This window comes from Streptomyces hokutonensis (assembly GCF_000376565.1).
Classification (GTDB): Bacteria; Actinomycetota; Actinomycetes; order Streptomycetales; family Streptomycetaceae; genus Streptomyces; species Streptomyces hokutonensis.
Genome location: NZ_BARG01000031.1, coordinates 56181 through 111746 on the forward strand (window position 1 = coordinate 56181; position 55566 = coordinate 111746).

General features: G+C 70.7%; 56 protein-coding genes and 1 pseudogene (2 of these 57 running past the window's edge). 29 read left to right on the forward strand and 28 right to left on the reverse strand.

The genetic code is table 11. The annotated features are described in order from the left end of the window. Both SSP08S_RS17805 and SSP08S_RS17810 read left to right on the forward strand, forming a co-directional pair. On the forward strand, positions 1-149 hold the 3' portion of the coding sequence (locus SSP08S_RS17805; protein ID WP_019068964.1) for an SDR family NAD(P)-dependent oxidoreductase. Its footprint begins 622 nt before the window's first position; only the last 149 of its 771 coding nucleotides appear in the window; the start codon falls outside the window, past its left edge; the stop codon is at positions 147-149. Positions 150-445: 296 nt separating this feature from the next. Next, complete coding sequence (locus tag SSP08S_RS17810; RefSeq protein WP_019068965.1) at positions 446-2356, forward strand: hypothetical protein; 1911 nt, start codon at positions 446-448, stop codon at positions 2354-2356. 58 nt (positions 2357-2414) lie between these two features. On the opposite strand, the gene SSP08S_RS17815 is transcribed toward SSP08S_RS17810, so the two are convergent. Then, complete coding sequence (locus tag SSP08S_RS17815; protein WP_019068966.1) at positions 2415-2813, reverse strand: nuclear transport factor 2 family protein; 399 nt, start codon at positions 2811-2813, stop codon at positions 2415-2417. 70 nt (positions 2814-2883) lie between these two features. Here SSP08S_RS17815 and SSP08S_RS17820 point away from each other — a divergent pair, with 70 nt between their 5' ends. Next, a complete protein-coding gene (locus SSP08S_RS17820; protein WP_019068967.1) occupies positions 2884-3447 on the forward strand; it encodes a PadR family transcriptional regulator in 564 nt (187 codons plus the stop codon). Between the two features lie 5 nt (positions 3448-3452). Then, positions 3453-4178: a class I SAM-dependent methyltransferase gene (locus SSP08S_RS17825; RefSeq protein ID WP_019068968.1), complete on the forward strand. Its 726-nt coding sequence runs from the start codon at positions 3453-3455 to the stop codon at positions 4176-4178. Between the two features lie 15 nt (positions 4179-4193). Here the strand turns inward: SSP08S_RS17825 and SSP08S_RS17830 are convergent, their stop codons facing one another. Beyond that, positions 4194-5000, reverse strand: a complete 807-nt coding sequence (locus SSP08S_RS17830) for an alpha/beta fold hydrolase (RefSeq protein WP_245607900.1) — start codon at positions 4998-5000, stop codon at positions 4194-4196. Positions 5001-5074: 74 nt separating this feature from the next. Further along, positions 5075-5908, reverse strand: coding sequence for an alpha/beta hydrolase (locus SSP08S_RS17835; protein ID WP_019068970.1), 834 nt, complete (start codon positions 5906-5908; stop codon positions 5075-5077). Positions 5909-6051: 143 nt separating this feature from the next. Here SSP08S_RS17835 and cynS point away from each other — a divergent pair, with 143 nt between their 5' ends. Then, a complete protein-coding gene (gene cynS, locus SSP08S_RS17840) occupies positions 6052-6498 on the forward strand; it encodes a cyanase (RefSeq protein WP_019068971.1) in 447 nt (148 codons plus the stop codon). A gap of 14 nt (positions 6499-6512) precedes the next feature. On the opposite strand, the gene SSP08S_RS17845 is transcribed toward cynS, so the two are convergent. Both SSP08S_RS17845 and SSP08S_RS17850 read right to left on the reverse strand, forming a co-directional pair. Beyond that, positions 6513-7658, reverse strand: coding sequence for an RNA polymerase sigma factor (locus SSP08S_RS17845; RefSeq protein WP_019068972.1), 1146 nt, complete (start codon positions 7656-7658; stop codon positions 6513-6515). Beyond that, on the reverse strand, positions 7655-8074 hold the full coding sequence (locus SSP08S_RS17850) for a YciI family protein (protein ID WP_019068973.1): 420 nt from the start codon (positions 8072-8074) through the stop codon (positions 7655-7657). The genes SSP08S_RS17845 and SSP08S_RS17850 overlap by 4 nt, the downstream gene beginning before the upstream one ends. Positions 8075-8335: 261 nt before the next feature. Here SSP08S_RS17850 and SSP08S_RS17855 point away from each other — a divergent pair, with 261 nt between their 5' ends. Continuing rightward, positions 8336-9571 (forward strand): glycosyltransferase, encoded by a 1236-nt coding sequence (locus SSP08S_RS17855; RefSeq protein ID WP_019068974.1) that lies wholly within the window; start codon positions 8336-8338, stop codon positions 9569-9571. 95 nt (positions 9572-9666) lie between these two features. Further along, positions 9667-11841 carry an RNA polymerase recycling motor ATPase HelR gene (gene helR, locus SSP08S_RS17860; RefSeq protein WP_026178594.1) on the forward strand — a complete coding sequence of 725 codons (2175 nt, stop codon included), beginning with the start codon at positions 9667-9669 and terminating at the stop codon, positions 11839-11841. Between the two features lie 63 nt (positions 11842-11904). Here the strand turns inward: helR and SSP08S_RS17865 are convergent, their stop codons facing one another. From SSP08S_RS17865 to SSP08S_RS17880, 4 genes are all read right to left on the reverse strand, one after another. Continuing rightward, positions 11905-12645, reverse strand: coding sequence for a GntR family transcriptional regulator (locus tag SSP08S_RS17865; protein ID WP_019068976.1), 741 nt, complete (start codon positions 12643-12645; stop codon positions 11905-11907). A 154-nt stretch (positions 12646-12799) separates the two neighbouring features. Further along, complete coding sequence (locus tag SSP08S_RS17870) at positions 12800-13966, reverse strand: EstA family serine hydrolase (RefSeq protein WP_019068977.1); 1167 nt, start codon at positions 13964-13966, stop codon at positions 12800-12802. Between the two features lie 98 nt (positions 13967-14064). Further along, complete coding sequence (locus tag SSP08S_RS17875; RefSeq protein ID WP_019068978.1) at positions 14065-14469, reverse strand: nuclear transport factor 2 family protein; 405 nt, start codon at positions 14467-14469, stop codon at positions 14065-14067. Between the two features lie 10 nt (positions 14470-14479). Beyond that, entirely contained in the window at positions 14480-15448 is a 969-nt protein-coding gene (locus tag SSP08S_RS17880) for an acetylxylan esterase (protein ID WP_019068979.1), read from the reverse strand. Between the two features lie 103 nt (positions 15449-15551). Here SSP08S_RS17880 and SSP08S_RS17885 point away from each other — a divergent pair, with 103 nt between their 5' ends. Beyond that, on the forward strand, positions 15552-16910 hold the full coding sequence (locus tag SSP08S_RS17885; protein WP_043259523.1) for an 8-oxoguanine deaminase: 1359 nt from the start codon (positions 15552-15554) through the stop codon (positions 16908-16910). A 50-nt stretch (positions 16911-16960) separates the two neighbouring features. Here the strand turns inward: SSP08S_RS17885 and SSP08S_RS17890 are convergent, their stop codons facing one another. From SSP08S_RS17890 to SSP08S_RS17900, 3 genes are all read right to left on the reverse strand, one after another. Further along, on the reverse strand, positions 16961-17545 hold the full coding sequence (locus SSP08S_RS17890; RefSeq protein ID WP_026178595.1) for an Rv1733c family protein: 585 nt from the start codon (positions 17543-17545) through the stop codon (positions 16961-16963). Positions 17546-17718: 173 nt separating this feature from the next. Next, entirely contained in the window at positions 17719-18474 is a 756-nt protein-coding gene (locus SSP08S_RS17895) for a ferredoxin reductase (RefSeq protein ID WP_019068982.1), read from the reverse strand. Further along, positions 18467-19072: a sulfite oxidase-like oxidoreductase gene (locus SSP08S_RS17900; protein WP_019068983.1), complete on the reverse strand. Its 606-nt coding sequence runs from the start codon at positions 19070-19072 to the stop codon at positions 18467-18469. The genes SSP08S_RS17895 and SSP08S_RS17900 overlap by 8 nt, the downstream gene beginning before the upstream one ends. Positions 19073-19298: 226 nt before the next feature. Between SSP08S_RS17900 and SSP08S_RS17905 the strand changes: the two genes are divergently transcribed. Next, complete coding sequence (locus SSP08S_RS17905) at positions 19299-20225, forward strand: NADP-dependent oxidoreductase (protein ID WP_019068984.1); 927 nt, start codon at positions 19299-19301, stop codon at positions 20223-20225. Then, positions 20222-20944: a GNAT family N-acetyltransferase gene (locus tag SSP08S_RS17910; RefSeq protein ID WP_019068985.1), complete on the forward strand. Its 723-nt coding sequence runs from the start codon at positions 20222-20224 to the stop codon at positions 20942-20944. Before SSP08S_RS17905 ends, SSP08S_RS17910 begins: the two co-directional genes overlap by 4 nt. A 10-nt stretch (positions 20945-20954) precedes the next feature. On the opposite strand, the gene SSP08S_RS17915 is transcribed toward SSP08S_RS17910, so the two are convergent. Beyond that, the gene (locus tag SSP08S_RS17915) at positions 20955-21359 is read right to left on the reverse strand and encodes a MarR family winged helix-turn-helix transcriptional regulator (RefSeq protein ID WP_051105929.1); all 405 of its coding nucleotides are present in this window, start codon (positions 21357-21359) and stop codon (positions 20955-20957) included. 283 nt (positions 21360-21642) lie between these two features. On the opposite strand from SSP08S_RS17915, the gene SSP08S_RS17920 reads away from it, so the two are divergent. After that, the gene (locus SSP08S_RS17920) at positions 21643-22446 is read left to right on the forward strand and encodes a putative protein N(5)-glutamine methyltransferase (RefSeq protein WP_019068987.1); all 804 of its coding nucleotides are present in this window, start codon (positions 21643-21645) and stop codon (positions 22444-22446) included. On the opposite strand, the gene SSP08S_RS17925 is transcribed toward SSP08S_RS17920, so the two are convergent. Beyond that, on the reverse strand, positions 22436-23170 hold the full coding sequence (locus tag SSP08S_RS17925; protein WP_019068988.1) for a hypothetical protein: 735 nt from the start codon (positions 23168-23170) through the stop codon (positions 22436-22438). The two genes, SSP08S_RS17920 and SSP08S_RS17925, sit on opposite strands and share 11 nt — an antisense overlap. A 196-nt stretch (positions 23171-23366) precedes the next feature. Here SSP08S_RS17925 and SSP08S_RS17930 point away from each other — a divergent pair, with 196 nt between their 5' ends. Both SSP08S_RS17930 and SSP08S_RS17935 read left to right on the forward strand, forming a co-directional pair. Continuing rightward, entirely contained in the window at positions 23367-25382 is a 2016-nt protein-coding gene (locus tag SSP08S_RS17930; protein WP_019068989.1) for an NADPH-dependent 2,4-dienoyl-CoA reductase, read from the forward strand. A 22-nt stretch (positions 25383-25404) separates the two neighbouring features. After that, complete coding sequence (locus tag SSP08S_RS17935) at positions 25405-25941, forward strand: PadR family transcriptional regulator (RefSeq protein ID WP_019068990.1); 537 nt, start codon at positions 25405-25407, stop codon at positions 25939-25941. A gap of 71 nt (positions 25942-26012) precedes the next feature. On the opposite strand, the gene SSP08S_RS17940 is transcribed toward SSP08S_RS17935, so the two are convergent. The 3 genes from SSP08S_RS17940 to SSP08S_RS17950 all read right to left on the reverse strand — a co-directional run bounded on the left by SSP08S_RS17940 (position 26013) and on the right by SSP08S_RS17950 (position 28715). Continuing rightward, a complete protein-coding gene (locus SSP08S_RS17940) occupies positions 26013-26558 on the reverse strand; it encodes a hypothetical protein (RefSeq protein ID WP_019068991.1) in 546 nt (181 codons plus the stop codon). Between the two features lie 186 nt (positions 26559-26744). Then, on the reverse strand, positions 26745-27698 hold the full coding sequence (locus SSP08S_RS17945; RefSeq protein ID WP_019068992.1) for a LysR family transcriptional regulator: 954 nt from the start codon (positions 27696-27698) through the stop codon (positions 26745-26747). A 21-nt stretch (positions 27699-27719) separates the two neighbouring features. Then, positions 27720-28715, reverse strand: coding sequence for a fibronectin type III domain-containing protein (locus SSP08S_RS17950; protein WP_019068993.1), 996 nt, complete (start codon positions 28713-28715; stop codon positions 27720-27722). A gap of 393 nt (positions 28716-29108) precedes the next feature. On the opposite strand from SSP08S_RS17950, the gene SSP08S_RS17955 reads away from it, so the two are divergent. Continuing rightward, entirely contained in the window at positions 29109-29846 is a 738-nt protein-coding gene (locus SSP08S_RS17955; RefSeq protein WP_019068994.1) for a glycoside hydrolase family 75 protein, read from the forward strand. A gap of 5 nt (positions 29847-29851) precedes the next feature. On the opposite strand, the gene SSP08S_RS17960 is transcribed toward SSP08S_RS17955, so the two are convergent. Beyond that, the gene (locus SSP08S_RS17960) at positions 29852-30613 is read right to left on the reverse strand and encodes an SDR family NAD(P)-dependent oxidoreductase (protein ID WP_019068995.1); all 762 of its coding nucleotides are present in this window, start codon (positions 30611-30613) and stop codon (positions 29852-29854) included. A 143-nt stretch (positions 30614-30756) separates the two neighbouring features. Between SSP08S_RS17960 and SSP08S_RS17965 the strand changes: the two genes are divergently transcribed. Next, positions 30757-31395, forward strand: coding sequence for a TetR/AcrR family transcriptional regulator (locus SSP08S_RS17965; RefSeq protein ID WP_019068996.1), 639 nt, complete (start codon positions 30757-30759; stop codon positions 31393-31395). A gap of 53 nt (positions 31396-31448) precedes the next feature. Here the strand turns inward: SSP08S_RS17965 and SSP08S_RS17970 are convergent, their stop codons facing one another. From SSP08S_RS17970 to SSP08S_RS17985, 4 genes are all read right to left on the reverse strand, one after another. Then, positions 31449-31859 (reverse strand): PTS-dependent dihydroxyacetone kinase phosphotransferase subunit DhaM, encoded by a 411-nt coding sequence (locus SSP08S_RS17970; protein ID WP_019068997.1) that lies wholly within the window; start codon positions 31857-31859, stop codon positions 31449-31451. Continuing rightward, positions 31852-32460, reverse strand: a complete 609-nt coding sequence (gene dhaL / locus SSP08S_RS17975; RefSeq protein ID WP_019068998.1) for a dihydroxyacetone kinase subunit DhaL — start codon at positions 32458-32460, stop codon at positions 31852-31854. Before dhaL ends, SSP08S_RS17970 begins: the two co-directional genes overlap by 8 nt. Positions 32461-32506: 46 nt before the next feature. Next, on the reverse strand, positions 32507-33499 hold the full coding sequence (gene dhaK / locus SSP08S_RS17980; RefSeq protein WP_019068999.1) for a dihydroxyacetone kinase subunit DhaK: 993 nt from the start codon (positions 33497-33499) through the stop codon (positions 32507-32509). Positions 33500-33891: 392 nt separating this feature from the next. Continuing rightward, positions 33892-34449 carry a hypothetical protein gene (locus SSP08S_RS17985; protein ID WP_019069000.1) on the reverse strand — a complete coding sequence of 186 codons (558 nt, stop codon included), beginning with the start codon at positions 34447-34449 and terminating at the stop codon, positions 33892-33894. A 103-nt stretch (positions 34450-34552) separates the two neighbouring features. Here SSP08S_RS17985 and SSP08S_RS17990 point away from each other — a divergent pair, with 103 nt between their 5' ends. Then, positions 34553-35251: a TetR/AcrR family transcriptional regulator gene (locus tag SSP08S_RS17990; protein ID WP_019069001.1), complete on the forward strand. Its 699-nt coding sequence runs from the start codon at positions 34553-34555 to the stop codon at positions 35249-35251. Between the two features lie 242 nt (positions 35252-35493). On the opposite strand, the gene SSP08S_RS17995 is transcribed toward SSP08S_RS17990, so the two are convergent. Then, positions 35494-35982 (reverse strand): Lrp/AsnC family transcriptional regulator, encoded by a 489-nt coding sequence (locus SSP08S_RS17995; protein WP_019069002.1) that lies wholly within the window; start codon positions 35980-35982, stop codon positions 35494-35496. 185 nt (positions 35983-36167) lie between these two features. Here SSP08S_RS17995 and SSP08S_RS18000 point away from each other — a divergent pair, with 185 nt between their 5' ends. Next, entirely contained in the window at positions 36168-37604 is a 1437-nt protein-coding gene (locus SSP08S_RS18000) for a pyridoxal phosphate-dependent decarboxylase family protein (RefSeq protein WP_019069003.1), read from the forward strand. A 76-nt stretch (positions 37605-37680) separates the two neighbouring features. Next, positions 37681-37821: a helix-turn-helix domain-containing protein gene (locus SSP08S_RS63415; protein WP_078532453.1), complete on the forward strand. Its 141-nt coding sequence runs from the start codon at positions 37681-37683 to the stop codon at positions 37819-37821. An 848-nt stretch (positions 37822-38669) separates the two neighbouring features. Here the strand turns inward: SSP08S_RS63415 and SSP08S_RS18005 are convergent. After that, positions 38670-39464, reverse strand: a complete 795-nt coding sequence (locus tag SSP08S_RS18005; RefSeq protein WP_019069004.1) for an SDR family oxidoreductase — start codon at positions 39462-39464, stop codon at positions 38670-38672. Between the two features lie 353 nt (positions 39465-39817). Beyond that, a pseudogene (locus SSP08S_RS61085) lies at positions 39818-40027 on the reverse strand (hypothetical protein); the annotation flags it as partial. Between the two features lie 79 nt (positions 40028-40106). Between SSP08S_RS61085 and SSP08S_RS18010 the strand changes: the two are divergent. Beyond that, positions 40107-40433 carry a hypothetical protein gene (locus tag SSP08S_RS18010; RefSeq protein WP_026178597.1) on the forward strand — a complete coding sequence of 109 codons (327 nt, stop codon included), beginning with the start codon at positions 40107-40109 and terminating at the stop codon, positions 40431-40433. A gap of 74 nt (positions 40434-40507) precedes the next feature. On the opposite strand, the gene SSP08S_RS18015 is transcribed toward SSP08S_RS18010, so the two are convergent. Then, the gene (locus SSP08S_RS18015; protein WP_019069005.1) at positions 40508-41263 is read right to left on the reverse strand and encodes a class I SAM-dependent methyltransferase; all 756 of its coding nucleotides are present in this window, start codon (positions 41261-41263) and stop codon (positions 40508-40510) included. Between the two features lie 232 nt (positions 41264-41495). On the opposite strand from SSP08S_RS18015, the gene SSP08S_RS61750 reads away from it, so the two are divergent. Next, positions 41496-41651, forward strand: a complete 156-nt coding sequence (locus tag SSP08S_RS61750) for a hypothetical protein (RefSeq protein WP_019069006.1) — start codon at positions 41496-41498, stop codon at positions 41649-41651. A 100-nt stretch (positions 41652-41751) separates the two neighbouring features. Here the strand turns inward: SSP08S_RS61750 and SSP08S_RS63420 are convergent, their stop codons facing one another. After that, positions 41752-43851, reverse strand: a complete 2100-nt coding sequence (locus SSP08S_RS63420) for a pentapeptide repeat-containing protein (RefSeq protein WP_078532455.1) — start codon at positions 43849-43851, stop codon at positions 41752-41754. Positions 43852-44375: 524 nt separating this feature from the next. Here SSP08S_RS63420 and SSP08S_RS63425 point away from each other — a divergent pair. The 8 genes from SSP08S_RS63425 to SSP08S_RS61755 all read left to right on the forward strand — a co-directional run bounded on the left by SSP08S_RS63425 (position 44376) and on the right by SSP08S_RS61755 (position 53139). Continuing rightward, positions 44376-44579: a DUF3761 domain-containing protein gene (locus SSP08S_RS63425; protein ID WP_051105921.1), complete on the forward strand. Its 204-nt coding sequence runs from the start codon at positions 44376-44378 to the stop codon at positions 44577-44579. 309 nt (positions 44580-44888) lie between these two features. Beyond that, positions 44889-45920, forward strand: a complete 1032-nt coding sequence (locus SSP08S_RS18040; protein ID WP_019069009.1) for a LacI family DNA-binding transcriptional regulator — start codon at positions 44889-44891, stop codon at positions 45918-45920. A 131-nt stretch (positions 45921-46051) separates the two neighbouring features. Continuing rightward, positions 46052-47299 (forward strand): sugar ABC transporter substrate-binding protein, encoded by a 1248-nt coding sequence (locus SSP08S_RS18045; protein ID WP_019069010.1) that lies wholly within the window; start codon positions 46052-46054, stop codon positions 47297-47299. Between the two features lie 20 nt (positions 47300-47319). Next, positions 47320-48291 carry a carbohydrate ABC transporter permease gene (locus tag SSP08S_RS18050; RefSeq protein WP_043259525.1) on the forward strand — a complete coding sequence of 324 codons (972 nt, stop codon included), beginning with the start codon at positions 47320-47322 and terminating at the stop codon, positions 48289-48291. Positions 48292-48302: 11 nt separating this feature from the next. Then, positions 48303-49127, forward strand: a complete 825-nt coding sequence (locus SSP08S_RS18055) for a carbohydrate ABC transporter permease (RefSeq protein ID WP_019069012.1) — start codon at positions 48303-48305, stop codon at positions 49125-49127. Between the two features lie 54 nt (positions 49128-49181). Beyond that, entirely contained in the window at positions 49182-50936 is a 1755-nt protein-coding gene (locus tag SSP08S_RS18060; RefSeq protein ID WP_019069013.1) for an amylo-alpha-1,6-glucosidase, read from the forward strand. A 53-nt stretch (positions 50937-50989) separates the two neighbouring features. Continuing rightward, a complete protein-coding gene (locus tag SSP08S_RS18065; protein WP_051105922.1) occupies positions 50990-52858 on the forward strand; it encodes an RICIN domain-containing protein in 1869 nt (622 codons plus the stop codon). 137 nt (positions 52859-52995) lie between these two features. After that, positions 52996-53139 (forward strand): hypothetical protein, encoded by a 144-nt coding sequence (locus SSP08S_RS61755; RefSeq protein ID WP_019069015.1) that lies wholly within the window; start codon positions 52996-52998, stop codon positions 53137-53139. A gap of 121 nt (positions 53140-53260) precedes the next feature. On the opposite strand, the gene SSP08S_RS18080 is transcribed toward SSP08S_RS61755, so the two are convergent. Beyond that, positions 53261-54352: a hypothetical protein gene (locus SSP08S_RS18080; protein WP_019069017.1), complete on the reverse strand. Its 1092-nt coding sequence runs from the start codon at positions 54350-54352 to the stop codon at positions 53261-53263. A gap of 350 nt (positions 54353-54702) precedes the next feature. Between SSP08S_RS18080 and SSP08S_RS18085 the strand changes: the two genes are divergently transcribed. Beyond that, positions 54703-55566 carry the 5' portion of a UTP--glucose-1-phosphate uridylyltransferase gene (locus tag SSP08S_RS18085; RefSeq protein ID WP_019069018.1) on the forward strand. 66 nt of this gene lie beyond the right edge of the window, so 864 of the gene's 930 nt are visible here — the first part of the coding sequence; it begins with the start codon at positions 54703-54705; the stop codon falls past the right edge of the window.

Genomic DNA, 55566 nt, shown 5'->3' on the forward strand with positions numbered 1-55566 from the left:
AGGCCGAACGCGACTTCGCCTCCCGCGCCGCCCTGGGCCGACTCGTCGAGGAGCACGAGGTCGCGCAGGCGTTGGTGGCGATGCTCGCGATGCCCGGCCTGTGCGGGGCCGACATCGACCTGTCGGCGGGGATGATCGCCCCGGCGTAGCCGCAGCACGTACGAGAACGGTGAGGTGGACGGCCCACGAGCCGCCCGCCTCACCGCCATGTCCGAGCTTGCACTTCGGCTATGACAACTCTGTGTGACCGCCATGAAATGGTCGGCGTGATCCGAGGCATCGGGCTCCCATATGTGTGTGCCGCCCGCCTATTCCCTGGTTCTCAAGGCTGCTTCACTCCCTCGTGCGCACCTTCGGTGCCTCCGCCGGGCCCGTCCGCATCCCGCGTTCGACGGCCGGCCGGTCACACTGCGCAACGGCGCATCGAAACCTGGGAAGGCAAGCAATGACGCTGATCACCCGACGCTCGGTCCTGATCGCCGGTACCGCCACGGCCGGAGCCGTACTGGTGCCGGCGGTCTCCGCCACCGCCGTGCCGACGGCCAAGAAGGCTTCGGGCACGCGGATCTCGGTCGCAGCCGGTGAGACGTACACGGTCTCCGCGACCACCCGCGTGAGCGAGCTGTCCATCGCGTCCGGCGGGAAGATCGTCGCCCCGGACGGCGCCGGCCTCTCGCTGACCGTCGACGGCGTGGAGACCGGACAGCTGCTCACCGCCACCGGCGCCACGGCCACCCTGATCCAGGCCGGCACCTACCGGGGCGATGTCGTCCTGACCGTCACCGCGGCCAACGAGGTGACGTACGAGACGCTCACCTTCCCCTTCCGGCAGGCGGTGTACGTCGACGGTGACGGCGTGGTCAAGGACAAGTCCGTCCTCGCGGCCGTTCTCGGTGGCAAGCTCACCGACGCCTACGCCAGGAACGTGTCGATCACCTCTACCGGCGAGTGCTTCGACGGCGTGTACGTCCAGGACGCCACCTACACGCTCGACCGGCCGTCCATTTCCCTTACCGGCAACGGCCGTTGCGACTTCGCGGGCTACGGTGCCGCAGTCGTCGGCGACGGTTCCTCGACCACCCTGGTCGTGGACGGCGCCCGCATCGACAACAAGGGAGTCGTCCGCACCGCCGTCATCGCCAACGACGGCGCCAACGTCATCGTCAAGGACTCCGTCCTCCGCGCCCGCAACGGCGTCCTGCCCGCCGACTACCAAGCCACCGTGGAAACGCCGTACATGGAGTCCGTGCCCTGGATGCTCGGCCTCGACGGCAACGTCCGCGCCACCAACCTGATCGGCAAGAACAGCAAGGCCACCTACCTCAACTCCACGATCTTCTCGGAGACTTGGGGCGCCCTGTCGGTCGAGGGCGGCAGCGGACTCAAACTGACCGCGATCAACAGCCACTTCGGCAACACGGGGGAGTACGGCTACGGCACCTATGCCATCGGCGACGCGACCGTGCGGGTGCTCGGGTCCCGGCTCGACGTCGGCAGCTACGCGACCATCATCGCGGGCCCCGCAGCGGTCGTGCACTACGGCGACAGCACCAGGGCGGCTGTCTCCGCGCTCAACACCGAGCTGGAACTCGGGCTGTCCAAGGGCGAGTTGGCGTCGATCCCGGTGCGCAACACCGTCGTGAACTCCGGGCACTTCGGCTACATGTTCTTCGGCACCGGCCAACTCACCCTCGACGGCGGCACGGTGATCAACTCCGAGCGGGCCACCTTCCTCAACAAGGGCCAGCAGACCACGATCGGCGTCGACGGTTCGCAGGGCGCCCGGCTCAACCCGCGCGACGGGATCATCCTCCAGATGATCGAGCTGGACGACCCGGGCCCGGTGCCGGTCAACGGCAAGATGATGAACATCGGCGTCTACACCGAGCCCACCGGCGATCCGGCGAAGGACGCGAGCTTCGACCCCACCGCCGTGCACACCACCGACGGAGCCGCCACCTTCAACTCCATTGCGTTGAAGGGCGACTTCTACAACGGCATGCGCAAGGGCAAGAACATGGTCCTCACCTTCGAGGATGCGAGCGTCGAGGGCGTCATCTCCGCGACGGCGGCCAAGCACCGCGTCTCCAGCATCGACGCGTCCACCTTCTACGAGCTGGGCATCGTCACCAACATCGCGCAGGCCGCCGTCAACAACGGCGCGATCGTGCAGCTGAACAGCGGCTCGACCTGGACGGTCACCGGCACCTCGTACCTGACCCGGCTCGCCCTCGCCGCCGACGCGACCGTCAAGGCGCCCCGGGGCAAGAAGGTCACGCTGACGGTCGACGGGACGGCCACGGCGATCACGGCCGGCCAGACCTACACGGGCGCGCTCACCCTGACCGTGGCGTGACCCGTGGAGGAGGCGCGAGGCTCAACCGACCGGCGCCTCCTCCGAGTTGGCGCGCTGCTCAACCGATCCGCGCCTCCGCGTCCTTGGCGATGGACTCGAACCGCGCGGCCATCGCCTCCTGGAGCGCCTGCGCCCCCGACAGCGGACGGACCATGACCATCAGGTCGTCGATCAGGCCCTCCTCGTTGACGTGGATGAAGTCGCAGCCGGTCAGCCGGCGGTCGCCGACCCGCGCGCTGAACACCAGCGCGTGGTCGGGGCCGTCCGGGTCGCCGATCTCCCGCTCGTAGCGGAAGTCCTCGAAGACCCGTGCGACGGCGTGCAGGATCGCCGCGGTGATCGCCTTCCCGGGGTACGGCTTGAACACGACCGGGCTGGTGAAGACCACGTCCTCCGCCAGCAGCGCCTCGACGGCGTCCATGTCCTGCGCCTCGACCGCCTCACGGAACGCGCGCATCGGCTCACCTCATAGTCAATTAGTTGAGTAGGTGTGGATGAGACTAATCAACCGCTGTTAGCGTGTCCACATGTCCCTCAAGTACGCGGTCCTCGCGGCCCTCCTGGAAGGCGAGGCCTCGGGCTACGAACTGGCCAAGACCTTCGACGTGTCGCTGGCGAACTTCTGGCCCGCGACCCCGCAGCAGCTCTACCGCGAACTGGAGCGCCTCGCCCAGGACGGACTGATCGCGGCACGGGTCGTACAGCAGGAACGCAGGCCCAACAAAAGGATGTTCACGCTCACCGAGGCCGGCCGCCGCGACCTCGACACCTTCGCCGCCGAGCCGCCCAGACGTCCCACGGCCATCCGCGACGAGTTCCTCATCAAGATCCAGGCCATGGACGGCACCGACCCCGCCGTCATCCGCGAGCTGATCGAGGAGCGCAGGTCGTGGGCGCGCGGCAAGCTCGACCGCTACGAGCGGGTGCGGGACAGGCTCCTCGGCGGGCGGACCGAGGAGGAGTACCTCCGGGAAGCCGACCGCATCGGGCCCTACCTCACGCTGATGGCCGGGATCACCTTCGAGGAGGAGAACCTGCGCTGGTGCGAACGGGTTCTCGCGGTCCTGAAGCACCGGGTTGCCCTAGGCTGACCCGGATGTTCAGCCCCGAAGGTCCCAGTCTGCGCGAACTCGCCGTCCAGGCCATGTCGTCCGTCGAACACGGCTACGACCTCCTCGCGCCCAAGTTCGACCACACCCCCTTCCGGACCCCGGCCCCGGTGCTCGACGCGGTCGCTTCCACGCTGCGGCGCATCGGGCCCTTCGACGACGGCCTCGACCTCTGCTGCGGCACCGGCGCGGGCACCGAAGCGCTGACGACGGTGTGCCGGAAGAGCGTCACCGGCGTCGACTTCAGCGCGGGCATGCTCGCGGTCGCGCGAGAGCGCGTGAAGAGCGACGAACCCCGTCTGTCGTGGGTGCGCGGCGACGCCCGGGCCCTGCCGTTCGGGCCCGACTTCGACCTGGTGGTCAGCTTCGGCGCGTTCGGCCACTTCCTGCCCCGCGAACTGCCGGGCCTGTTCGGCCAGGTCCACTCCGTGCTGCGACCCGGCGGATGCTTCGCGTTCCCCCTCCTCGCGCCGCCACGCCCCACCTCGCCCGCGTACTGGATGCTGTCCGGCTTCGACACGGTGATGAAGATCCGCAACGCCGTCTGGCGACCGCCCTTCGTCATGTACTACCGGGACTTCCAACTCGGCTTCGTGCAGCGCGAGTTGCGGCGGATCGGCTTCGACGTCGACCTCTACGCCCTGCCCGAGTTCGGGTACCGGGGCGACGGCAGCCCCCGCGTCCGCATGGTCGCGGCGCGACGGCTGCCGTAGCGGCTGGTGCGGGTGTCAACTCGTCGTGGATGCCGCCGACTTGATGACCTTTGTGACCAGGTCGGGGTGGGAGATCATCACCACGTGAGAGGCGTCCACCACGACCGTGTGCGAACCAGCCCGCTTGGCCTCGAAGCGTTCCAGGTCGGGCGCGATCGCCCGGTCCTGCGCCGCCACGACCGCCCACGAGGGGATGTCGTGCCAGGCCGCCGCCGTGGTGACGTCCGTGAACGCGGCTGAGCTGATGGGGCGTTGGGAGGCGCCAAGCAGTGCGGAGGTGGACACCGGGAGGTCGGCGGTGAACACCGCGTGGAACTTCGCGGTCTGGATGGCCAGATCGGTACCGCCCGAGCCGTCGGGCAGCGGCTGCAAAGCGTCGTTCAGCTGCGACCCGGGGAATCGCGCGGCGAGTTCGCCCAGTTGCTCGCCCTTGTCGGGCACGAAGGCCGCGACGTACACGAGCGCCTTGACGCTCGGGTCGCCGGCGGTCGCCTGGGTGATGACCGCGCCGCCGTAGGAGTGACCTACGACGACCTTCGGGCCGTCGATGGTCTTGAGGAGCGCGGAGAGATAGGCGGCGTCCGAGGTCAGTCCGCGCAGCGGATTGGCGGGTGCCACGACGGTGTAGCCCGCCTTCTGGAGGCGGGAGGTCACGGCCGACCAGCTCGACGCGTCGGCGAACGCGCCGTGCACCAGGACCACGGTGGGCTTGGGTCCGCTGGGCTTGCCTCCGGTGGCGGGTGCCGCCGAGGCGGGGAGAGCGGTGGCCGCGAGGGTGCCTGCTGCGGCAACTGCCCCCAGCAGTAAGGGTCTACGGGACATCGTCATCGGTCAGCTCCAGAGGAGGTCGAGGAGATCGGCGTAGAACGGTTGCTCGTAGGTGCCCGTCCGGGAGTTCAGGCGTAGCGGCGCACGAACGACAGGGCGGTGTCCGCGACTTCCTGCCAGCCGTGGTCGATGGTCAGTGCGTGGCCCCGGCCCTTGATCTCGGTGATCTCGGTGACGCCCTTGTTGTGCTGCTGCTTCTTGTAGGAGGCGTTGGCGATCGACCAGGGCACGGTGTGGTCCTTCTCGCCCGAGATGATCAGGAGCGGCCCGCGCTCGGGGTTCTCCGTGTCGACCTTCGCCTCGGTCCACGGGTTGAGGTTCGCGGTCGCCGCCTGGAACAGCGGGGCGCCGGGCGCGGGCACCGCGAACGTCTCGTACAACTCCCGTGCCTCCTCCTCGCTGACGGCGTTGGCGAATCCGTAGCGGAACTGGTCGTAGGTCAGGGGGACCGCGCGATTGCGGTTGGCGGGGTTGCTGAGGACGGGTGCGGAGGAGCGCAGCGCGGACACCGGCAGGGGCAGCACGCCCCGGAAGGGTGCCGGGTCGATGGCGACGGACACGGCGGAGAGTCCGCGCCCGGCGAGGATCTGGGTGAGGAGTCCGCCGAAGGAGTGGCCGACGATCGCCGGTTTCCGCGTCAGTGTGCCGATCAACTGCGCCAGATGATCGGCGACTTGGCCGACCGTCTTGCCGGCCATGACCTCGGGGTGCGCGTTGGCCTCCGCGACCGTCTCCGGGTCGTCGGGCCAGGACAGGGAGACCGGCGCGTACCCGGCCTGCTCGAAGTGGGCTGCCCAGCGGTCCCAACTGCTCGGCAGCAGCCACAGACCGTGGACGAAGACGACCGGCGTACGTTCGACGGCGTTCGCCTTTTCGATCTGTTGTACGTCGATGTGGGTCATGTTCGGAAGTATGCGTCCAAGGCTGTCCTGGAGTCCGGCATATGACAGCACTGGGTGGAGAGCGACGCCATTGTCGCCTTGCGGGTGATCTCCTACGCTGAGCGGCGTGTGGTCAAGCACGCTGTCCGGGAACGGAGTTGTGCATGCTCAGCAAGGGTGAAGCCGCCGAAGCGGTCCGGCAGGCCAAGGTCAAGACCGGTGTCACATGGGCCCAGTTGGCGGAGGCCGTGGGCCGACCGCTCGCCTGGACCACCGCGGCCCTGCTGGGCCAGCACCCCATGAACAAGGACGAGGCGGCGACCGCCGCCGCCCTCCTCGAACTCGGTGAGGACGCCGCTCTCGCCTTCCAACTCCAGCCGACCCGCGGCGCGTTGGACGCGGCTGTCCCCGTGGACCCCACCATCTACCGGCTCTACGAGGTCATCCAGGTCTACGGCCCCACCATCAAGGAACTGATCCACGAGCAGTGCGGCGACGGCATCATGAGCGCCATCAACTTCCGCCTCGACGTCAGCCGTGTGCCCGACCCGGCAGGTGACCGGGTCGTCATCACCCTCGACGGGAAGTACCTCCAGTACCAGTGGGAGTGACCGGGGCTCCGGTCTCACTGGCTCCGGCGGGAGTTGAGCCGGGCCGCCTGGCGGGTCAGGTGGTCGCGTTCGGCGAGGTTGGGAGCCTTGTGCGCCGCCTCGGCGTACAGCCGTGCTGCCGTCGACAGGTCGCCGTCCCGTTCGTGGAGGTAGGCCGCCACCGCCGTATGACGGGGGAGTGAGTCGTCGAGTGCGGCGAGCGCGGCCAGACCGGCGCGCGGGCCGTCTGCCTCGCCGACCGCCACAGCGCGGTTGAGGCGGACCACCGGGCTGTCGGTCAGGGCGACGAGTTCGTCGTACCACTCGACGATCTGCACCCAGTCCGTCTCCTGGGCGCAGGGTGCGTCCGCGTGCAGTGCCGCGATCGCGGCCTGCGCCTGGAACTCGCCCAACCGGTCGCGGGCAAGGGCGAGTTGGAGGATCGTGACGCCCTCGGCGATCAATGTCGTGTCCCACCGGGCGCGGTCCTGCTCGGCGAGCGGTACCAGGCTGCCGTCGGGCGCGGTCCGGGCGGCGCGGCGGGCGTGGTGGAGCAGCATGAGGGCGAGCAGGCCCGACACCTCGGGGTGGTCGATCACGCCCGCGACCTGTCGGGTGAGCCGGATGGCCTCGGCGGCGAGGTCGACGTCACCGGAGTAGCCCTCGTTGAAGACCAGGTAGAGAACGCGCAGCACGGTGGCCACCTCGCCGGGCTGGTCGAACCGCACACCGGACACGGTGCGCTTGGCCCGGCTGATGCGCTGCGCCATCGTCGCCTCGGGCACCAGATAGGCCTGGGCGATCTGCCGGGTGGTGAGCCCGCCGACCGCGCGCAGCGTGAGCGCGACCGCCGACGACGGCGTCAACGACGGGTGGGCGCACAGGAAGTAGAGCTGGAGCGTGTCGTCCGTAGCGGGCGCTGGGCCGGGCGCCGGCTCCTCGTCCACCAGGTCCTCGCGCCTGCGGCGGGCCGTGTCCGCCCGCGTCGCGTCGAGGAACCGCCGCCAGGCCACCGTGACCAGCCACCCCTTCGGGTCGCGCGGCGGATCGTCCGGCCAGACCCGGACCGCCTCGACGAGCGCGTCCTGTACGGCGTCCTCGGCCGCCGCGAAGTCTGCTCCGCGGCGGACGAGGATCCCGAGCACGCTCGGCGTGAGGTTCCTCAGCAGGACCTCGTTCACTTGAAGGTGCAGTCCGTGGTGGTCGAGTGCGTGCCCAGGAACGGGCGCAGCTCCAGCCACTCGTGGATCGGCCTGCCACCGGCCCCGGGCGCGGCCGACAGCTCACCGGCCAGTTCCACGGCCCGCTCGTAGCTGTCGACGTCGATGATCATCCAGCCGGCGATGACGTCCTTGGTCTCGGCGAACGGACCGTCGGTGACCGGCGGGCGCCCCTCGCCGTCGTAGCGGACGAACGTCCCCTCGGGGGAGAGCGCCTGGCTGTCCACGTACTCGCCGGACTTCTCCAGCCGGGCCGCGAAGTCGTTCATGTACTGCACATGGGCCGAGATCTCCTCGGGCGTCCACTGGTCCATGGGGACGTCGTTCACGGCGGCGGGGGCGCCGCGGTAGTGCTTCAGCAGCAGGTACTTGGCCATGGTCGTTCTCCTCGGTGCCGGCGCGACCCATTGTGGACGCGTTCACCCCGGGGACGGAGCCGGGCGCGGGTTCTCGACATCGGCGGGCAGACTTTTTCGCCGCGAGTTTCGCGGGGGCTGAGGAGGAGGGCGGAAAGGGAGGCGTACTCACTCCTCTTCCCTTCTTAACGTATAGCGCACCGGGGGGCTTGCGGCAAGGCCCCCGTCGTACCGCAGAATGTCCGGCCTGAGGGCATGACCTGCGGAAATGGGAGTCGCGGAATGCGTGTGCTGTTGACGACGTGGGGATCGCGCGGGGATGTCGAACCCGTCGCGGGACTCGCGGCCCGACTGCTGGAACTCGGCGCGGAGGTGAGCGTCGCCGCGCCGCCGGACGAGGAGTTCGTGGAGCTGCTGGACCGGGCCGGGGTGCCGCTGCTGCCGCTCGGGCCGTCGGTGCGCTCGGTGGTGACCGGGGCGAAGCCGCCCTCGACGGCGACCGCGTTCCGGCTCGCGCCCGAGCTGGTCGCCGCCCGGTACGAGACGCTGCTGCCGGCGGCCGAGGGGTGCGACGTGCTGCTGGCGAGCGGTCTGATGCCGACCGGCGCCCGCTCGGTGGCCGAGAAACTGGGCATCCGCTATGTGTTCGCCTGCTTCCACACGGCCGGGCTGCCGTCGTCGAAGTACCGGCCACTGGCGCGGCCCGGCCATCAGTCCTCGCCGGACGAGACCGACATCAAGGTGCTGTGGGAGGAGGACGCCCAGCGCGTGAACGCCCTGTACCGCGACGCGGAGAACCGGCACCGGGCCGCGATCGGCCTGCCGCCGGTCGACAACGTCCGCGACCACGCGTTCACCGAGCGGCCGTGGCTGGCCTCGGATCCGGACCTGTTCCCGTGGCAGGACCAGACGGATCTCGACCTCGTGGTGACCGGACCGTGGATCCTGCCCGACGAGCGCCCGCTCCCCGCCGATCTGGAGGCGTTCCTGAAGGCGGGCGAGGAGCCGGTGTACGTGGGCTTCGGCAGCATGGCCCTGCGCACCTCGCCGGATGTCGCGAGGGACGCGATCGAGGCGGTGCGGGCGCAGGGCCGCCGTGTCGTACTAAGCCGCGGCTGGGCCCAGCTGGCTCCGGTCGACGACCGGGACGACTGCTTCGTCGTGGGCGAGGTCAGTCACCAGGCGCTGTTCCGCCGCGTGGCCGCGGTCGTGCACCACGGCGGGGCGGGCACCACGACGGCGGCCACGATGTCCGGCGCACCGCAGGTGGTCGTGCCGCAGATCGTGGACCAGCCATACTGGGCGACACGGGTGGCCGAACTGGGCATCGGCGTCGCACACGACGGTCCTACGCCGACCTACGACTCCCTGTCGGCCGCTCTCACCACCGCCCTGGCCCCCGAGACGCGGGCCCGGGCACGGGTCGTGGCCGGCGAGCTCCGCACCGACGGGACGACAGTGGCCGCGAAGATGCTCCTCGACCCGGCCGGCGGGGAAAGGCAGCCCACCCGCGCGTGAACCGGCCGAACCCCGCACACGAGAACCCGTACGCACCGGTCCACACGGCCTGCCGCCCGCACGGCCGTGAACGACCGCAGATCGGAATTGATGCCGTGAACCCCCTGACCACCAGCGCCTTCGACCTCCCCGACCGGCTCTCCGCCAAGGCCGATCCGGCACTGATCGCCGGCGACGAGCAGCACTTCGCGGCCATCGCGGAGTCCCTGGAACAGTCGATCGCGGAACTGACCGAGCGCCTCGACGCCGAGCGCAGGGCGCCCGGGGGCATCGGCCGGGCGGCGATGGACCGGGACACGGAGATCCACCGGCTCACCACACGGTTGCGGACCCTGCGCCGCTTCGGCCTGGACCTGTGTCTGGGCCACATGGTGGACGCCACCACATCCGAGCCCGTCTACATCGGACGGCTCGGCCTCACCGACAGCACGGGCCGACGGCTGCTGCTCGACTGGCGGTCCCCGGCGGCCGAGCCGTTCTTCGGCGCCACCCACGCCAACCCGATGGGCCTCGCGAGCCGCCGCAGGTACCGCTGGACCCGCGGCCGGATCAGCGACTACTGGGACGAGGTGTTCACCGCCGACGGCTTCGCCGGGCATGCCGCGCTCGACGACCAGTCCGCCTTCATCGCCAGCCTCGGCGGCAACCGCTCGGGCCGGATGCGTGATGTGCTCGGCACCATCCAGGCCGACCAGGACGCGATCATCCGCGCGGGATCACGCGGCGCGCTCGTCGTCGACGGCGGCCCGGGCACCGGCAAGACCGTCGTCGCGCTGCACCGCTCCGCCTATCTCCTCTACTCCGACCCGCGCCTCGGCCACCGCAGGGGCGGTGTCCTGTTCGTCGGCCCGCACCGGCCCTACCTGGACTACGTCGCGGACGTCCTGCCCAGCCTCGGCGAGGAGGGCGTACAGACCTGCATCCTGCGGGACCTCGTCGACGAGGGAGCCGCTGCGGGCATCGAGGCCGACCCGGAGGTGGCCCGGCTGAAGTCGTCCGTGCAGTTGGTGCGGGCCATCGAACCCGCCGTGCGCTTCTACGAGGAGCCGCCCACCAAGGGCATGAACGTCACGACCCACTGGTCCGACATCTGGCTCAGCGCCGAGGACTGGGCCGTTGCCTTCGAGGCGGCCGAACCCGGTACCCCGCACAACGAGGGCCGTGAGCAGGTCTGGCAGGAACTGCTCACGATCCTCGTCGACAAGCACGAGGACACCGGCAACGCCCAGGACGGCGCGGTCACTCCCGCACTGCTCCGCAAGTCGCTGCGGCAGAACCGCGAACTGCTCACCGCCTTCAACCGCGCCTGGCCGCTGCTCGAAGCGGCCGACCTGGTAGGGGACTTGTGGACGGTGCCGGCCTATCTGCGCAAGTGCGCTCCCTCGTTGAGCCGCGAGGACGTCCAGCGGTTGCAGCGCGCGGACGCCCAGGCCTGGACGGTGTCCGACCTGCCGCTGCTCGACGCGGCGCGGCAGCGGCTCGGAGACCCGGAGTCGGCGCGCCGCAAGCGCCGACAGGAAGCCGCGGTCGCAGCCGAACACGCCCGCAGGACCGATGTCATCGACAGCCTGCTGCAGAACGTCGAGATCGACGAGAGCGAGGGCGCGATGGGCATGCTGCACGGACAGGACCTGCGTGACGCCCTGATCGACGAGGCGGCCCAGCCCGGCATCGAACCCGACCTGCTCGCCGGGCCGTTCGCGCACATCGTCGTGGACGAGGCCCAGGAACTCACCGACGCGGAATGGCAGATGCTGCTCCTGCGCTGCCCGTCCCGCAGCTTCACCATCGTCGGTGACCGTGCCCAGGCCCGGCACGGCTTCACCGAGTCGTGGCAGGAACGGCTGAAGCGGATCGGCCTCGACCGGATCGACCTGGCCTCCCTGACCATCAACTACCGCACCCCGGAAGAGATCATGACGGAGGCCGAGCCGGTCATCCGCGCGGTACTCCCGGACGCCAACGTGCCGACCTCGATCCGCAGCAGCGGCATCCCCGTCGTCCACGGACCAGCCACCGACCGGGAGTTGATCCTCGACACCTGGCTCGCCGAGCACACCGAGGGGATCGCCTGCGTCATCGGTGACCCCGACTTCCGGGCCACGTCCCGCGTCCGGTCGTTGACTCCCGAGCTGTCCAAGGGACTTGAGTTCGACCTGGTCGTGCTCGTCGACCCGGAGACGTTCGGCGAGGGCATCGAGGGAGCCGTCGACCACTATGTGGCGATGACCCGGGCGACTCAGCGACTCGTCGTACTGACGAGCGCGTAACGCCGGGCGGCGCGCGGCGAGTTCGGCATCCGGCCCGCCGCGCGCCATGCTCCGGACCGGGGTTCAGCCCGCCGACGGAACCGTGAACTCGTAGATCAGGGCGTCCTGCTGGGCCTCCACCACCAGGTCGGTGATCTCCAGCGGGCGCGCGTACTGGTCGTGCACGCGCCGGGTCACCCGCACCGACGGCGCGTTCGCCACCTGGGTGATGGCGTCCCGGTGGTGCAGGGTCAGCCCGGCCCGGCGCATCCAGTCGTAGGCGCGCCGGAGTTGGGCCGAGGCGGAGCCGTCGGCGCGGTCGCGGTAGCGGGCCAGTTCCTCCACCTCGGCCAGTGCCACGGCCGAGAAGGAGGTGACGGCCGTACGCAGTCCGCTGCCGTCGGCCGCCGCGGAGGCGTAGCGGTGCACCAGGGTCGGGCGGTCCGGGGCGATACGCAGAGCCTCGGCGTGCTCGGGCGGGGGAGTCTCCCAGGTCACGGAGGTCCGGTCGAAGCCGGTCGGGTCGGTGCTCCGGGCACCGACCGGGAAGGTGAGGGAGGACGGGGTCTCGACCGGAAGGCCGGGCAGTGTGGCGTGGCTGCCGCGCCGGTCGGTGGCGACCAGACCGTCCCTGCGCAGCAGCTCCAGCGCCTGCCGTACGGTCTCCCGGCTGACATGGAAGTGTTCGGCCAACTGCCGTTCGGCGGGCAGGCGTTCGCCGGGCGGGATGGTGCCGTCGTGTAGTTCGGCGAGCAGTTGGGTGGCGACCTTCCCGTAGAGGGGCTGGTCGTCGGCGGTCGGGTGGTGGGGGGTGGTGCGGGCCATGCCGCGCCTCCTGAGGGTGACAAGACTGAGGGCAGAACTGGTGACGAAACGTAGCCGTGCGGGCTCGTTGCGCGACCAGATCTAGCATTGGTCTAAACCACCAGGGAAGAGCGGCAAGGCAGTTAGGCCGAAACCGGCCCGCGCCGATCACTCCTCACAGTGCGCCGTACAGGGCGTCGATCAGGGCCAACTTCCTCGGGTCGTCGGCGATATGGGGCCCCATCCGGTTCATCGCGTAGCCCAACGACACCCCGGCGTCCGGGTCGGCCAGACCGCAGGAGCCGCCGAAGCCGTCATGTCCGAAAGCCCTCGGGTCGGGACCGTACGAGCCGTTCGGGCCACTGAGCCACAGACCGAGCCCGATCTCCGTCTCGTGCGCGAAGCCCGCGCCCAGCACCAGATCGCGGCAGCTGCCCTGTCCCTCGCGCACCCGCTCGGCCGCCTCGGGGGAGAGGACGCGGCGGCCGCCGTAGGAGCCGCGCCCGGCGAAGACGCCGTAGAGCGCGGCGATCGCGCGCGCGGTGCCGTGGCCGTTCGCCGCCGGGATCTCCGCGGCGCGCCACTCCGGGGTGTTGGCCTCGGCCGCGCCCGCGATCGGGTTGGTCAGCGCGGCGATGGCGGCGGGCGCCAACTGGCTGAAGATCGCGGCCTGTTCACTGCTCGACGCGACGGGCGGATGCACCAGCTCGGCCGCCCGGCCCGCCTCCTTCTCCGGCAGTCCGATGGTGAAGTCGATCCCGAGCGGGCCGGTGACCTCCCGCTCCAGGAAGGCCCCCGGCAGCAACCCCGAGACGCGGCGCACCACTTCGCCGACGAGAAAGCCGTAGGTGAGCGCGTGGTACCCGGACCGGGTCCCCGGCTCCCACCAGGGCTCCATGGCCGCGAGCCGCTTAGTCGTCAACTCCCAGTCGTAGAGCTGCGCGAGGGAGTGCGGCTCGCGCAGGCCGGCCAGTCCCGCGCGGTGCGACAGCAGGTGTCGTACGAGCACGTTCTCCTTGCCGGCGGCGGCGAACTCCGGCCAGTACGTGGCCACTTGGGCGTCGAGGTCGAGCAGGCCCCGGTCGGCGAGGATGTGGGCGCACAGGGCCACCGGGCCCTTGGTCGTGGACCACACGTTGACCACCGTGTCGCGCTCCCAGGGGCGGGTCCGTGCCGCGTCGGCCCAGCCGCCCCACAGGTCGACCACGGTCTCGCCGTCCAGCGTGACGGTCACGGCGGCGCCCAGTTCGTCCCGGTCCCGGAAGTTCTCCTCGAACGCCGTGCGTACCGCCGTGAAGCGGGGGTCGCAGTGGCCGTCGATGGCTGGCTGGTGCTCGGACATGGTGCCTCCGTGGTCCGCCGTGGGTCCGGGCCGCGACGCTGCGACCCGGACACCCTGAACATACCGACTGGTCGGACCGGGAGGAAGGCGTCGTATGTTCAATTGAAGAACAGCGTGCCCGAAGGCTCCCGGTGGCCCGGTTCCGTGTGCCAGTAGTCGCGGGTCTCCACAGCCAGCCCGGCCGCGTCGAAGCGCACGAAAACACAGCCGGCGAGCGTGGACGGCTCACCGTCCTCCTCGGCCAGGACCCTGAACTCGGCCACGGCGACTCCGTGTTGACCGACGACCGGCGCCGAGAACCGCACGTCGCCCACCCGCTCCGCCGCGAACGACCAGCGCAGATACGCGGCCAACTCGGCCCGCCCCCGGTGCGGTTCGCGGAACGGCATCGAGCGGTGGACGCAGTCCTCGGCGTACAACCCCAGCAGCGCGTCCACATCGTGCGCGGCCCACGCCCGGGCCCAGACGCGCACGAACCGCTCGGCGGCCTCACCGGTGTTCATCGCGCGCCCCTCAGACGTACGACCGCAGCCAGTCCAGCTTGGCCGCCTCCTGGTAAGGGCCGCCGCCCTCATGGTCGTTGAAGTCGTAGACCTCGATCCTCTTGTCCTCGTGCGACCAGGCGTTGAACGCGGCGAACACGGTCGAGGGCGGGCAGGTCTCGTCCTCCAGGCCGGTCGAGAAGAGGGCGGGCGCGCGGCCGCGGGCCGCGAAGTGGACGCCGTCGAAGTACGAGAGCGTGCGCAGCACGTCCTCGGTGTGGCCGCGATGGGTCTTGAGGTAGTTGCCGATCTCCCGGTACGGGTCGCGGTTCGTGAGGGTCACCGCGCGCGGGTAGTCGCACAGGAACGGCACGTCCGGCGCGATCCCGGCCAGGTCGCCGACCAGCCCGCCCACGGCGACGGTGATACCGCCGCCCTGGCTCGCGCCGAGCGCCACCGTGCGCGCGGGGTCGACCGACGGGTGCGAGCGGGCCGCCTCGACGGCCCGCACCCCGTCCGTGAACACGCGGCGGTAGTAGTAGTTCTCGGGGGCGTCGATGCCCCGGGTCATGAAGCCGGGGTACGCGGGCGCGCCGCCCACCGGGTCCGGGGTGCCACCGCCGCCGCCCCACGCGCTGCCCTGGCCGCGCGTGTCCATGATGAAGTGGGCGCGGCCGGTCGACGCCCACAGCAGGTTCTCGTGCGGGAGGCCCCGCCCGCCGCCGTAGCCGACGAACTCCACGACCAGCGGCAGGGGCTGGGCCGCGCCGGCCGGCAGCCGCAGCCAGCCCTTCACCGGGTGACCGCCGAACCCGGCGAACGTCACGTCGTACACCTGCACTGTCGAGAGTCCCGTGTCGACCGGCTCGAAGCGGGCGTCGAGATCGTGCTCGCGAGTCTCCTGGAGGGTCTTGGACCAGAAGGCGTCGAAGTCCTCGGGCTCGGCGGACGCGCTGCGGTACTCACGGAGTTCGCCGAGCGGAAGGTCGAACAGGGCCATCGATGACCACCTTTGTGAAGGGTGAGCGCGGATGATCACACCGTACGTGTGACATCGGAGGACTCGCCAGACTCGTGCGGCGCCCCGCGCCTACCATGGCCGTATGTCGTCAGCCGTGGATCTGCTGGTCAAGGACGCCGAACTGCTCGTCGTGGACGACGGGCGCGAGATCCTGGGCGGCTGGGTCGCCGTCACGGGTGGTCGGGTCACCGCCGTCGGTACGGGAGGGTCCGAGCCCGAAGCCGCCACGACCGTCTCGGCGGCCGGGCGGCTCGTCACCCCGGGCCTGATCAACACCCATCACCACATCTACCAGAACCTCACCCGCTCCTACGCGCCCGCCGTCAACGGCACCCTCTTCGACTGGCTGACCACGCTCTATCCGCTGTGGGCGAGCCTCGACGAGGAGGCCGCGTACGTGTCGGCGTACGTCGGTATGGCGGAACTCCTCATGGGCGGCTGCACCACATCCTCCGACCACCTCTATGTGCATCCACGCCCCTATCTGGTAGACGCCGAGATCCGGGCCGCCCGCGACATCGGCTTCCGCTTCCACGCGACCCGCGGTTCGATGACCCGGTCCGTCGAGGACGGGGGACTGCCGCCGAGGAGCGTCACGCAGAGCACGGACGAGGTCCTCGCCGACAGCGAGCGGCTGATCAAGGCCCACCACGACCCGGAACCCGGCGCGCTGATCCGGGTCGCGCTCGCACCCTGCTCGCCGTTCTCGGTCACCAAGGACGTGATGACGGCGACCGCGGAACTCGCCGAGCGGTACGACGTACGGCTGCACACCCACCTCGCCGAGGACCGGGACGAGGACACGTACTGCCTGGAGACCTACGGCTGCCGGCCCGTCGAGTACTTCGAGGACACCGGATGGATGAGCGACCGCACCTGGGTCGCGCACTGCATCTACCCGAACGACGACGAACTGCGCCGCCTCGCCGCCGCCGGGGTCGGTGTGGCGCACTGCCCCAGCTCCAACATGCTGATCGGCGGCGGCACGGCCCGGGTCAAGGAGATGCGGGAACTCGGCCTGCCGGTCGGCATCGGCTGCGACGGTTCCGCCTCCACCGACCACGCCTCGCTGTGGATGGAGACCCGGGGCGCGCTGCTGCTGGGCCGCTACCGGGGCGGCCCCGGCGCGATGACCGCGCGCGACGCCCTCGACATCGCGACCCGAGGCTCGGCGCGCTGCCTGGGCCGCGCCGACGAACTGGGACATCTGCGGCCGGGCGCGTGTGCCGACCTGGTCGTCTGGGACCTGCACGAAGTCGCCCTGGCCGGCGCGCTGAGCGACCCCGTCGAGGCGTGGCTGCGCTGCGGGCCGGCGCGGGCGTGGACCACGGTCGTGGGTGGACGGGTCCTCGTCGACCGGGGTGAGCCGGCGCTGCCCGCGCTGGGGGATGTGCTGCGGGACCATGGGCGGATCGCACGGCGAATGCAGCAGGGGGTGTAGCGGCGGACCATGCGCGGCGGGCACACGGCCCCCGTTTCGTGCCCCTCGTGTCACGCCCGACGGCGGGTCCACTGCGGTTCGGTGAGTGCCCAGTCCCGTTCCCACTCGGCCAGCCGGCGGCGCAGCGCGACCCGTCGGGTCACCGCGGAGGTGAGCAGCACCAGGGCGACCACACCGCCCGCGGCCCACATGCCGACCGTCAACGTGTGCTGCCAGACGGCCACTTCACCCGCGGGCTGTGCGACGTTGCGGCCCTGGGCGTCGAACCAGACGCCCACCACGTCACCGCGCCCCGTCCCCGCCGGGACCGCGGCCGTAGCCGTACGCGGTCCTTTGCCAGGTTCCGTCCAGCGCACCTCCACCAGGAAGCTGCGCGGGCGGCTGCCCTCCACGGAGGGGAGTTCGGCGGGCGGTTTGCCGATCACCTCCGCGCTGACCCGATGGCGGTCGGCCCGCTGGGCGGCAGCGACGGTCCGGGCCTGGTCGTGGGCCCACAGGCCCGCGGCGGCTCCGGCCAGCGGAGCGCAGACGAACAGGAGGACGGCGACGGCAATCGCCGTCCACGTCTCCACGACGTCCGACCGCCGCCGCAACGGATTGTGCCGCCTGCGCCGACTCCGTACCCGGTTCAGCACGTCGACCTCCTCGCCGTCACCGGAGCCGAGGAACCGGAAGACCGGAAGCCCACTGCGGGGCCGGTCCGCCGCTGCCTCGACACCGCGCACGCATGCGAGCGTCCACACAGCAGTCGTACCCCCTCCGGGGCACTTCCCTCAACCGGAGCCGGAGAGATCGGCAGGCGCGAGCCTCAGCCGAAGCGCTCGATGCGGATACGGTCCACCGGCTGGCCCGCCTCGACCAGCAGCCGCGAGGCATGCTCGGCGAAGCCGTTCGAGCCGCACACATAGGCCTCCCACCCACCGGGAGGCTGTTCGGCCAGGAGCGGCGCCACATGTGCCGCGGCCATACGTCCCACCGGCACACCCTGTGGCGCGGTGCGCGTGAACACGGTCGTCGTCTCGGCGCCGTACTCCCGCGCGTAGATCAACTCCTCGGGACCGCGCGCCGACACCACCAGCCGCAGCGGCACGGACAGCCGCCGCGCACGGTGCTGCCGGAGCATCGACATCAGCGGTACGACCCCGGAACCGGCGCCCAGCAGCAGCGCGGGCCGGTCGCCGGGCCAGGCGAAGAAGCCGCTCAGCGGGCCGCGCACCTCGACCGTGTCACCGGGCGCGGCCACCGTGTGGAACCAGCCGGAGACCTCGCCGCCCTCGACATGGTCCAGGGTCAGTTCCACATGCCCGGTGTCGTCCGGGTGCGAGGCGATCGAGTAGTGGCGCTGCGCCACATAGCCGTCCTCGGCGCGCAGCCGCAGCATCAGGTGCTGGCCCGCCAGATGGCCGCTCCAGCCGGGCACCGCGAACCGGAACGTCGAGGCGTGCGGGGTCTCCCGGCGGATCTCGGTGAGCGTGGCGGTCTGCCACACGGCGGCGGCCCGGTTGCTCACGGCGATGCGTCCCGGCACCGCGAACCTGGTGGTGGGCGCGAAGGTGTCAGTCACCGGAGTACCGCTGCTCCTCCCAGGGGTTGCCCCGGGCGTGATAGCCGTTCTGCTCCCAGAAGCCCGGCTCGTCGTGGTCGAGGAGACGCAGGCCCGCGATCCACTTGGCGCTCTTCCAGAAGTACAGGTGCGGCACCAGCAGCCGGGCGGGACCGCCGTGCTCGGCGGGCAGCGGCCTGCCGTCGTACTCCCAGGCGATCCAGGCACGTCCGCCGGTGACGTCGGAGAGCGGGAGGTTCGTGGTGTACCCGGTGTGCGAGTAGGCGACCACATGTGTGGCGGACGCATGGGGTCGCACCACATCGAGGAACGCGTCGAGCGAGACGCCCCCGAACCGCACCCCGAACTTCGACCAGCTCGTCACACAGTGGATGTCACCCTCGTAGGCCGACGCGGGCAGTTCATGGGCCTGCGTCCAGTTCCAGGTGCGCGGCTCCTCGACCAGTCCGTCCACGCGGAACGTCCAGTCGGTGGGCGCCAGGTCGGGGGTGACCTCGGCGGACAGGACGGGCCAGTCGTCGCCCGCGTCGTACTGGCCGGGCGGCAGGCCGGCGTCGGGGACGCGGGGGCGTCCGGTGAAGCCTCGGGTGACGTGCATACGGGTGGAGCCTCCAGGTCGCTGCGGCGCGGGTCCGCCGGGCGAGCGTGATCAGTGAGTTCTCGTTTCAACGGTACGCGTCCACCGGGTATGCCCAGGTCCGAGGGGTACCGGCGATCATTGCGGCCGTATGAACTCTCCGGGCTCCGGGGAATAGCCGCCCGGTGGTCGACCTTGGTCTTGAGTGTCGACGATGTGGTGACTGCGAAGGAGAGTGAGGGAGCAGATGCCGAAGGCATACGTCTTCACGCGTTACGGGGGACCTGAGACGGAGGCGCTCGTAGAGGTGGACCGGCCGAGTCCCGGTCCCGGTGAAGTCCTTGTCGCGGTGCGCGTGGCCGGGGTGAACCCGGTCGACTGGAAGCTGCGCACCGGCTACCGGCGGCCCGGCGAGACGGACACCCGCACGTTCCCCGCGGTCTTCGGCAACGAGGTGTCCGGCGTCGTCGAGGAGATCGGCGCGGGCGTGGACGGCATCGCCGTCGGCGACGAGGTCTTCGGCAACACGGTGGCCGGCGGCTACGCCGAGTACGCCCTGCTCCCCGCGACCATCACCGCGCACAAGCCCGCCGAGCTCTCCTTCCAGGACGCCGCCACCCTCCCCGTCGCCGCGGCCACCGCCTACGACGGCGTCCGCCAGCTCGACCTGCCCGCCGGCGCGACCGTGCTGGTCACCGGTGCGGGCGGCGGCGTCGGCTCCGCGGCCCTGCAGATCGCCCGGGCCCTCGGACTGCGCGCCGTGGGCGTGGCGAGCGAGGGCAAGAAGGACTTCGTGGAGTCGCTGGGCGCGGTCCACGTCCCGTCCGGACCCGACCTGGCCGCACGGGTGCGGGCGGCCGCCCCGGACGGTGTCGACGGCGTCTACGACCTCGTCGGCGGCGAGGTGCTCGCCGAGGCCGCGACCCTGCTCACCGACCCCGCGAAGCTGGTCACCGCCGGGGCCCCCGCCCCCGAGGTCGAGAAGCTCGGCGGCGCCCGGGTCCAGCGGGCCCGCGGCACGGCCGTCCTCGACGCGGTCGCGCGGCTCGTGGTCGGCGGCGAACTGGACCCGCACGTGACACGGACCTTCCCGCTCGACCAGGCCGGCGAGGCCCTGCGTACCGTCGAGGACGGCCACGCGCGCGGCAAGATCGTGATCGAGGTCTCCGCATGAGCACGTCCGACGAACGCCTCCTCGACAACCCCGCCCGGGCCGCCCTCACCGGCCCGCACGCCCACTTCGCCGAGCGGCGCGGCCGGATCCTGCGCTACCCGGTCGACGTGTCCCCGTGGCTGGCCCTGCCCGACGAGCCCGACGCCGACGACTGGGCGGACGTCGCCGCGCTCGCCGGTCCCGGCGCCGAGATCGCGCTCTTCGGCTGCCGGGGACAGGTGCCCGACGACTGGGAGGTCACCTTCGACATCGACGGCGTACAGATGGTGGACGACGGGCTGGCCGCCGCGCCGGACCCGGAGGCGGTTCTCCTCGGTCCGGCCGACGTGCCCGAGATGCTCGACCTGGTGGAGCGGACCAGGCCGGGCCCGTTCCTGCCCCGCACCGTCGAACTCGGCACCTACCTGGGCATCCGCCGGGGCGGCGCCCTCGTCGCCATGGCCGGCGAACGGCTCCACCTGCCCGGCTGGACCGAGATCAGCGCCGTCTGCACCGACCCGTCCGTTCGCGGCCAGGGCCTCGCCAGCCGCCTGATCCTCGCCGTCGCCCACGGCATCCGCGAACGCGGCGAGACCCCGTTCCTGCACACCGGAGCGGGCAACACCACCGCGATACGGCTCTACGAGTCCCTGGGCTTCCGGCTGCGCAGGACCACCGCGTTCCTCGCGGCACGGGCGCCGGAGCACCTGACCGAGAACCGGGCGGTCGGGGTGTCGTAGGACCGACTCCTCAGTTCCCCTCGGCGGGAGCCTCGCCCGACCAGGCGTTGTAGCGCTCCAGATAGCCGGCGAACCGCCGCAGATCCTCCTCCGGCCAGTCCGCCAGCCGCTCGCGGAAGGCGGCCTGGCGGTTCTCCGTGACCTGGGCGAGGATCCGGCGGCCGGCGTCGGTCAGATGCAGGACCTGGACGCGATGGTCCTCGGGATCGGGACGCCGCTCGATGAGGCCGGCGCGCTCCAGGGCGGCGACCTGGCGGCTGACCGTGGACTTGTCGAGGGAGTAGTGCGCGGCCAGGTCGGTGGCCCGGCGGCCGTCGCGCTCCTCCAGGTGACTGAGCAGGGTGTACGACACCAGCGACAGCTCGGGGTGCAGCCGGCCCGCCGACGCCCGGGCGCGCCGCGCGAACGTCGTCATCTCGCGCTGGATGGTCTCCACGGCCCGGTCCGTTCCCACTGCGTCTCCTTCGCTCTCCTGGTTGCACAGTACAACTCAGCGGGTGGCCCGGCTCCTCGTCGGCCCTGTGCTTCGGGTACTGTTGCCCTCCGTCGCGGACGTCCGCGGCCCTGAACTCCCGGGAGGTGAGACCCATTTCCGCTGTGTCATGCCGGGTGCTCTCACCTCAGGACAGCTCGGATCACCGGTAGCAGGTGACCGCGAGAGCGCCCTTCGGCCACCTTCCGAAAGGCTCTCGGCTTCCATGCCTTCCCCTTCCCCCGTTTCCCCCGCCTCCGTCGTCGCCGCGCTCCGCGCCGCGGGCTGTGTCTTCGCCGAGGACGAGGCGCGGCTGATCCTCTCCGCCGCCCGCACCCCGGACGAGATCGCCGCCATGGTGGACCGCCGCGTCGAGGGCCTGCCCCTCGAACTCGTCGTGGGCCACGCCGAGTTCCGGAGTCTGCGCATCGCCGTGGAACCCGGTGTGTTCGTGCCCCGCCGCCGTACCGAGTTCCTCGTCGAGCAGGGCCTCGCGCACGCCCCGGACGCGTCCGTCGTCGTGGACCTGTGCTGCGGTTCCGGCGCGGTCGGCGCGGCCCTCGCCGCCGCCCTCGGCCCGGTCGAACTGCACGCCGCCGACATCGACCCCGCCGCCACGCGCTGCGCCCGCCGCAATGTCGCCGCCTTCGGCGGGCACGTCCACACCGGCGACCTGTTCGCCGCGCTGCCCGACGAGTTGCGCGGACGCGTCGACATCCTCGCGGCCAACGTGCCCTACGTCCCCAGCGGCGAGGTCGGTCTGCTGCCCGCGGAGGCCCGCGAGCACGAGCCGCTGGTCGCCCTCGACGGTGGCGCCGACGGCCTCGACATACTTCGCGCGGTCGCCAACGGCGCACCCGGCTGGCTCGCCCCCGGCGGCTGTCTGCTCGTCGAGACCAGTGAGCGTCAACTCCCGTCAGCGGTCGAGGCGTTCAGGAGCGCGGGTCTCGAGACGCGGTCGGCCTACTCCGAGGAGCTGTACGCCAACGTCGTGATCGGTGTCGCGCAGGCCGGCTCCGTCAGGTCGTAGCGCCACTGCCGGACGGGCTGGGCGAAGGCGCACCGCTCGGGCCGCCGCGTCCCCACGGGCCGCGGCCGCCCTGGAACCCGCCCCGTCCGTCCTGGCCCTTGCGGTCGAGGGTTCCCGTGAAGGCCCGGTCGGCGGTCCTGGTGCCGCTGTCGGAGCGGGTGCCGATCAGGGAGGCGGTGTCGCCCTTCTTGAGCGCGGCGGAGTTCTGGGCCGTGGCGTCGGAACCCACGGTCCAGGTCCACGAGGTCCCGTCGTCGCTCTTGACGGTGACCTGGTCGCCGTCCACCTTCGTGACCGTTCCGCGCTGCCAGATCCGTACGACCCACTTGCCGGTGGAGTCGTCCTTGACCGTCGCTTCCCCGTGCACGGCCTTGCCGCCGACCCCGAAGCCGAACCACATGCCGCCCCCGTGCCGGAAACCGGGCCCGCCGGGCGACGGCGAACCGGACGGGGCGGAGGACCCGGCCGCGGCGGGAATCGCTTCGCTGCCCGAACCTCCGGAGGTCGCCGCGTACGCGACGCTTCCGCCCAGCGCGAGCACGCCCACGGTGACCGCGGCGATCACCGCGCGGGCCCGCTTCGAACGCTGCCGCCACAGCCGGTCGAGACCGTGCTCCCGCTCGGCCCCGCCGGGTCCGGTGAGCACCTCCCACTCGGGTGCGTGGTCCGGCATCGGCGGTATCGCCCCGGCGCTGTGGTCGTCGTGTTCAGGGTCGTGCGTCACGGCTCGCTCCCTCGGCCCGGGCGTCCGGCATCCCGCGGCACGCCTCCCTGTGATTCTCGACTCCTCCCGATAAGGAACAGGTAACGGCTCCCTGTGAATCCGGGGGACGGGTCTGCCCGAGCCTTTATGCAACTAGTTGCACAAACGCGGTCCCGTCCTCTACAAAAGAGGCACGACACCGCGCACGGAGGGCCCGATGAGCCGTTACCCGCACCTGCTGAACCCCCTCGACCTGGGCTTCACCACACTGCCCAACCGGGTCCTCATGGGCTCCATGCACATAGGCCTGGAAGAGGCCGAGCGCGGTTTCGAGCGCATGGCGGAGTTCTACGCGGCCCGTGCGCGCGGCGGTGTCGGCCTGATCGTCACCGGCGGCATCGCCCCCAACGAGGCCGGCCGGCCCTACGAGGGCGGCGCCAAGCTGACCACCGACGCCGAGGCCGCCCAGCACGCCGGGATCACCGCAGCCGTGCACCGCGAGGGCGGCCGGATCGCGATGCAGATCCTGCACTTCGGCCGGTACGCCTACCACCAGGACCTCGTCGCACCGAGCCCCCTCCAGGCGCCGATCAGCCCCTTCCCGCCCCGCGCGCTCACCGACGCCGAGGTCGAGCAGACGATCGAGGACTACGTCCGCACCGCCCGCCTCGCCCGGCAGGCCGGCTACGACGGCGTCGAGATCATGGGCTCCGAGGGCTACCTCATCAACGAGTTCATCGCCGCCCGGACCAACCACCGCGAGGACCGCTGGGGCGGCTCCTACGAGAACCGCACGCGCTTCCCCGTCGAGATCGTGCGCCGGGTGCGCGAGGCAGTCGGCGAGGACTTCATCATCGTCTACCGGCTGTCCATGCTGGACCTCGTCCCCGGCGGCTCCACACTCGACGAAGTCATCAGCCTGGCCAGGGCAGTTGAGGCGGCCGGGGCCACCATCATCAACACCGGCATCGGCTGGCACGAGGCCCGCATCCCCACCATCGCGACCTCGGTGCCGCGCGGCGCGTACACCTGGGTGACCAAGAAGCTGATGGGCGCGGTGTCCATCCCTCTCGTGACCACCAACCGCATCAACACCCCCGAACTGGCAGAGCAGTTGCTCGCCGACGGGTACGCCGACATGGTCTCCATGGCCCGCCCGATGCTCGCCGACCCGGACTTCGTCGCCAAGGCCGCCGCCGGCCGCTCCGACGCCATCAACACCTGCATCGGCTGCAACCAGGCCTGCCTCGACCACACCTTCAGCGGGAAGATCACCTCCTGCCTGGTCAACCCGCGCGCCTGCCACGAGACCGAACTCGTCCTCGCCCCAACCCGGTTGCGCAAACGCGTCGCGGTGGTCGGCGCCGGCCCGGCCGGACTCGCGTGCGCGGTCAGCGCCGCCGAGCGCGGCCACCAGGTCACGCTGTACGACGCCGCGAGCGAGATCGGCGGCCAGCTCAACGTCGCCCGACAGGTCCCCGGCAAGCAGGAGTTCGACGAGACGCTGCGTTACTTCCGCACCCGGCTCGCCGAGCACGAGGTGGACGTACGCCTCAACACCCCTGTGACGGCAGGTGACGTGGAGGACTACGACGAGGTCGTCGTCGCCACCGGCGTCACCCCGCGCACCCCCGACATCCCCGGCGTCGACCATCCCAGCGTCGTCGGCTACCTCGACGTCCTGCGCGACCGCGTCCCCGTCGGCGAGCGCGTCGCGATCCTCGGCGCGGGCGGCATCGGCTTCGACGTCGCCGAGTTCCTCACCGACGGCGGCGACAAGGCGAGCGAGGACCCCGAGACGTACTTCCGCGCCTGGGGCGTCGACATGGACTACGCGGCCCCCGGCGGCCTCGCCGCGCCCGAGCGGCCCGCACCGCCGCGCAGCGTCCACCTCCTCCAGCGCAAGGAGACCAAGGTCGGCGCCGGACTCGGCAAGACGACCGGCTGGATCCACCGCGCCGAACTCAAGCACCGGGGCGTCACCATGGTCCCGGGCGTCCGCTACGACCTGATCGACGACGCCGGACTCCATGTCACCGTCGGCGAGGAGAGCACGGTCCTCGCCGTCGACACGATCGTGCTGTGCACCGGACAGGACCCGCGCCGCGACCTCTACGACCAACTGGCCGCCGCCGGACGCAGCGTGCACCTGATCGGCGGCGCCGACGTGGCCGCCGAACTGGACGCCAAACGGGCCATCAAGCAGGGCACCGAGGTAGCCGCCGTCCTCTGAGAGCCGTCCCTAGGATGACCCCATGTCACTCCCGCACGCGATCCTCACCGCTCTCCTGGAGAAGCCGTCCTCGGGGCTTGAGCTGACCCGGCGTTTCGACAAGTCGATCGGCTACTTCTGGTCTGCCACGCATCAGCAGATCTATCGCGAGCTGGGAAAACTGGAGGCCGAGGGCCAGATCAGGGCGCTCACGCCCGAACAGCCGGCCCGCGGCCAGAAGAAGAGCTACGAGGTCCTGCCCGCGGGCCGCGCCGAACTGGCCCGCTGGACCGCCTCCGCCCAGGACCCCAAGCCGCTGCGCGACACGATGCTGCTGCGGCTGCGCGCGGCGGCGGTCGTCGGCACGGACGGCATCGAGGCCGACCTGCGCCGCCATCTCGACCTGCACCGGCGGCAGTTGGCGGAGTACGAGGAGATCGAGGAGCACGACTTCCCGCCCGACAGGGACAGCCCGCAGGACCGGCTCCGGCATCTCGTGCTGCGGGCCGGCATCGACCTGGAGACCTTCTGGACGCAGTGGCTCACGCACGCGATCGAGGAGTTCGCGGAGTTGCCGTAGGACAGCGGAGTCGCCGTAGGACATGGGGGAGGGCCGCCCGTCGAGCGGGCGGCCCTCCCCCATGCGGACGGTCAGAGCCGGTAGGGCTTCGCGCGTCTGCGCAGGAACCAGGCCGCCGCGATGACACCGGTTCCCACCAGGCCCGCGCCGACTCCCAGGGTGAGCGGGCCGTAGTCCTTCGTGGCCCCGCCGAGCCCGCCCATGACACCGCGCGAGGGCGAGGCCGTGGCGGTGGCCCGGGGGGTCGCGGCGGCGGAGACGATCACGGTCTGGGTGCCGGCGGGGGTGGTGGCGTTCTGGCACATGACGATGACGGTGTAGGTGCCCGGAGTGACGCTCGTCCAGGCGGTGGACTGGCTGACGGTGGTGCCCGCCAGGGTCGCCTTCCGCCCCTCGGCGAAGCTCGCCTGGCTGCTGGTGAGCAGGGAACCGGTGCCCCAGACACCGGTGGTGCGGTTCTGGGAGCACGCGCTGGTCGTGACCGAGACGGTGGTCCCGGTCGTGCTCACGGAGATCCCCGAAGCCGCGCCGGCCGGACCGGCGGTCAGGGCGAGGGGAAGAGCGGCGGCGGCTGTCACGGTCAGGCCGGAGCGGAGTAGTAGCTGAGAAGTGCGCATGGGACTGCCCTCCAACGGCACGGTTGGCGGAACATCCCTTGCGCCGCCGGGATCGGGAAACGGCCGTGCTGCCTCCAAGGAAGCCAACGCGTCCCCGGCCGGTCCCGCATGCGGACGGCGACCGGGCAGGTGACGGATTCCTTCGTCCGGCTCAGGGACGGGACGCGGCCAGGGTCACGCGCGCACTCACCAGGCGGGCGCAGCCCGCAGCAGTCGCTCCCGTACGAGCGTGACGTGCGGGTTGTCCGGAGATCCGGGGCGGCGGGTGAGATACGAGGTGTTGATCGGCGGGTCCTCGGGCGTCAGCAGCGGCACCAGCGCGCCGGACGCCAGCTCGGCGAGGCAGAGATACCGGGGGAGCACGGTGATCCCGGCACCCGCCACGACCGCCGCCAGCACCCCGCGCAGATCGGGCACCGTGATCGCGGCCTGCCCGTCGAGCCGGGTGCCGAACACATGCCGCCAGTAGCGCCGGGCGATCGGCAGATCCTCCGCGTACGACACGAGCGGCACCCCGCGCAGCGCGGCGGGCCCCTCCGCCGCGACCCGCCCGGCACCGATGTGCTCGGCCCACGCGGGCGCGGAGACCAACACGAACTCCTCGTCCGCCAGCGGCTCCCAGGTCAGCGTCCGCCCGCGCGGCCGGGCGGTGGCGATCACCAGGTCGTAGCGTCCGCCCCGCAGCCCGTCGAGGAGTTCGTCCGTCAGTCCCGGGCTGACCCGCAGCCGTACGCCCTCGCCGGTCAGCGGTGCCAGGGCGGGCAGTACCCGGGTGCACAGCAGCTCGGCAGGCCCCGCAAGCTGCACGGGCTCCGGAGCCTGGTCCGCGCCGAGGGCGCCGCGGTCCGCCACGACGGCGAGCTCGTCCAGCGGCGCCGCGACCTGCGCGGCCAACTGGTCCGCCACCGAGGTCGGCACGACACCACGCGACCGCCGCTCGAACAGCTCCCGGCCCAACTGCTCCTCCAGCGACCGGATGTGAGTCGTCACCGTCGGCTGCGACAGCCCGAGCAGCCGCCCCGCCGCCGTGAACGAACCGGCCCGGTGCACGGCGAGGAACGTGCGCAGGAGGGAGAGATCGAGCGGTGCGGCGGCGGCCGGGGCGGGGTGCGCCGAGCCATTCGAATTCCCATGGGCCATGAACCGAATCCTACGGTTCGCTTATGGCCGGGCCCCGCCCGTCGTCACCGTGCGCTCCACCGAGAACCCACCCCACGTACCGTCCGGCAGCCGTGCCCTGAGCCGTACCCGATGGCTGTCCCCGGCCTCCCGGCCCACGTAGAAGCTGTACGTCGCCCGGTCGCGCGGCGCGGTCCCGCCCCAGACGAGGGAGGTGGCCGGCTGCCCGTCGAGGTTGATCTGATACTCCGTGACCACTCCGTCCGTGCGCGGCGGCACCCAGGACAGGTCGATGTAGTACGCCCCGTCGTCGCCCCGGTGCGTCTTCGCGGTGAAGTCCGTGGGGGCGGTGCCCCGTCCGTCGTCACTGCCCGGCGCCGTGGTGAGCGGCACGGGCGTGCTCGCGGACGAGAGGTTGTCGGCGGCGTCCCGGGCCCGCACGGTGAAGGAGTAGCGCGTGCCGGGCCGCAGACCCGTGACCACGGTCGCCGTCTGGGCACCGCCCACACTGTGGATCTTCGCCCCGCCCTGGTAGATGTCGTACGACACCACACCCCGGTCGTCCGTGGAGCCGCCCCAGGACAGCTGGACCGCCCGGCTGCCGATGACCTTGCCCTGCGGTGCGCTCGGGCGGGTGGGTGCCGAGTGGTCGGCCGCGACGGCGACCGGTGTCCGCGCCGTCACCTCCCGGCTGCGCGGTCCCAGGCGGCCGTCGGTGTCCCGGGCCCGGACAGAGAAGGCATACACAGTCGCGGGCTTGAGCCTGGTGACGTCCACCATGTGCTCGGACCCCGGTACTTCCTTCACTTTCGTGGTGCCCCGATAGATCTCGTAGGTGCCGACGGCCGGGTTCGCCGTCACCGCGTCCCACATGACGTGCACGCTGGTGGCGCTCCCCGCAGCGGCCGTGACGCCGACGGGGGCGCCGGGCGCGTGGCCGTCTCCGTCACCACCCGTGCCGCAGGAGGCGAGCAGCAGGAGCGCGGCGCAGGTGAGCGCGGCACGCGGGAGTGTGAGGGTGGCCCGGACGCGTCGCACGATTCTGCCTCCCCGGCATTGCACGGGCATCACACGAGCTGAAAGGTCCGGACCAATATGGCGCGGGTGGGGCAATCGCATCAAGAGGGGCGCCGTTGAAGATCGGTCGCGAACGTTACGTATGCTGAGTTCCTCACGGCTGAACTCACCCCTGTGAGTGGGGAGTTCATGCCGGTGGCGCGGACCGCTGTCGTCGCTGATCCCGCGCCGGCGCGGGCGGTCGGGCGGCCGGAGCCGAGATGGCTCGGGCCCCCGGCCCCCGTCGGGAGTGGCCCGGACTCGCCGGGATTCGGGGGGCGTGCACCGTCCGGCCCCCTATCAGTGGCCGCGTGATCGGACCGGTACCAGGGTGGGCTGAGTGTCCGTCAGATCCCCCAGGAGAGGGTCCTCATCGTGCGTGTCCAGACGCTGACGCTGGCCGTGGCCGGCGCCGCCCTGCTCGCCCCGACCACGCTGCCCGCCTCACCCGCCGCGTTCGCCCGGCCCCAAGCGGGGCCGGCGGCGCTGCGCGAGGGCGATGTCGCGGCGGCCGACCTGCTGGCCAAGGTGCGTGACTGCGCCCCCGTCTCGCGCGGCCGGTACCGCACCGACGACGGGGAACCCGCGTCGGTCCCGGTCTGCGGCACCAAGGAGGCCGTCTACTGGAAGGCCGACATGGACATCGACTGCGACGGACAGGCCGGTACCCGCTGCAACGCGCGCACCGACCCGCTCTTCTCGGCGATGACGGCGTACCAGCAGTCCGACGGCCGCTATCTGGACGCCGAGCGGCTCCCGTACATCGTGGTCCCGGCCGCCAGCACCCTCTGGAACCACCGCGACCACGGGATCGGCGGCGGTTCGGTCGCCGCCGTCGTCTACCGGGACCGGGTGCAGTACGCCGTCGTAGGAGACGTCGGCCCGCACGACATCATCGGCGAGGCCTCGTACGCGACGGCCAAGGCCCTCGGCATCCGCGCCGATCCGCGCGGCGGCGGGACGGACACCGGAGTCACGTACATCGTGTTCAAGGACTCCCGGGTGAAGCCCATCGAGGACCATGCCGCCGCCGTGGAGAAGGGGCAGCGGTTGGCGCGGCTGTTCGTAGGGGGAGCGGTCGCGCGGGAGGGCCGTAGGGCATCGGGCGGCTGACGGCGTCAGACCGCCGACCAGCCGTCGTCGACCGGCAGGATCACGCCGTTGATGTTGCTCGCCGCGTCCGAGGCGAGGAACACGATCGCGGCGGCCTGCTCCTCGGGCTGGGCCACGCGGCCGACGTTGACGAAGTGCGGGGCGAGCGCGGCCGGGCCGAGCGCCTCGCGGTCGGCGTCCACGGAGATGTTGGTCGCCGTACCGCCCGGGGCGATGGCGTTGGCGCGGATGCCCTGCTTGCGGTACATCACCGCGAGGGACTTCGTCAGGCCGACGACCCCGTGCTTGGAGGCTGTGTAGGCGGCGCCCGCAGCGCTGCCGCGGAAGCCGGCCTCCGAGGCGGTGTTCACGATCGCGCCCCGGCCCGCCGCCAGCATGTGCGGCAGCACGGCCCGGGTGAGCAGGAAGGGCGCGGTCAGATTGACCCGGATGACCCGCTCCCACTCCGCGTCGGCCACGTCCGCGAGGGCCGACATGCGGTCCATGATCCCCGCGTTGTTCACCAGGACGTCGATCCCGCCGAACCGCTCCACGGTGGTTGCCGTCACCTCGTCGACGACGGCCTGCTCGCTGAGGTCGCCCGTGACCGCGAGGGCGGTGCCGCCCGTCTGTTCGATCTCCTTGACGACGGCCTCGGCGCCGTCGGCGTTCAGATCGGCCACCACGACCTTGGCGCCCTCCGCGGCGAAGGCGAGCGCGGCGGCGCGCCCGATGCCCGAACCCGCTCCGGTGACGATGACGGTGCGTCCGTCGAGTCCACTGGTCATGACGTGCTCCTGTTCGTGGTGCGAGGCCTCTGGGCCCGTTGTGCACTCACCATACGACTTAATGTCTGCGAGTGACATAAAGTCGGCGGGTGGGTCATGGTGCAGAATCCCGGGAGGTCACGACCGCAGCCGGAGGGGAACTGATGACCGCATCCAGCGGGCGCACGGGACGACCGCCGCTCACCGAGGCGCGCAAGGCCGAGATCCGGCTGGAGATCGCCCGGGCCGCGGTGGAACTGTTCGTCGCGCAGGGCGTGGCGGCCACCACCGGCGAGCAGATCGGCCAGGCGGTCGGCGTCTCCGCGCGCACCGTGTGGCGCTACTTCCCGAGCAAGGAGAGCTGCGTACGGCCGCTGTTCTCGGCCGGCATCGACGTCATCGCCGCCCGGCTGCGCGAGTGGCCGCCCGGCCTCCCCCTGGAGGACCTCTTCGGCCCGGTCCTTGCGGCCGGCCTCCTCGCCGCGACCGGCCCCGACGGCGCGACCGGCAGCGCGCTGGTACGCCTGACGCGCACCGAACCGGGCCTGCGCGCGATCTGGCTCCAGACCTACGACGAGGCGGAACCGGCGTTCGCCCGCGCACTCGCCGACCGCGCCGGCCTGCCCGCGGGCGACCTGCGCCCCATGATCCAGGCGGCGATGCTCAACGCGGCACTGCGCGCGGCGGTCGAACGGTTCGCCTGGAGCCCGCCCGGGACCGCGACGGACGCGGTGACCGGGGAGGCCGAGGTGGCGGAGACGCTGCGCGCGGCGCTGGCGATCGCGGCGGAAGGGATCGCGTGATGCTCGTGACGTAGGAGGGGGGTTCGGGGTGGGTCCTTCAACAGGTGGGTGTCTCACACCTTCCGATACGTGTACGCCTCCGCGGCCGCCGCCTCCACCGCGTCAAGGTCCGCTCCCGTCGACGCCGTGACGACCGCGGCCACCGCGCCCTCGACGAACGGGGCATCCACCAGGCGGGTGCCGGCCGGGAGTTCGTCGCCCTCGGCGAGGAGGGCCTTCACAGTGAGTACGGCACTGCCCAGGTCGGTGAGGACGGCGACCCCGGCGCCGCGGTCGACGGACGCGGCAGCGGCGGCGATCAGTTCGGAACTGGTGCCGAGCCCCCCGCCCTCGGTGCCGCCGGCCGGAGCGAGCGGCACGGCCGCACCGCCGCCCGCGAGGCCCCGTGCCAACTCGGCCACGGAGGCGGCGACTTGGGCGCTGTGCGACACCAGCACGATCCCCACGAGCTTCTCGTCACTCACCGTCGGCCTCCGCGGCTTCCTGGAGCGCGGCGACCAGCAGCGCGGACGAGGTGGCGCCCGGGTCCTGGTGCCCGATGCTCCGCTCCCCGAGATAACTCGCCCGGCCCTTGCGGGCCTGGAGGGGGGTGGTGGCCACGGCACCCGCCTCGGCGGCGGCCCGCGCCGCGGCGAAGCCCTCCGGCAGCGCGTCGACCGCCGGGACCAGCGCGTCGATCATGGTCTTGTCCCCGGGCGCGGCTCCGCCGAGGGTCATGACCGCGTCGACCCCGGTGCGCAGCGCGCCGGCGAACTCCTCCTCGCTGACCTCGGCGGCGTCCCCGAGCGCCTTGCCGGTACGGCGCAGGAGCGTGCCGTAGAGCGGCCCCGAGGCGCCGCCGACGGTGGATATGAGCTGCCGCCCGGCGAGGGTGAGGACGGCGCCGGGGGTGTCCGGCGCCTCCTTCTCCAGGGTGGCCGCCACGGCGGTGAACCCGCGCTGCAGGTTCGCGCCGTGGTCGGCGTCGCCGATGGGTGAGTCGAGGTCGGTGAGCCGTCCCGCCTCGCGGGAGACGGAGGCGGCGGTCGCCGTCATCCAACGGCGGAAGAAGTCGGCGTCGAGCACGGGATCTCCTTGCGTGGTGGGTGAGTTGGCCGAGCGCGCCGACGTGTCACACGCCCCAGCGCAGTCCCGGCGTCCTCACCGGCGCGTCCCACAGCCGCAGCAGCTCCTCGTCGATCTGGCACAAGGTGACCGAGGCGCCCGCCATGTCGAGGGACGTCACGTAGTTGCCGACCAGTGTGCGGGCGACGGCGACCCCGCGCTCGGCGAGCACCCGGTGCACCTCGGCGTTGAAGCCGTACAGCTCCAGAAGCGGGGTCGCGCCCATGCCGTTGACCAGCACCAGCACCGGATTGCTCGGCGGCATGTCCTCCAGGATCGCGTGGACGGCGAAGTCCGCGATCTCGCCGGAGGTCATCATCGCCCGCCGCTCCCGGCCCGGCTCGCCGTGGATGCCGACGCCCAACTCCAGCTCGCCCGGCGGCAGATCGAAGGTGGGGCTGCCCTTGGCGGGGGTGGTGCAGGCGCTCAGCGCGACGCCGAAACTGCGCGAGTTCTCGTTGACCTGCCGCGCGATCGCCGCCACCCGGTCCAGCGGCTGCCCCTCGGCCGCGGCGGCACCGGCGATCTTCTCGACGAACAGGGTGGCGCCGGTGCCGCGCCGTCCGGCGGTGTACAGGCTGTCGGTGACGGCGACATCGTCATTGACCAGCACCTTGGCGGTCTGGATGCCCTCGTCCTCGGCGAGCTCGGCCGCCATGTCGAAGTTGAGGACGTCCCCGGTGTAGTTCTTCACGATGAACAGCACGCCGGCCCCGCTGTCCACGGCCGCCGCGGCGCGCACCATCTGGTCCGGCACGGGGGAGGTGAACACCTCGCCGGGACAGGCCGCCGACAGCATCCCCGGACCCACGAACCCACCGTGCAACGGCTCGTGCCCCGACCCGCCACCGGAAACAAGCGCGACCTGCCCGGCCACGGGAGCGTCCCGCCGTACGATCACCCGGTTCTCGACGTCCACGGTCAACTCGGGGTGGGCGGCCGCCATGCCCCGCAACGCGTCCGTGACGACGGTTTCCGCGACGTTGATCAACATCTTCATCGGTACCTCCTGGCGAGACAGGCAGATGTGGGTCGCTGTGGAAAGTATCGACCTTGCAGCGGTGAAGGTCACGGGCTCGGACGCTCGCCGGTGCCTGCGCTCAGGGCGGTTCGTCGGCGCGGGAGTGGTCCGGATCCTGGTCGTGAGCGGTTCATTGGCGTCGGTGGGGTCTCGCCTGTGTAGGCAGCTGGTTGGGAGTCCGGGCGGCAGAAGCCGGTCACTGAGGTGGGACCCGTCAGGAAGACCAGGGATTCGACCGCGGCCGATGGGGCCCGGCCGGCCTCATGGCGCCGAACGCCGTCCGCCGCACCGTTCTGTCACCGAGCCGGACCCTGTCGGTCGGGTACGTCGCGACTCGCGCGCCGCGTCCGGTCGCCGCGGTGCGCCGCCGGTCAGCCCCTGCGGGCCGCGCGGGACAGGCGGAACGCCGAGACGAGGAAGAAGATCCCTCCGAGAGTGGCGTAGCCGGCGAGGGTGGTCAGCGAGGGGTCGTCCTGTGAGGCGCTTCGCAGGAAGTTCCCGCCGGCCAGCACCGAGATGCCGCCGCTGACGATCATGGCCCACTGGCCGCCCATCGGGCGGCGCGCGACGCCCACGAGCAGCTGGACCAGCCCGGAGACGACCGCCCACGCGCCCCAGACGCGCAGCACGTCGGCGACGCCCGAGGTGCTGGCGACCGCGACGCCGGCGGCGGCCAGCGAGCTGACGGCGATGTTGGTGTACAGGCCCTTGACCAGCCTGTCGGCGCGCGCCGACCTGGCATCGACGACGGCCGCGGCCACGTCGAAGGCCGGATAGATGAACAGCAGCAGCTTGGTCGCGACGGTGAGGTCCGAGCCGGACAACAGCAGGAGCACCGCCCACGCGGCGGCGAAGACGAAACGGATGACGTACAGCCGACGCAGGGCCGGCGTGACGCCGACGTGCTCGGCGGAGGCGGTGGATGCCATGGGGTTCTCCAGTGAATGCGCGATATAGAGAGAACGCTCTCTCTTGTCTGGAGCCTGGCACACCCCTTCCGTGAAAACAAGAGAGAGCGTTCTACCCGCTATCATGGGCGGCATGGCGCACACGGAAGCCGGCACAGGTACCGGCAGGAGAGTCTCCGAGGCCCGGGAGCGGCTCCTGAGGACCGCCGGGCAGCTCTTCTACGCCGAGGGCATCCACAAGGTGGGCGTCGACCGGCTGGTCGTCGAGTCGAAGGTCACCAACGCCACCTTCTACCGCCACTTCCGCAGCAAAGAAGACCTTGCCGTCGCCTACATCGGAAGCGTCGACCAGGCGATCCGCACCCAGATCGGCTCCCTGATGGCCGCGGACGCGCCGGCCGACGGCATCCTGCGGGGCATCGGTGCGTCCCTGGTCGAGCAGATCCGCTCGCCCGGTTACCGCGGATGCGCCTTCCTCAACGCGGCAGCGGAATTCCCCGACCCCGACCACCCGGTCCACCGTGCCGTCGTGCAACACCGCGCGTGGTTCCAGCAGACGATCACCGGACTGTTCGCCGACATCACGGTCGCCGAAGCCGAGCACGCCGGGCGGCACTTCGTCATGCTCCGCGACGGCGCGATGAGCGCCGGCTACCTCGGCGATCCGGTCCTGGCCGGCGAGACCCTGCTGCGCGGTATCGATGGACTGCTGCGGATCCACACCGCCCGTGGGCTCGACGAGCATGCCGCGTCCGCATCCGGCCAGGCATCCCCGGCTGCCACGACGGTCTCGGACATCGACTGCGCGCCGCCCAACGCGTAACCGCGGTCGGGGCGCGACCGGCAGCGTTGAGCGCCGAGCGGGCCGAGGCGCGGCCAACCTTGCGGTGGTGTGCACCGGGGCGGTACGGCGAGCGCCTCGTACGTGAGCAAGTCGATGTCCTGGCCCATGCAAGGGGTTGTGCCTGAGCGCCTCAGTTGGCCACTGCCGTGCTCGGATTGCTACTTCCTCTTCGGGCCGGGGAATCGCGGTGTTCCCCGGGCCGGTGAAGCCGGATTGTCCGGTCACGCACGCGGGGCGGGCCAGGAGTTGAGGGGGAGCGGGCCGCGGTCGATGACGGTGCGAATGCAGAAGGTGCTGCGGGCGTCGCGAACGGGACCGATGGCCAGGATCTGTTCGGTGAGGACCTTTTCGAAGGTGCGCAGGTCCGGTACGGCGAGCTCGACGAAGAAGTCGGCGTCGCCGGAGACCACATGGCAGGCGACCACGTGATCGATCGCCTTCAGCGCCTCTTCGACCACCTGGACGGTGGTGCGGGAGTGATCGACCTTCAGGGAGAGGAACACCGTCAGCCCGAGGCCCAGGCGCTCGCGGTCCAGATCGGCCCGGTAGCCGGCCAGGACCCCGTCCTCCTCCAGCGCCTTGGTGCGGCGCAGGCAGGACGAGGGGGAGAGGCGTACGGCCTCGGCGAGGTCGACGTTGGGAGTGCGGCCGTGGCGCTGGAGGTGGTCCAGAATCGCCCGGTCGATACGGTCGTACAGAGGGCGTGGCATGAAATGCAGCGTATCGGCCGGATCGGCGAACAATCCTGCGCCACAGCGCCTTACGGGTACTCACTACGCCATCGTGTGCCGGACTCGGCGGCGCATTCTGGTCACGCGCCGCGGCCGTGAAACCGGCCCCGCCGCCACCTCCGTACCCCCTCTCACCGCCATTCTCACCGCCATCGGACTGCCTCATGCACCCCTTCCCCCTGGAACCCGACCGCGCCACGATGGCCGAAATGGGCCACCTCGTCCTGGATCGTGTCGTCGAGCGCACCGACCAGCTCGCGGCCCGCCCCGCGACAAGCCTCCTGTCGCCGCAGGCCGAGGCCGAGCTCGGCGAGACCCTTCTGGCACCGCCGCCCGCCCGGGGCGGCGACCTGAAGGCCCTGCTCGCGCGACTGGACGAGGCCGCCGACTGCGCTCTGGAGAGCGCCGGGCCGGGTCACCTGGCCTATATCCCGGGCAGCGGTCTGTACTCGGCCGCGCTCGCCGAGTTCTACAACCGTGCCGTCAACCGCTACGGCGGCCTGGCCTCGGTCGCTCCGGCCCTCGCCGCGCTGGAGGAGAGCGTGATCCGCTGGATGGCCCGGGAGGTGTGCGGCCTGCCGGAGGGCAGCGGCGGCCTGTTGACCAGCGGCGGCTCAATGGCCACGTTCTCCGCGACGGTCGCCGCCCGCCACGACCGGCTCGGCGAGGATCTCGCCGGCGGCACCGTCTACACCACCGCCTTCGCCCACCACTCCGTCGCCAAGGCCGCCCGCCTCGCCGGGATCCGCGCCGCCCACATACGGACCGTGCCGCACACCCCGGACCTGCGGATGGCCCCGGAGGCCGCCGCCGCGATGATCCGCGCCGACCGGGACGCCGGGCTGCGGCCGTTCCTGCTGGTGGCCACCGCCGGCACCACCGACACCGGCACCGTCGACCCGCTGCCCCAGCTGGCCGGCCTGGCCCGCCGCGAGGACGTGCGGTTCCACATCGACGCGGCCTACGGCGGCTTCTTCCGGCTCACCGCACGTGGAGCGGAACGCCTCGCCGGGATCGAGCAGGCCGACTCGGTCACCCTGGACCCGCACAAGACGCTGTTCATGCCGTTCGGCACCGGCGCCCTGGTCGTCCGCGACCTCGCCGCCCTGCACGCCGCGCACGACGGCACCGGCAGCTACCTTCAGGACATGGCAGGCGCGGGCGTCCCGGACTCCGGCCGGCTCGGGCCCGAGCTGACCCACGAGATCCGTGGCCTGCGGGCCTGGCTTCCTCTGCACCTGCACGGGGTGAACGCCTTCCGCGAAGCCCTGGACGAGAAGCTCGACCTGGCCGAACACGTCCACGACACACTGTCCGGAATCGCAGAGCTAGAGGTCCTGCAGCGCCCGGAACTGTCCACCATGATCTTCCGCGTCCGCCCCGTCGGCGGCAGCCGGGCCGCCGCCGAGCGGGCCGATGCGGCGAGTCGCCGTCTGCTGGAGCGGATCAACGGCCACCGCCGCATCGTGCTCTCCAGCACGGTCGTCGACGGCCGCTACACCCTGCGCGTGTGCGTGGTCTCCCACCGCACCCACCACGACCGCATCACCGAGGCACTGCAGATCATCACTGGCGAAGCCAGGAACATCCCCGTCGCGTAGTCGCCGACGGCCCTGGATCCGGGTGGTGTCCATCTGAGAGACGCCTCCGTCGAATCACGCTTCCAAGGAGGAGTTCGTGTCGTTTCTCGCCGTGGTGGACACCGGCAGCTTCGGCGCCGCCGCCGAGGCGACGCACCGTTCGCAGCCGCGTGTGAGCATGCGCCAATTGGGATGTCCACAGCAGCCGGCCAGAGCGTTTACTACCGAGCTTGCTTGAGTGATGTGGGACCGCTCTGCCCACCGTTGCCCCGCGTGCCGTGCGCGGTTCGAAGCACTCGGTGGCCATGCCTCCGCGAATCGCCCCGACCGCCGCCACCAACGCCCCGCAACCGGTCTTGACCAAGTGGCAGATATGACACAGCGGTTGAACATTGCCGTCCGCGCCCTCGCCACCAGGAGCGAGCGGCTGCACATGGTCCGCGTGCCCGAGGATGAGCAACCCGCACCGGGCACTCCGGGCAGAGCATGGAGCCGAGCGGCCCCTGAGAACACCCATGGCAGCACCGCACACTGAGTTCGCCGGGCACGCACCGCAGCGACTCCTCGCTCGTCATAGGCCGTTGCGGACGTGGGAGGTCGGGACCGAGATTGTGGCCTTGATCCCGCGTCCGTGCAGGCCGGCGTGATTGCTGCGGGAGCCGTACGCCTTGTGGGCCCGGGACCCAGTCCGGCCGTTCGCGCGGCCTGCCGACTCCGGGCCGGGACATCCAGATCGCTTCCAGGGCCGGCTCGAACTGAGGCGTAACACCCACCCGTCCGGCGGTGATCACCGCCGACAGTGGCTTCTGACCCTGCTCGACGGCGAGGTGGATCCTGCTGGTCAGGCCGTGCCGGTAGCGTCCGAGCGCGTGGTCGGCCGGCTCGACGTTGATCCCGCCGGGCGGTTGCTTCTGGAGATCCCCCTTTTGCCGCCCCAGCCGCGTGCTGGTGGGCCCGGCAGACCGTGGAGTCGACGTTTCACGTCCCGGGTGGTCAGGCCCTTGGCATCCGCCTCGGCCTGCAGATGTCCCACGGGGCATGATCATCAACGATCAAGATCAACTTTTGCAGCGGGCCCCAGGCGGACTACGCGGTGGTGGCGATGCCGCCGTCGACGGGGATCACGGTGCCCGTCAGATACGCGCCTGCCCGGCTGGCGAGGAACACGGTGACACCCGCCATGTCGTCGTCGCGGCCGATCCGGCGCAGTGGGGCCGACGCCGCGATCGCCTCGCCGAGCTCGTCGAGGGTCGCAGCCATCATCGCCGACGGGAACGGTCCCGGCGCCACCGCGTTCACGGTGACGTGCTGCGGTCCCAGTTCCCTGGCGAGCACCCTGGTGAGTTGATGCAGTGCGGCCTTGCTGCTGGAGTACGAGTAGTTGGGGCGCTGGGGGATATGGATGGCGGCGATGCTGCCGATGTTGATGATCCGGGCGGGATCGTCGGCGGTGCCCGCCTTGCGAAGTGCGGGCAGCAGCGCCTGGACCAGCCAGAACGGCGACTTCAGGTTGAGGTCGACGACCGTGTCCCAGGCCTCGTCCGGGAACGTCTCCAGCGGCTCGTCCCATATGGCGCCCGCGTTGTTGACGAGGATGTCGAGACGCTCGGAGTCGGCGGTGACGAGGTCGGACAGTCGTCGGCACTCGTCGTGGCGGGACAGGTCGGCGGGGATGGCCCGGACCTCACCGAACTTGGACAGCCGCTCCTGTGCCTGAGCGCACGCTTCGGCGTCGCGTGAGCTGATGACCACGCGGACGCCCGCCTGGAGAAGGCCACGCGCGATCATCATCCCGATGCCTCTGGTGCCACCGGTGACGAGCGCACGCTTTCCGCTCAGATCGAAAAGTTCCGCATGTGTTGTGAATTGGTTCTCCACCACTTGCCGCCGTTCTCGTTGGTCGTGCGGGATGACGCGCCGGCGCGTCGGGTGTTCGGTTCGGCTGTCTCGACGCTATGGCCTTGAGGTGCACTCCAAGCAAGCGGATCGGCCCCTGCCCCCGCCTGTACGACGCGCCCGCCAAGCCGGTCACCGCGCAGGGAGCCGACGAGCACAGGCTTGTGACGGCGAGCCGGCGGTCCTTGGCCCGCTGCAGAGCGCGCCTCCAGCCGGTGAAGTCCGGGGTGTCATCGAGGGCGTCAGCAAGGGCGATGATCGCGAGCCCGATCCGGCGGACGGTCTGCCTTGATGCCACGCCGCAACAGCGGCTCAAGCCGGGCCCCACTGACCGTTCGTCAGATCCCCGCGTCCCACAAGACATGATCACCAACAATCAAGATCAAGTTTTGCAACAGACCCTGGGCCAGCACCCGCCGCAGCCGGGTGACCTCGATACGACCCTGGTTGAGAGCGCCGTACGGTGCACCGTGCCCACGCAGGTGCTCGGGTGCCAACGCCAGTCCGGCCGGCGTCTTCACCGGCCCATCCGCACACAGCAGGGCATCGGTCGATGTTCGCGAACTCTGACGTCACCATCGGGGTTGCGGTGGCAAGGTGAATGTGCCCAGTGAAGGAGCACCCCCGATGCCGCCTGGCCAGTCGAAGGTCGAGTTGTACGCCGCGCCGCGGCGCGACTCCCGCGATGGCATGTCGAACCAGGCGTTGCAGTGCAAGTACGGCGTCACCTGGGGCACGGTCAACAAGGCGGCCCTGAACTCGGCTCGGCCGCAGCCACGCACGACAACCGCTTCGGCGCGGCCGTCGAAGCTGGATCCGTTCACGCTGCTGATCGACGAGATCCTGCTCAGTGATCTGGACGCCACCAGGAAACAGCGCCACACCGTCACCCCGGATCCACCGCCGTCTGATCGACGAGCACTCCTCGTCCGAGGCGTTCCGTTGACCACTTGAACCCGCACCGATGAGAGGCCGCAAGCGTCCTGCGAGCAACCGCGCGGTCCGGCCAGGGACTGAGAGTCCGGTGTTTATACCTTGCTCGCGACCACCATGTAGTTCTCGGCCTCAAGATCGAACGTGCTCAGTTCCGTTTGGAGTCCGACCCGGTGCAACTCGACTTCGAGTTCCTCGTACCGGTAGGGCCAGCAGGACAGCAGTTCCGAGCGGACAAGAACCAACCCGGTCGCATCAACTTGCGCGATCGCAATCTCGATGTGGTGCTCCTCCTCCCAATGCGGCGCAATCTCCCAGCGGTAGACCACGACGGCATCGCGACCGTTCCGGCGGACGAGTCGGTCACTGATCTCCAGCCGGGAACCTCTGGCCCTCACGAGTTCCCAAGTGCGGGATGTGAGTACCAAGCGCCCGCCGGGGCGCAGAAGCCGTGACATCGACTCCAGAGCAGCACCCCTGCCTGTCGCGCCCGCGGCATGGTGAAGCGAGTTGCCAACGCAGAACACCATGTCGAACGTGTTGTCCTGGAAATGGTCGGGCAACTCTTCCCAGCTCGCCCGTACGGCCCGGACGGATGCCCCGAACTCCTCGGACAACTCTGCAGTCCGACGAACCATCGCCTCGCTGGCGTCAGTTGCGACAACCTGCATGCCACGACCGGCGAGGCCAACCGCCAACTGTCCGGTTCCGCACGAACAGTCGAGGACATGAGCGTTCGACGGCAGGAGATCGAGGACGTCGTCGAACGACGCAGCGAACTCGGCTGGAGGCAACTTTGCATCCGAGATGAGCCACTCGTACACCCCGGCAAGCACGTCATAGCCCGTCACAACCACTACCTCCGTCACGCGGCAGACTCACGGTAGGACGTCAGTCCATCAGCGGAGCAAGCCGGGCACCATTGGTTTTTCGCAAGGATGGCTCTGACGGTCTCTGTGGGTTGTCAATTGTCCGTCTGAGGGGATGTCACCGGCTGGTTGGCTGGGAAGTTGTTCGTGAGAAGCAGTGTCACTCGCGCAGTTGCGGTGGCAAGCGAATGTGCTCCGTGAAGGAGCACCGCCGATGCCGCCTGGTCAGTCGAAGGCCGAGTTGTATGCCGCGCTGCGGCGTGACGCTCGCGAGGGCATGTCGAACCGGGCCGAGCAGGACCTGCTCGGCCACGGCCGCGTTCTCCTGCATGCAGACGGGCATCGCACGGGATACCGGAAATCGGCGTGACGGCCGGTCTGTACCGCAACAGTGGGCCGGAGGGGCATCCGGCGCGGTGGGGAAGTGGAGTCGGTCGAACTGGATGCGGAGGTTCTTGGACGGCTTCGGTCTACCGTTCGGAGGTTCCCGCGCTGGGGGAGTGGTGCTTGCCGGGGGTGGTGGTGCGTACGCGGAAGGTGCCGTCGGGGGCGGTTTCGGAGCGATCCCGGACAGTGGCGGCGATCGTGCCGGGCCACTTGGTCGTGCTGGACCAGACCGCCTCCGCGAAGTCGGCGCCGTCGGTGCGGGCTCCGCTCAGGTCGGCCCCGGCCAGGTCCGCGCCGCGCAGTCGGGCTCCGACCAGCTTGGCCCCTCTGAGGCGCGCTCCGGTCAGGTCGGCTCCGGCCAGGTCCGCGCGGGTGAGGTCGGCGCCCGTCAGCCTCGCTTTGTACAGAAAGGCCAGAGTGAGCCTTGCCCTGATCATCTGGGCCTGGGAAAAGTCCGCGGCGAAGAGATGGGCGCGGGTCAGGTCGGCTTCGGTGAGGATGGCCTTGGTCAGGTCGGCCTCGCTCAGGTTGGCGGAGGTCAGCTGGGCTCGCAGGAGCTTCGCACCGCGCAGGTCCGCCCTGTCCAGTGCGACATCGGTGAGGTCGGAGTCGCTCAGGTCGGCCCCCGTCAACTTCGTCCCCGAGAACAGGGCGCCCGTCAGGTTCGTACGGGTCAGGCGGGCACCGGACAGATTCGCGCCCACCAGATAGACGTCGGCCAGGTTCGCGCCGGTAAGGATCGCCCCCGTCACGTCCGCGCTCACGGTGTTCGCTCCGGCCAGGTTCGCGGCCTTCAGGTTGGCTCCCGACAGGTTCGCCTGCGTCAGACGTGTCCGGGTCAGGTCGGTCCGGCTCAGGTCGGCGCCCGTCAGGATCGCTTTCGTGAGGTCGGCCCGGCTGAGGTCCGTTCCGGCGAGGCTCACGCCCACGAGATCGATACCGTACAGCTGCGCGCCTGACAGGGAAACGTCCGTGCCGGACTTCAGCGCACTCCTGAGGCCGTCCCGCCCGACGGGTCTGGGGGGACGGACGGCCCGCGTCTCCTTGCCGTGGCCGACGGCACCGGAGCGGAGCGGCCGGAACGCCGGGGCGGCATCGCAGAAGGCGATCAACAGCCGTTGGAAGAAAGGAGGTTGACTCTTCTCCCTGGACTTGTAGGGCTCGGGCGACCAGCCGTGCACGCGGTACACGTCATCGAAGAGCTGTTCCGAATCGTCCCGCATCCGGTCGGCCGGTCCGATGGGCCAGACGGTCTCCGAGGTCCACCGCGCCCCGGCCAGGTTCGCGCCCGTCAGCTCCGCGCCGCTCAGGTCGGCACCCGTCAGGTCGGCCCGTTCAAGACACGCCCCGGTCAGGTCGGCACCGGTGAGGTTCGCCCGGACGAGCACCGCCCCGCCCAGGTCCGCTCCGCGCAGCCGCGCTCCCGCGAGGTCCGCGTCCACCAGGTTCGCGTGCGTCAGGTCCGCTCGGGTCAGGTCGGCACCTGTCAGCCGTGCCCGGACCAGCCTCGCCGAGCCCAGCTCCGCGCGGTCCAGGCGAGCCCGCGTCAGGTCGGCGCCGATCAGATTCGCCACATAGAAGAAGCTCCGGGACAGGTTCGCCTCCCGAAGGCACACCCCCGGCAGCGTGCCCAGTTGCGCGTAGACCCAGGGCAGATCCACCCCGGTCAGGTCCGCCCCGTTGAGGTGGGCGCCTTTCAGGTTGACCGGCCGGGCCACCTCCTGCGCGCGGATGCGCCGGGCCAGTTCGTCGGCCCACGGGTACGGTCCGTCGGCGGCCACGGGAGGGTGACCGGGCGGCGTGTACCAGTACCGGCGGTCGGTCAGCCGTACCTCCGTCCCTCCGTCCAGGGCATCGGGTATCAGGATCCGGAGCGCGAGCCGGCCGGCCGGCTTGAACACGATCGGGGTGACGACCCCCAGGACCAGCGCGATCAGGGACCTGACCGCATTCGCCGCCCCCGCCGTGCCGGCCAGAGTCGCCGCCGTACAGCCGACCGCCGCGCCCAGGAGCGCGTGCAGGCACAGGCCTGCGACGAGGGCGCCGGCGCCGGGCCCGTCGGGGTAGTCCCACCGCCCGTACCGGTGTATGAACGGGTCTTCGTCGCGCAGGAAGGCAGCCCGGACGATGAGACATCTGTACAGGGCGGCACCGACCAGCCCCCACACCGCATATGACCACATGAGGTAACGATATGGGTCGGGAGTCGATCACCAACAGCGCCATTCCACAGGCTGGTTGACGCCGTACCGGGGTGACGGACCGGGGTAGCTTCACGGCGCCCGGGCCGGATGCGACGGGTCGGCCCCGATCCGCACCGCGTCCGGCTGGGCAGCACACCGCACAGGAAGACGGCCGGGACGACGGGGACGTGGACGTGGTCGAGCAACAGCCGCGTGGTGCAAGCCTGTCGCTCGATGGTCTCGTTGGGGGGACAGGCCACCAGTGGAGAGCGATGCCGAAGTGGTCGCTGGACGACCTGGGGCCGCTGCCCGTCGACGTCAGACCTGGAAGCGCCTGCCCCGCGCATGCGTTCGTGTGCTTCCAACCCAGTGCGATGACCTTGCTACGAGGGTCACCGCTGTGCGACGGTCCGTCCGGTCGACCTGGGTGCCGCGGCCGGCGGATGCATGCTCGCCTCTCCGAACCATCAGAAGGGGCAGCTCATGCTGACGAAAGCCCGGGGCGCGGTTGCGGCGGCGATGTGATGGGGGCAGTGCTGGTGCCCATAGCCGTGGCGACCGACGCGGCAGCCGCGACCTGCGCGCGGCACACGACGGGTGTCTGCAAGGCGAACTCGCCGTATCCGCACGGCACTACCGCGAAGTGCAAGGACGGCTCGTACTCCTACAGTGCCCACGCCCGCGGGACGTGTTCGTACCACCGGGGCGTCAAGTACTGGTACCGGTGAGCGTTGCTGGCGAACCATGACCGGGGTCTCCGTGGTTTCCATGCGGGTGTGGACAGCGGACGGACATTGTCGAACCGGTTCGACATCGCTGTGCCGGGAAGCTAGCACTGCGGAAATCCGGCGGCAATACCTCTGACGCGGGGAGTCGCGTCAGCTCACCCTGGATTCCAGGGGTGTTACGAGAAGTGCGGCGAGAGGTGTTGACAGCCGTCGGGGTTGTTCCTACCTTCACTTCACGCGAACCGGTTCGATGACCGGCTGTCGCGGCTACGCAACATCGAACCGGTTCGATACATCCAAGGAGTGCCCGTGAACATCGGTGAGATCGCCCGGCGGGCCGGTGTCTCGCGGAGCACCGTGTCGTATGCGCTGAGCGGCAAGCGTGCCGTGTCGGAGGACACCCGCCGGAAGATCCAGCGCGTCATCGACGAGCTGGGCTACCAGCCCAACGCCAGTGCGCGCGCCCTGGCCAACGGCCGGACCAACACCATCGGTCTGGTTTTCCCGCCGGCCGGCAACCACTACACCGGTATGCAGCTCGACTTCATCGGCAGCGTGGTGGAGGCCGCCGCGGCCCACGACTACGACGTGCTGCTGTCACCCAGCGGTGTCGACAGCGACCGCTCGTTCCAGCGGATGCTGGGGGAGCGGCGGGTCGACGGCGCGATCCTGATGGAGATCAGACTGGAGGACGACCGGGTCGATCACCTGGCCGCCCTCGGCTTCCCCTCCGTCGCCATCGGCCGCACCGCGCGTCCCGAGGGCACCTGGTGGGTCGGCCTGGACCACACCGCGCTGGCGGCGGCGTGCGTGCATCACCTCGCGGACCTCGGTCACCGCAGGGTCGCCTTCGTCAACCGGCCCGAGCAACTTCTGCGGGCCGGATACGAGTCCGCCCACCGCGGACTGGACGGCTTCACCAAGGCCGCGGCCGAGCGCGGGCTGACCGTGCGGACGTACTGCTGCGGGGACGACGCCGCGTCCGGCCAGGCGTGCCTGGAACAGATCCTGCACGACGACCCGGCCACCACGGCCCTGGTCACCCTCAACGAGGCCGCGCTCGGCGGCCTGTACCGGGGACTGGCCCAGGCCGGCCGTCATGTACCGCGCGACTTCTCCGTCACCGGAGTCGTGGCCGGCCGGTGGGCGGAGACGGTGACCCCGCAGCTCACCGCGGCGGACGTACCGGCGGAGCAGATGGGACGCCTCGCCGTCGAGCTGCTCGTCGAACGGATCGACCAGCCCGACGCGCCGCCCCGGCACCACCTGCTCGTACCGCCGATCTCGCTCCGTGCCAGCACCGGGCCAGGCACCGGTACGCCGTCCACCGAGACGCGCTGACCTCGGCCCCCGACACCACTTTCTGATCACCGTTCACGGGCGCACCCCCTCACCGTGGCTGTTCGGCATGCCCGCTTCCCCCCTCGTCACCCTCCCTCGGCACACCCATGCCAAAAGCGAAGGAACGCGCAATGCACAGCTCCCTCGGACGACTCCGCCTCACCGCCGCGACCATGACGGTCCTCGCCGTCGCCGGCACCGCCACCGCCTGTTCCTCCGGTACGGGCAGCACCGGTACCAAGGCCGCGGACAGCGGCACCTACACGATCTGGGACCCGTACCCGCAGTTCGACAAGACCTCCGCCTGGGCGAAGCTGCTCGACGCCTGCGGCACCAAGGCCGGGGTGAAGATCAAGCGGACCGCGTTCGACACCGGCGACCTGGCGAACAAGGCGCTGCTGGCGGCCCAGCAGGACAACTCCGCGGACGTCCTCATCGTCGACAACCCGGTGGTGTCGACCCTCGCCGAAGCCGGTGTCCTCACCACGACCGCGGACAACAAGCTGGACACCTCGAAGGTGGACCCCAACCTCCTCGCCGCCGGACAGGCGGGCGGCAAGACGTACGGCACGCCGATCGGCGCCAACACCCTCGCCCTGTACTACAACAAGGCGGTGCTGAAGCAGGCCGGGGTGGACGCCGCCTCGGTCAAGGACTGGAAGTCGCTGACCGCCGCGCTCGCGAAGGTCAAGAAGGCCGGCAAGAAGGGCATCACGTTCTCCGCGATCGGCACGGAGGAGGGCACCTTCCAGTTCCTGCCCTGGTTCTGGGGATCGGGCGCCGAGCTGACCGCGCTCGACTCCGACAAGGCGGTCTCCGCGCTGACGCTGTGGCAGGGCTGGCTGAAGGACGGCTACGCCCCGAACTCGGTTCTCAACAACACCCAGACGACCAGCTGGCAGGAGTTCGCGACCGGCGACTACGCGTTCAGCGAGAACGGCACCTGGCAGCTCGCCAACGCCAAGAAGGCCGGCTTCGAGTACGGGGTGGTCCCCGTTCCCGCGGCCGACGGCGGCAACGCGGCGGCCCCGACCGGCGGCGAGTTCGTCACCATTCCGGTCCAGGGCAAGACCGACCGCTACGCGACATCACAGAAGATCGTGTCCTGTCTGACCAGCACCGACAACCTCCTCGACACCGACACCACGCTGTCGTACGTGGCGCCCACCACCGAGGTCCAGGACAAACAGGTCGCCGCGAACGCCGAGTTGAAGCCCTGGGTCGACGCGGTCAAGGCGGCCAAGGGACGCACCAGCGACGACCTGGGCATCAAGTACCCCAAGATTTCGGAGCAGTTGTGGAAGGCGGTCCAGTCCGCGCTCAGCGGCTCGAAGTCGCCGAAGGACGCGCTGTCCGCCGCCCAGTCGGCCGTCAAGTAACCAGAGACCAGGGCCAGTTGATGAGCCACATGACCCAAGTGCCACAACGGCGGCCCGTGCGCCACCACAGCGGTGCGGCCCCCACCGCACCGCCCCGGGCACGGCGTCGCCCCACCTCCCAGCAGTGGGCCGCCTGGGGCTTCCTCGCCCCGGTGACCCTCTACCTCGTCCTCTTCTACGCCTATCCCCTCTACCGCAACATCGACCTGAGCCTGCGCAACTACACGGTCCGGTCCTTCGTCCAGGGCGACGCGCCCTTCACGGGATTGGCCAACTACCGCACGGTCGTCGACGATCCGACCTTCGCCCCGGCCCTGCTCCACACCGTGGTCTTCACCACCGTGTGCCTGGTCTTCCAGTACGCCATCGGCCTGGCCCTCGCGGTCTTCTTCAACCAGCGCTTCCGGCTCTCCGCGACCCTGCGCGCCCTCTTCCTGGTGCCCTGGCTGCTCCCGCTGATCGTGTCGGCGTCCACCTGGTCGTGGATGCTCAACAGCGACTCCGGTGTCGTCAACGCCGTCCTGCACGCCGTCGGCGTCGGACCGGTCAACTGGCTGACCGCACCGGGCTGGTCGCTCGTCTCGGTGATCATCGCGAACATCTGGATCGGCGTCCCGTTCAACCTGGTGGTCCTCCACAGCGGCCTCCAGTCCATCCCCGCGAACCTCTACGAGGCGGCCGCCCTCGACGGAGCGAACGCCTGGCAGCGGTTCTGGCGGATCACCTTCCCGCTCCTGCGTCCGGTGTCCGCGATCACCCTCCTCCTGGGCCTCGTCTACACCCTCAAGGTCTTCGACATCATCTGGATCATGACCAAGGGCGGCCCGGCCGACTCCTCCACCACCTTCGCCACCTGGTCCTACCAGCTCGGCTTCGGCAACCTGCTGCCGGCCTTCGGCCCCGGAGCGGCCGTAGGAAACCTGCTGGTGGTCGCCGCCCTGGTGTTCGGCCTGGTCTACGTCCGGGTCCAGCGGAAGCAGGCACTGTCATGAACGGCACTGCCATGAACCGGCGCACCAACCGCACCTGGTGGCAGACGGCCATCGGCGTCCTGTTCACCGCGGTGATGCTCTTCCCGGTCTACTGGATGCTCAACGTGTCCTTCACCCGCGACCAGGACATGCGCAAGAGCCCGCCGGACCTGATCCCCCTGCACGGCACGCTGGCGGGCTACCGGGCCGTCCTGGACCAGCAGTTGCCCTACCTCGGCACCAGCCTCGTCATCGGCCTCGGCACGGTCGTCGTCACCGTGGCACTGGCGGCGCCCGCGGGCTACGCGCTCGCCAAGCTCCGCCCCCGCGGCGGCGGCGTGCTCAGCTTCCTCTTCCTGGTCGCCCAGATGATCCCCGGCATCATCATGGCGATGGGCTTCTACGCCATCTACCTCAGCCTCGGCCTGCTCCAGTCGGTGCCGGGACTGATCGTCGCGGACTCCACGCTGGCCGTGCCGTTCGCCGTGCTGATCTTCACCGCGTTCATGTCCGGCATCCCCGGCGAACTGCTCCAGGCCGCGAAGACGGACGGCGCCGGGCCCGTGCGCACCTTCTGGTCGATCGTCCTGCCCATGAGCCGCAACGCCGTCGTCACGGTGTCGCTGTTCGCGTTCCTGTGGTCCTGGTCGGACTTCGTCTTCGCCAGCACCCTCGCCAACGGCGGGGCGCACGAGCCGATCACCCTCGGCATCTACCACTACATCGGCAACAACAACCAGGAGTGGAACGCCATCATGGCGACCGCCGTCGTGGCCTCGCTGCCCGCCGCGGTGATCCTCGTCCTCGCCCAGCGCTACGTCGCCGCGGGCGTGACGGCCGGCGCCGTCAAGGACTGACGATCCGTCATTTTTCCGCCGTAGAACCCCTGTTGAGAAACGAGTTACGCCTCCATGACCGTCGCCTGCTCCGGCCCGGCCTTCTCCGTCCACGACATCCCGTTCAGCACGTACGGATCCTGGTTCGGTATCTCTCCCGTGCTCGCGGAGAAGACCCGTGCCGAGGACCTTCATCTCGTCTCGCACCAGAACGGCATGCACGCCGTCCTGAACCTCGTCCCCCTCGACCCGGTGACAGGGGAGAGGGCCAGGGTTCGCGTGCAGGCGACACCGGCCCTGCTCAGCTGGACCGGTGACGGCGGGCGCGTCGACCTCGCCTACGAGTCGCCGGACACCGTGCGGCTGCGCGGTACCGGTCTCGGGCTGCAAGTCGGCGCGGCGGCACGGGAGTTGACTCCGTTCAGCGGCACGTACTTCTTCCACGACCCCGTGGCCGACGCGCACGTCTTCACCTCCTACGAGACCGGACGCCGCTACCGGATCACCGTCCTGTCCGGCGGCGTGACCGACATCGCCGGTGCTCAGACGCTGGGCCGTGCCGGTCGTGGTGTCACGATCGGCGCGGGTGCCGACGGTGTCTGGGAGGCCGCCGTGGAGGAACTCGACACGGCGCGACCCCCGTACGCCTCCCCGACGACGTTCGACGAGGTGGTCACCGCCGTCCGGCGTTCCTTCGAGGCCTTCGCCGACACGGTGGCGCCCTGGCGCTCGTCGGACACCCCGGCCGCCGAACTCGCCGCGTACGTGGTGTGGTCCGCGACCGTGCGCCCGGCCGGACTTGTCACCCGGCCCGCCGTGCTGATGTCGAAGCACTGGATGGACAAGGTGTGGAGCTGGGACCACTGCTTCAACGCCCTTGCCCTGGCGCCCGGTTCGCCCAGGCTCGCCCTGGACCAGTTCTCCCTGCCCTTCGACCACCAGGACGAGACCGGCGCGCTGCCCGACTCGGTGACCCACTCGGAGATCCTCTACAACTTCGTCAAGCCCCCCATCCACGGCTGGGCTCTCCGACACCTGCGCCGACGGCTGCAAGAACCGCTGGACGAGGCCGAGTTGACCGAGGTCTACAACCGGCTGGCCCGCTGGACCGAGTTCTGGCTCACCATGCGGCGCGCACCCGGGGCCGCCCTTCCGCACTACCAGCACGGCAACGACAGCGGCTGGGACAACGCCACCACCTTCGACCCCGAGCGCGTGATCGTCAGCGCCGACCTGGCCGCCTTCCTCATCCTCCAGCTGCGTGAACTCGCCGTATTGGCGGACAAGTTGGGGCTGCCCGACGACACGCGCAAGTGGACCCGGACGGCCGACGCGACGCAGGCGGCACTGCTCGACGAACTCTGGACCGGAGATCGGTTCGTCGCCCGTTCGGCACACGGCGGGTCTACCTGGTCCAGCTCCAGCCTGCTCGACCTGATGCCCGTCGTGCTCGGCGAGCACCTGCCCGCGCCCATCGCCGACGCGCTGGCCGAACGCGTAGAGGCCCACCTCACCGCGCACGGCCTCGCCACCGAACTGCCCACCTCACCGCACTACTTGGACGACGGCTACTGGCGCGGCCCGATCTGGGCCCCGTCCACCGTCCTGATCGAGGACGGCCTGCGCCGCGCGGGACACGGCCGTCTCGCCGACGAGATCAGCGACCGTTTCCGGGCGCTGTGCGAGACCTCGGGGTTCGCGGAGAACTTCGACGCCCTCACCGGCGCGGGACTGCGCGACCGCGCCTACACCTGGACCGCCAGCAGCTATCTGCTCCTCGCCGAGGCCTACGAGCTGAGGCGCGCCGAGGCCACGGAGGCCGTCGGCTGACAGACCCCTGGGCGAGCCGCGCCCAGGAAGTTCCCCCTTCGGGAGACCCGCACATGCGCATACCCCGCTTCCTTTCCCCGGCCGGACGCACCGGCAGACCACCCGTCCCGAGAGGCCGCAGGACCGCCGTGGTCGCGGCGATCCTCGCCTCGTTCGCCGCCCTCACGCTCCCCGCGACCACGGCCCACGCCGCGGACACCTCCGTCACCGTCGACTTCTCCACCGCCGGCGGCGCCCCCACGTACCACGCCTCCGGGATGATCTACGGGATGACCCCGGACGGCTCGCTGCCCCAGGACCACTTCTTCAAGGACATCAAGTGGCACTTCATGCGGGCCGGGGGAGCCCAGCTCAACAACGGCGGCTACGCCACGAGCCTCGCCGACTACCAGACCCGCTGGGCCTCGACCCTCGCCCAGTACAAGCGGACCGCCGCCCTCGGCGGCACCTTCATCCTGCTCCCGCACGACCTGTGGGGAGCCGACGGCACCACCAGCCAGGGCTGGCCCGGCGACAACGGCGACTGGACGCAGTTCGACGCCTTCGTCACCCAGCTCATCGGCGACGTCAAGGCCAACAACATGACGGTCCAGTGGGACCTGTGGAACGAGCCCGACGGCAGCGGCTTCTGGGGCGCCTCGCAGACGCAGTACCTGGCGATGTGGTCGCGTTTCTACGCCAAGGTGCGCGCCGCCTTCCCCGCCCAGCTCATCGTCGGCCCCAGCATCGCGGGCCAGCCCAACTCCTCCAACAGCTGGTGGACGACGTATCTGACGTACGTCAAGGCGAACAACGTCGCCCCCGACATCTACAGCTGGCACGACGAACCCGGTGACCCCGCCACCGACGTCGGCCGCGCCAACTCCACCCTCGCGGCGGCCGGGTTGACCAACACCCGCGCCTACCAGATCAACGAGTACGCCACCCTGTCCATGCAGTCCCCGGGCGGCGGCGCCTGGTTCATCGGCCGCCTGGAACGCGCCGGCGCCGACGGCCTGCGCGGCAACTGGGCCTCCGGCACCGCCCTGCACGACAACGAGGCCAACCTGCTCACCAAGAACAGCGCGGGCCAGTACCTGCCGCTGGGCGAGTGGTTCATGTACCGCTACTACGGCTCGCAGACCGGCAACATCGTCAAGCTCACCGCCGGCACAGGTACGGACGGCCTGGCGACCAAGGACAACTCGGCAGGCAACGCAAAGGTGTTGCTCGGCAGCAGCGGCAACACCGGGACCGTCACTGTCAACCTGACCGGGCTCAACACCACGTCCGTCGTGGCGAACAGCCAGGTCCGCGCCGTCGTCCAGCGCATCCCGTACAACAGCGGGGCCGCCGTCACCGGCCCGGAGACCATCGCCGACACCACCCTCACCGTCAGCGGCAACTCCGCCTCGGTGAGCCTCCCTTGGAGCAACGCCAAGGACGGCTACACCGTCACCCTGCTGCCCCCGTCCAACACCACCGTCTCCACGGTCGCCGTCAGCCAGAACAGCGGCCAGTGCCTGGACGACACGGGTGTCAGCACCGCCAACGGCACGCAGTACCAGCAGTACTACTGCGAGGGCGGCTACCAGCAGATGCTCGACCTCAAGCCGGTCAGCGGCACGACCAACACCTACACGGTCGTCAACGAGCTGAGCGGCAAGTGCCTGGACGTCTCAGGAGCGTCGACCACCGACGGCGCCGCCGTCATCCAGTACACCTGCAACGGCGCCACCAACCAGCAGTTCACCCTCAACCCCGTCACCGCGCTCGGCAACAGCCACGACTACCAGCTGGTCGCCGTCCACAGCGGCAAGTGCGTCGACGTCACCGGCGTCTCGACCACCGCCGGCGCGCTGATCCACCAGTGGACCTGCGACGCGGCGAGCGTACTGAGCACCAAGAAGAACCAGATCTGGCGGCTCCTCGGCAAGAGCTGACCGCTGTCACGCATGACGATGGGGAGGGGCGGTTCACGTGTCCCTCCCCATCGTCCGACCGGAACGGATCTTGAAGACTCGCCTCCACCACAACCGCCTCCCGACGCGACGCCCCCGCCACAGTCCTCGCCGCGACCGTGGCCGGTGCGTTGATCCGCGCCCGGCAACTCGCCGTCTGGGGCGGCGCGTTGATGACGCTCGGGGTGGTGGTTCTGGGGGAGGCGCTCCATTACCACCTCGCCGAGGAGGGCATCCTCAACGGCCTGCTCGGCTCGGTGTGAATCCGGCGGACGGCCACGGCCCGACCGGGATCGGCAGGTCGGCGCTGCTCGAGGAGGTGTCCCGACTGACCGATCTCGTCGCCGCGAAGAAGGCGTGGCAATTCGGCTGACCGCCGTGAACTCAGCTCGGCAGGTGCTGGGAGCCGGCGTGCAGTTCCTGCCCCCAGGGGGCGATGAGGGTGTGGGGCGCGGCCTGGGTGAGTACTCCGCGGAGCCAGTCGCCGCAGTCGGAGGCGAGCGCGGTGTGGCCGTTGCGGAGGGCGTCCTTGCCCAGGGCGAGGAGGAGGCCGCCCCAGTATTCGGCGTGGTCCTTGAGCGCGAAGCGCAGTTCGCCGCGGCCGGAGGCCACCGAGTAGCACATGTGGATCTCGCGGCCGGTCAGACGCCAGCCGTCCGCGGCCGTGCCCGTCGTATCGGCGAGGGCTCGGGTCACGGCCCGGGCGGCGGCGGGCAGGAGGCCGAGGTGGCTGCCGCGCAGGGTGGGCGACCAACAGTCCGTCTTGCGGCCCCCGTCGACGGTCAGCGCTTCCGCGAGATTCGTGGCCCAGAGCTGCTGTTCGGCGCCGGTGGCGTGCAGAGCCTCGGCCAGGGTGTGCGGGCCCGGGGCGTCCAGGTACTCCGTCACGGCCCAGGTGGCTTCGCGCAGGGTGTCCTGTGGGTCCAGCTGGGAGAGGATTCCGGGGTCGAGCAGGCCGCTGCGGGGCTGCCCGGTGCGCTGGACGACTGCGGCGCGGCGGCCGAGGAGCTGGGAGGCGGGGTCGGTCACGCCGTTGCCGGCGAGGAACTCGGCGAAGAGGCGTCCCACGTCGAAGGCGGAGTCCGCCAGCCTGCGGCGGGCCTGCCGGTGGTGGAGGAGCATGGCCCGGCCCGCGCAGTCCACGAGGGTGGCGAGGCCGGTGATGGCATCCTCGCCGCGGCCCATGGCGCGGGAGTTGTCGTTGTAGAGACGGACCGCCTGGTCGTAGGCGGCGACGGCGAGTTCGGCGTCGCCGCTGCCGTACTGTGTCCGGCCGAGGACGGCGGCGCTCCTGGCGAGGGCGTACCAGTCGCCGTGCGCGGCGTCCACCGCGTCGTTGGCCTGGTCGACGGCGCTGAGCAGGGCGCCCTTCCGCAGCGTGGCCAGCGGTTCGGTGCCGGGCCGGCCGTCGAGCGGGTCGTAGGTGAAGACGGCGGACCGCGCGGAAGAGGACTCGGGCGACGGCGTCCCCGGCAAGCGTGGCGGTTCCGTGCCGTCTCTTCGGTCGTGCCGGTCTCCCCGCCGCCAGAACGCCATGCCCTGTGCCCCCTTCGTGATCCCTCACGATGCAACAAGCGCGCGCTGAACGCATGTTCGCAGGGCGGCACCACCTCGACAAGGTCGCTCGGCGCGCGTCGGACTCGCCGCGCAGGAGGGCGGACTCGGCTCCGCGGAGGAAGATCTCGATGCTCAAGTCCGCCCCACGGTGGATGGCTTGTACTCGATCTTCATCTCGAGAGCCGCGCGGGGTTCAGTACGGGCCGTTGGTAGCGTCGGCGGAGTGTGCCTGCCGACGGGCACATGACGCTCGACCGGAGAGAGACGTGATGTCCCCGACGATTCGCAGGGCCGTGATTCCCGCCGCCGGGCTCGGTTCCCGGCTGTTGCCGCTGACGAAGGCGACACCGAAGGAGATGCTGCCGGTCGGCGACAAGCCGGTCATCGAGCACACCGTCCGCGAGCTGGTGGACTCCGGCATCACCGACATCACCATCGTCGTCTCGGGCGGCAAGTCCCTGATCCAGGAGCACTTCCGCCCCAACCCCGCCCTCGTCGACCAACTCCGCCAGGACGGCAAGACGGCCTACGCGGACGCCGTGGAGGAGGTCGCGGAGCTGGCCCGGCGGGGCCACATCACCTACCTCGACCAGTACGGCCCCTACGGCAACGGCACCCCCGTGCTGAACGCGGCCCGCGCCTTCGGCGACGAACCGGTGCTCGTGCTGTGGCCCGACGACGTCTTCGTGGCCGACGTCCCCCGTGCCCAGCAGCTGGTCCGCGCCTACGAGCAGACCGGCTGCCCGGTGCTGGCCCTCATGCCGATGGACCCCGTCGACTCCCAGCGCTACGGGGTGCCCATCGTCAAGGAGGACCTCGGGGACGGACAACTGCGCATCACCGGCCTGGTCGAGAAGCCCGAGCCCGCCGCCGCGCCGTCGTCGTACGCGGCCATCGGCGGCTATGTCGTCACCCCCGGAATCATCGACGAACTGCGTGAGCAGACCCGCCGCTGGTACGAGACGAGGACCGGCGAGGTCTACCTGACCGACGCAATCAACGCCTACGCCGCCACCCGCGCGGTGTACGGACAGGTCATCCAGGGCCGCTGGTACGACACCGGAAATCCGGCCGACTACATGGTCGCCCAGATGGCGTTCGCGCTCGCCCACCCCGAGTACGGCCCCGTCCTG

Bases quoted from the DNA above. Each gene is read 5' to 3' on its own strand.
- SSP08S_RS17810 (WP_019068965.1), top strand. From the start codon at position 446: ATGACGCTGATCACCCGACGCTCGGTCCTGATCGCCGGTACCGCCACG.
- SSP08S_RS17815 (WP_019068966.1), bottom strand. From the start codon at position 2,813: ATGCGCGCGTTCCGTGAGGCGGTCGAGGCGCAGGACATGGACGCCGTC.
- SSP08S_RS17820 (WP_019068967.1), top strand. From the start codon at position 2,884: ATGTCCCTCAAGTACGCGGTCCTCGCGGCCCTCCTGGAAGGCGAGGCC.
- SSP08S_RS17825 (WP_019068968.1), top strand. From the start codon at position 3,453: ATGTTCAGCCCCGAAGGTCCCAGTCTGCGCGAACTCGCCGTCCAGGCC.
- SSP08S_RS17830 (WP_245607900.1), bottom strand. From the start codon at position 5,000: ATGTCCCGTAGACCCTTACTGCTGGGGGCAGTTGCCGCAGCAGGCACC.
- SSP08S_RS17835 (WP_019068970.1), bottom strand. From the start codon at position 5,908: ATGACCCACATCGACGTACAACAGATCGAAAAGGCGAACGCCGTCGAA.
- cynS (WP_019068971.1), top strand. From the start codon at position 6,052: ATGCTCAGCAAGGGTGAAGCCGCCGAAGCGGTCCGGCAGGCCAAGGTC.
- SSP08S_RS17850 (WP_019068973.1), bottom strand. From the start codon at position 8,074: ATGGCCAAGTACCTGCTGCTGAAGCACTACCGCGGCGCCCCCGCCGCC.
- SSP08S_RS17855 (WP_019068974.1), top strand. From the start codon at position 8,336: ATGCGTGTGCTGTTGACGACGTGGGGATCGCGCGGGGATGTCGAACCC.
- SSP08S_RS17865 (WP_019068976.1), bottom strand. From the start codon at position 12,645: ATGGCCCGCACCACCCCCCACCACCCGACCGCCGACGACCAGCCCCTC.
- SSP08S_RS17870 (WP_019068977.1), bottom strand. From the start codon at position 13,966: ATGTCCGAGCACCAGCCAGCCATCGACGGCCACTGCGACCCCCGCTTC.
- SSP08S_RS17875 (WP_019068978.1), bottom strand. From the start codon at position 14,469: ATGAACACCGGTGAGGCCGCCGAGCGGTTCGTGCGCGTCTGGGCCCGG.
- SSP08S_RS17880 (WP_019068979.1), bottom strand. From the start codon at position 15,448: ATGGCCCTGTTCGACCTTCCGCTCGGCGAACTCCGTGAGTACCGCAGC.
- SSP08S_RS17885 (WP_043259523.1), top strand. From the start codon at position 15,552: ATGTCGTCAGCCGTGGATCTGCTGGTCAAGGACGCCGAACTGCTCGTC.
- SSP08S_RS17900 (WP_019068983.1), bottom strand. From the start codon at position 19,072: ATGCACGTCACCCGAGGCTTCACCGGACGCCCCCGCGTCCCCGACGCC.
- SSP08S_RS17905 (WP_019068984.1), top strand. From the start codon at position 19,299: ATGCCGAAGGCATACGTCTTCACGCGTTACGGGGGACCTGAGACGGAG.
- SSP08S_RS17910 (WP_019068985.1), top strand. From the start codon at position 20,222: ATGAGCACGTCCGACGAACGCCTCCTCGACAACCCCGCCCGGGCCGCC.
- SSP08S_RS17915 (WP_051105929.1), bottom strand. From the start codon at position 21,359: ATGACGACGTTCGCGCGGCGCGCCCGGGCGTCGGCGGGCCGGCTGCAC.
- SSP08S_RS17920 (WP_019068987.1), top strand. From the start codon at position 21,643: ATGCCTTCCCCTTCCCCCGTTTCCCCCGCCTCCGTCGTCGCCGCGCTC.
- SSP08S_RS17930 (WP_019068989.1), top strand. From the start codon at position 23,367: ATGAGCCGTTACCCGCACCTGCTGAACCCCCTCGACCTGGGCTTCACC.
- SSP08S_RS17935 (WP_019068990.1), top strand. From the start codon at position 25,405: ATGTCACTCCCGCACGCGATCCTCACCGCTCTCCTGGAGAAGCCGTCC.
- SSP08S_RS17940 (WP_019068991.1), bottom strand. From the start codon at position 26,558: ATGCGCACTTCTCAGCTACTACTCCGCTCCGGCCTGACCGTGACAGCC.
- SSP08S_RS17945 (WP_019068992.1), bottom strand. From the start codon at position 27,698: ATGGCCCATGGGAATTCGAATGGCTCGGCGCACCCCGCCCCGGCCGCC.
- SSP08S_RS17960 (WP_019068995.1), bottom strand. From the start codon at position 30,613: ATGACCAGTGGACTCGACGGACGCACCGTCATCGTCACCGGAGCGGGT.
- SSP08S_RS17965 (WP_019068996.1), top strand. From the start codon at position 30,757: ATGACCGCATCCAGCGGGCGCACGGGACGACCGCCGCTCACCGAGGCG.
- dhaK (WP_019068999.1), bottom strand. From the start codon at position 33,499: ATGAAGATGTTGATCAACGTCGCGGAAACCGTCGTCACGGACGCGTTG.
- SSP08S_RS17985 (WP_019069000.1), bottom strand. From the start codon at position 34,449: ATGGCATCCACCGCCTCCGCCGAGCACGTCGGCGTCACGCCGGCCCTG.
- SSP08S_RS17990 (WP_019069001.1), top strand. From the start codon at position 34,553: ATGGGCGGCATGGCGCACACGGAAGCCGGCACAGGTACCGGCAGGAGA.
- SSP08S_RS17995 (WP_019069002.1), bottom strand. From the start codon at position 35,982: ATGCCACGCCCTCTGTACGACCGTATCGACCGGGCGATTCTGGACCAC.
- SSP08S_RS18000 (WP_019069003.1), top strand. From the start codon at position 36,168: ATGCACCCCTTCCCCCTGGAACCCGACCGCGCCACGATGGCCGAAATG.
- SSP08S_RS18010 (WP_026178597.1), top strand. From the start codon at position 40,107: ATGCCGCCTGGCCAGTCGAAGGTCGAGTTGTACGCCGCGCCGCGGCGC.
- SSP08S_RS61750 (WP_019069006.1), top strand. From the start codon at position 41,496: ATGCCGCCTGGTCAGTCGAAGGCCGAGTTGTATGCCGCGCTGCGGCGT.
- SSP08S_RS63420 (WP_078532455.1), bottom strand. From the start codon at position 43,851: ATGTGGTCATATGCGGTGTGGGGGCTGGTCGGTGCCGCCCTGTACAGA.
- SSP08S_RS63425 (WP_051105921.1), top strand. From the start codon at position 44,376: ATGGGGGCAGTGCTGGTGCCCATAGCCGTGGCGACCGACGCGGCAGCC.
- SSP08S_RS18045 (WP_019069010.1), top strand. From the start codon at position 46,052: ATGCACAGCTCCCTCGGACGACTCCGCCTCACCGCCGCGACCATGACG.
- SSP08S_RS18050 (WP_043259525.1), top strand. From the start codon at position 47,320: ATGAGCCACATGACCCAAGTGCCACAACGGCGGCCCGTGCGCCACCAC.
- SSP08S_RS18055 (WP_019069012.1), top strand. From the start codon at position 48,303: ATGAACCGGCGCACCAACCGCACCTGGTGGCAGACGGCCATCGGCGTC.
- SSP08S_RS18060 (WP_019069013.1), top strand. From the start codon at position 49,182: ATGACCGTCGCCTGCTCCGGCCCGGCCTTCTCCGTCCACGACATCCCG.
- SSP08S_RS18065 (WP_051105922.1), top strand. From the start codon at position 50,990: ATGCGCATACCCCGCTTCCTTTCCCCGGCCGGACGCACCGGCAGACCA.